Origin of the sequence: uncultured Sphaerotilus sp., assembly GCF_963924895.1 — a bacterium.
Classification (GTDB): Bacteria; Pseudomonadota; Gammaproteobacteria; order Burkholderiales; family Burkholderiaceae_C; genus Sphaerotilus.
The window spans coordinates 1-57,671 of the sequence record NZ_CAWURG010000002.1 but is presented as its reverse complement, the minus strand read 5'-3'; the positions used below and the strand labels follow the sequence as shown (position 1 = coordinate 57,671).

The 57,671-nt window shown below is 60.3% G+C and carries 50 protein-coding genes and 2 pseudogenes (1 of these 52 running past the window's edge); 33 read left to right on the top strand and 19 right to left on the bottom strand.

Annotated features, from left to right (window positions below; translation table 11 throughout):
- Both AABN02_RS00460 and AABN02_RS00455 read right to left on the bottom strand, forming a co-directional pair.
- A protein-coding gene (locus AABN02_RS00460; protein WP_338412955.1) for an MBL fold metallo-hydrolase crosses the window boundary here: on the bottom strand, positions 1–641 show its beginning. The gene continues 769 nt to the left of window position 1, outside the view; 641 of the gene's 1,410 nt are visible here — the first part of the coding sequence; the start codon lies at positions 639–641; its stop codon lies off the left edge, out of view.
- 121 nt (positions 642–762) lie between these two features.
- On the bottom strand, positions 763–2,202 hold the full coding sequence (locus tag AABN02_RS00455; RefSeq protein ID WP_338412954.1) for a DEAD/DEAH box helicase: 1,440 nt from the start codon (positions 2,200–2,202) through the stop codon (positions 763–765).
- Between the two features lie 444 nt (positions 2,203–2,646).
- Here AABN02_RS00455 and AABN02_RS00450 point away from each other — a divergent pair, with 444 nt between their 5' ends.
- The 3 genes from AABN02_RS00450 (at position 2,647) to AABN02_RS00440 (ending at position 6,031) form a co-directional block, all read left to right on the top strand.
- On the top strand, positions 2,647–3,849 hold the full coding sequence (locus tag AABN02_RS00450; RefSeq protein ID WP_338412953.1) for an ammonium transporter: 1,203 nt from the start codon (positions 2,647–2,649) through the stop codon (positions 3,847–3,849).
- Positions 3,850–4,256: 407 nt separating this feature from the next.
- Entirely contained in the window at positions 4,257–5,030 is a 774-nt protein-coding gene (locus tag AABN02_RS00445) for a PEP-CTERM sorting domain-containing protein (protein WP_338412952.1), read from the top strand.
- Positions 5,031–5,284: 254 nt separating this feature from the next.
- Positions 5,285–6,031 carry a PEP-CTERM sorting domain-containing protein gene (locus AABN02_RS00440; RefSeq protein ID WP_338412951.1) on the top strand — a complete coding sequence of 249 codons (747 nt, stop codon included), beginning with the start codon at positions 5,285–5,287 and terminating at the stop codon, positions 6,029–6,031.
- Positions 6,032–6,088: 57 nt separating this feature from the next.
- Here AABN02_RS00440 and AABN02_RS00435 read toward each other — a convergent pair whose 3' ends face one another.
- The 6 genes from AABN02_RS00435 to AABN02_RS00410 all read right to left on the bottom strand — a co-directional run bounded on the left by AABN02_RS00435 (position 6,089) and on the right by AABN02_RS00410 (position 13,703).
- Positions 6,089–6,712, bottom strand: a complete 624-nt coding sequence (locus AABN02_RS00435; protein WP_338412950.1) for a hypothetical protein — start codon at positions 6,710–6,712, stop codon at positions 6,089–6,091.
- A 15-nt stretch (positions 6,713–6,727) separates the two neighbouring features.
- Positions 6,728–8,431, bottom strand: a complete 1,704-nt coding sequence (locus AABN02_RS00430) for a CpsB/CapC family capsule biosynthesis tyrosine phosphatase (RefSeq protein ID WP_338412949.1) — start codon at positions 8,429–8,431, stop codon at positions 6,728–6,730.
- Positions 8,432–8,445: 14 nt separating this feature from the next.
- Positions 8,446–10,641 (bottom strand): polysaccharide biosynthesis tyrosine autokinase, encoded by a 2,196-nt coding sequence (locus AABN02_RS00425; protein ID WP_338412948.1) that lies wholly within the window; start codon positions 10,639–10,641, stop codon positions 8,446–8,448.
- Positions 10,642–10,691: 50 nt separating this feature from the next.
- Positions 10,692–11,903, bottom strand: coding sequence for an O-antigen ligase family protein (locus AABN02_RS00420; protein ID WP_338412947.1), 1,212 nt, complete (start codon positions 11,901–11,903; stop codon positions 10,692–10,694).
- A gap of 251 nt (positions 11,904–12,154) precedes the next feature.
- On the bottom strand, positions 12,155–12,382 hold the full coding sequence (locus AABN02_RS00415; RefSeq protein ID WP_338412946.1) for a hypothetical protein: 228 nt from the start codon (positions 12,380–12,382) through the stop codon (positions 12,155–12,157).
- 40 nt (positions 12,383–12,422) lie between these two features.
- Complete coding sequence (locus tag AABN02_RS00410; RefSeq protein ID WP_338412945.1) at positions 12,423–13,703, bottom strand: glycosyltransferase WbuB; 1,281 nt, start codon at positions 13,701–13,703, stop codon at positions 12,423–12,425.
- Positions 13,704–14,082: 379 nt separating this feature from the next.
- On the opposite strand from AABN02_RS00410, the gene AABN02_RS00405 reads away from it, so the two are divergent.
- The 16 genes and pseudogenes from AABN02_RS00405 to AABN02_RS00330 all read left to right on the top strand — a co-directional run bounded on the left by AABN02_RS00405 (position 14,083) and on the right by AABN02_RS00330 (position 31,096).
- Complete coding sequence (locus AABN02_RS00405) at positions 14,083–15,021, top strand: GDP-L-fucose synthase (protein WP_338412944.1); 939 nt, start codon at positions 14,083–14,085, stop codon at positions 15,019–15,021.
- Between the two features lie 47 nt (positions 15,022–15,068).
- On the top strand, positions 15,069–16,193 hold the full coding sequence (gene gmd, locus AABN02_RS00400) for a GDP-mannose 4,6-dehydratase (RefSeq protein WP_338412943.1): 1,125 nt from the start codon (positions 15,069–15,071) through the stop codon (positions 16,191–16,193).
- 48 nt (positions 16,194–16,241) lie between these two features.
- Complete coding sequence (locus AABN02_RS00395) at positions 16,242–17,840, top strand: aldolase catalytic domain-containing protein (protein WP_338412942.1); 1,599 nt, start codon at positions 16,242–16,244, stop codon at positions 17,838–17,840.
- A 10-nt stretch (positions 17,841–17,850) separates the two neighbouring features.
- Entirely contained in the window at positions 17,851–18,537 is a 687-nt protein-coding gene (locus tag AABN02_RS00390; protein ID WP_338412941.1) for a hypothetical protein, read from the top strand.
- A 1-nt stretch (position 18,538) separates the two neighbouring features.
- Positions 18,539–19,177 (top strand): HAD family hydrolase, encoded by a 639-nt coding sequence (locus AABN02_RS00385; protein WP_338412940.1) that lies wholly within the window; start codon positions 18,539–18,541, stop codon positions 19,175–19,177.
- Entirely contained in the window at positions 19,174–19,998 is an 825-nt protein-coding gene (locus AABN02_RS00380) for a hypothetical protein (protein WP_338412939.1), read from the top strand. Before AABN02_RS00385 ends, AABN02_RS00380 begins: the two co-directional genes overlap by 4 nt.
- Before the next feature lie 23 nt (positions 19,999–20,021).
- The gene (locus tag AABN02_RS00375; RefSeq protein WP_338412938.1) at positions 20,022–21,185 is read left to right on the top strand and encodes a glycosyltransferase; all 1,164 of its coding nucleotides are present in this window, start codon (positions 20,022–20,024) and stop codon (positions 21,183–21,185) included.
- A complete protein-coding gene (locus AABN02_RS00370; protein WP_338412937.1) occupies positions 21,172–22,458 on the top strand; it encodes a lipopolysaccharide biosynthesis protein in 1,287 nt (428 codons plus the stop codon). The genes AABN02_RS00375 and AABN02_RS00370 overlap by 14 nt, the downstream gene beginning before the upstream one ends.
- A gap of 7 nt (positions 22,459–22,465) precedes the next feature.
- Positions 22,466–23,638: a glycosyltransferase family 4 protein gene (locus AABN02_RS00365; protein ID WP_338412936.1), complete on the top strand. Its 1,173-nt coding sequence runs from the start codon at positions 22,466–22,468 to the stop codon at positions 23,636–23,638.
- Positions 23,635–24,720: a glycosyltransferase family 4 protein gene (locus AABN02_RS00360; protein WP_338412935.1), complete on the top strand. Its 1,086-nt coding sequence runs from the start codon at positions 23,635–23,637 to the stop codon at positions 24,718–24,720. Before AABN02_RS00365 ends, AABN02_RS00360 begins: the two co-directional genes overlap by 4 nt.
- Positions 24,721–24,804: 84 nt before the next feature.
- A complete protein-coding gene (locus AABN02_RS00355) occupies positions 24,805–26,238 on the top strand; it encodes a hypothetical protein (RefSeq protein ID WP_338412934.1) in 1,434 nt (477 codons plus the stop codon).
- Between the two features lie 28 nt (positions 26,239–26,266).
- Positions 26,267–27,232, top strand: coding sequence for an IS1595 family transposase (locus AABN02_RS00350; protein ID WP_338412933.1), 966 nt, complete (start codon positions 26,267–26,269; stop codon positions 27,230–27,232).
- 47 nt (positions 27,233–27,279) lie between these two features.
- Positions 27,280–28,308, top strand: a complete 1,029-nt coding sequence (locus tag AABN02_RS00345; protein WP_338412932.1) for a glycosyltransferase — start codon at positions 27,280–27,282, stop codon at positions 28,306–28,308.
- Positions 28,309–28,398: 90 nt separating this feature from the next.
- Entirely contained in the window at positions 28,399–29,403 is a 1,005-nt protein-coding gene (locus AABN02_RS00340; protein WP_338412931.1) for an acyltransferase, read from the top strand.
- Positions 29,404–29,512: 109 nt separating this feature from the next.
- A pseudogene (locus tag AABN02_RS00335) lies at positions 29,513–29,776 on the top strand (hypothetical protein); the annotation flags it as partial.
- Positions 29,777–29,887: 111 nt separating this feature from the next.
- A complete protein-coding gene (locus AABN02_RS00330; RefSeq protein ID WP_338413015.1) occupies positions 29,888–31,096 on the top strand; it encodes an acyltransferase in 1,209 nt (402 codons plus the stop codon).
- On the opposite strand, the gene AABN02_RS00325 is transcribed toward AABN02_RS00330, so the two are convergent.
- The 7 genes from AABN02_RS00325 to AABN02_RS00295 form a co-directional block, all read right to left on the bottom strand.
- On the bottom strand, positions 31,061–32,575 hold the full coding sequence (locus tag AABN02_RS00325) for a GMC oxidoreductase (protein WP_338412930.1): 1,515 nt from the start codon (positions 32,573–32,575) through the stop codon (positions 31,061–31,063). The genes AABN02_RS00330 and AABN02_RS00325 overlap by 36 nt on opposite strands.
- Positions 32,572–33,384 carry an aldo/keto reductase gene (locus tag AABN02_RS00320; protein WP_338412929.1) on the bottom strand — a complete coding sequence of 271 codons (813 nt, stop codon included), beginning with the start codon at positions 33,382–33,384 and terminating at the stop codon, positions 32,572–32,574. Before AABN02_RS00320 ends, AABN02_RS00325 begins: the two co-directional genes overlap by 4 nt.
- Positions 33,385–33,391: 7 nt before the next feature.
- A complete protein-coding gene (locus tag AABN02_RS00315; RefSeq protein ID WP_338412928.1) occupies positions 33,392–34,003 on the bottom strand; it encodes a putative colanic acid biosynthesis acetyltransferase in 612 nt (203 codons plus the stop codon).
- 69 nt (positions 34,004–34,072) lie between these two features.
- Positions 34,073–34,999: a glycosyltransferase family 2 protein gene (locus tag AABN02_RS00310; protein WP_338412927.1), complete on the bottom strand. Its 927-nt coding sequence runs from the start codon at positions 34,997–34,999 to the stop codon at positions 34,073–34,075.
- A 28-nt stretch (positions 35,000–35,027) separates the two neighbouring features.
- Positions 35,028–36,125 carry a glycosyltransferase gene (locus AABN02_RS00305; RefSeq protein ID WP_338412926.1) on the bottom strand — a complete coding sequence of 366 codons (1,098 nt, stop codon included), beginning with the start codon at positions 36,123–36,125 and terminating at the stop codon, positions 35,028–35,030.
- Between the two features lie 56 nt (positions 36,126–36,181).
- Positions 36,182–36,697 carry a UDP binding domain-containing protein gene (locus tag AABN02_RS00300; protein ID WP_338412925.1) on the bottom strand — a complete coding sequence of 172 codons (516 nt, stop codon included), beginning with the start codon at positions 36,695–36,697 and terminating at the stop codon, positions 36,182–36,184.
- Between the two features lie 138 nt (positions 36,698–36,835).
- Positions 36,836–38,227 (bottom strand): undecaprenyl-phosphate glucose phosphotransferase, encoded by a 1,392-nt coding sequence (locus AABN02_RS00295; protein WP_338412924.1) that lies wholly within the window; start codon positions 38,225–38,227, stop codon positions 36,836–36,838.
- A 368-nt stretch (positions 38,228–38,595) separates the two neighbouring features.
- On the opposite strand from AABN02_RS00295, the gene AABN02_RS00290 reads away from it, so the two are divergent.
- Both AABN02_RS00290 and fdhD read left to right on the top strand, forming a co-directional pair.
- Complete coding sequence (locus tag AABN02_RS00290) at positions 38,596–39,894, top strand: nucleotide sugar dehydrogenase (protein ID WP_338412923.1); 1,299 nt, start codon at positions 38,596–38,598, stop codon at positions 39,892–39,894.
- An 8-nt stretch (positions 39,895–39,902) separates the two neighbouring features.
- Positions 39,903–40,718: a formate dehydrogenase accessory sulfurtransferase FdhD gene (gene fdhD / locus AABN02_RS00285; protein WP_338413014.1), complete on the top strand. Its 816-nt coding sequence runs from the start codon at positions 39,903–39,905 to the stop codon at positions 40,716–40,718.
- A 123-nt stretch (positions 40,719–40,841) separates the two neighbouring features.
- Here fdhD and AABN02_RS00280 read toward each other — a convergent pair whose 3' ends face one another.
- The gene (locus tag AABN02_RS00280) at positions 40,842–41,549 is read right to left on the bottom strand and encodes a response regulator transcription factor (RefSeq protein WP_338412922.1); all 708 of its coding nucleotides are present in this window, start codon (positions 41,547–41,549) and stop codon (positions 40,842–40,844) included.
- On the bottom strand, positions 41,546–43,621 hold the full coding sequence (locus AABN02_RS00275; RefSeq protein WP_338412921.1) for a PAS-domain containing protein: 2,076 nt from the start codon (positions 43,619–43,621) through the stop codon (positions 41,546–41,548). The genes AABN02_RS00280 and AABN02_RS00275 overlap by 4 nt, the downstream gene beginning before the upstream one ends.
- Before the next feature lie 154 nt (positions 43,622–43,775).
- On the opposite strand from AABN02_RS00275, the gene AABN02_RS00270 reads away from it, so the two are divergent.
- The 7 genes from AABN02_RS00270 (at position 43,776) to AABN02_RS00240 (ending at position 50,699) form a co-directional block, all read left to right on the top strand.
- Positions 43,776–45,416, top strand: coding sequence for an acyl-CoA synthetase (locus AABN02_RS00270; protein WP_338412920.1), 1,641 nt, complete (start codon positions 43,776–43,778; stop codon positions 45,414–45,416).
- A gap of 11 nt (positions 45,417–45,427) precedes the next feature.
- Positions 45,428–46,189 (top strand): ABC transporter ATP-binding protein, encoded by a 762-nt coding sequence (locus AABN02_RS00265; RefSeq protein WP_338412919.1) that lies wholly within the window; start codon positions 45,428–45,430, stop codon positions 46,187–46,189.
- Positions 46,186–46,911, top strand: a complete 726-nt coding sequence (locus AABN02_RS00260; RefSeq protein WP_338412918.1) for an ABC transporter ATP-binding protein — start codon at positions 46,186–46,188, stop codon at positions 46,909–46,911. The genes AABN02_RS00265 and AABN02_RS00260 overlap by 4 nt, the downstream gene beginning before the upstream one ends.
- A gap of 62 nt (positions 46,912–46,973) precedes the next feature.
- A complete protein-coding gene (locus AABN02_RS00255; RefSeq protein WP_338412917.1) occupies positions 46,974–48,197 on the top strand; it encodes an ABC transporter substrate-binding protein in 1,224 nt (407 codons plus the stop codon).
- Between the two features lie 176 nt (positions 48,198–48,373).
- Positions 48,374–49,258, top strand: a complete 885-nt coding sequence (locus AABN02_RS00250; protein WP_338412916.1) for a branched-chain amino acid ABC transporter permease — start codon at positions 48,374–48,376, stop codon at positions 49,256–49,258.
- A 70-nt stretch (positions 49,259–49,328) separates the two neighbouring features.
- The gene (locus tag AABN02_RS00245) at positions 49,329–50,234 is read left to right on the top strand and encodes a branched-chain amino acid ABC transporter permease (RefSeq protein ID WP_338413013.1); all 906 of its coding nucleotides are present in this window, start codon (positions 49,329–49,331) and stop codon (positions 50,232–50,234) included.
- A 15-nt stretch (positions 50,235–50,249) separates the two neighbouring features.
- Positions 50,250–50,699 (top strand): MaoC family dehydratase, encoded by a 450-nt coding sequence (locus tag AABN02_RS00240; protein ID WP_338412915.1) that lies wholly within the window; start codon positions 50,250–50,252, stop codon positions 50,697–50,699.
- Here the strand turns inward: AABN02_RS00240 and AABN02_RS00235 are convergent.
- Both AABN02_RS00235 and AABN02_RS00230 read right to left on the bottom strand, forming a co-directional pair.
- Positions 50,656–52,635, bottom strand: a complete 1,980-nt coding sequence (locus AABN02_RS00235; protein WP_338412914.1) for a cache domain-containing protein — start codon at positions 52,633–52,635, stop codon at positions 50,656–50,658. The genes AABN02_RS00240 and AABN02_RS00235 overlap by 44 nt on opposite strands.
- A 7-nt stretch (positions 52,636–52,642) precedes the next feature.
- Positions 52,643–54,028: a sigma-54 dependent transcriptional regulator gene (locus tag AABN02_RS00230; protein WP_338412913.1), complete on the bottom strand. Its 1,386-nt coding sequence runs from the start codon at positions 54,026–54,028 to the stop codon at positions 52,643–52,645.
- 195 nt (positions 54,029–54,223) lie between these two features.
- Here AABN02_RS00230 and AABN02_RS00225 point away from each other — a divergent pair, with 195 nt between their 5' ends.
- The 5 genes and pseudogenes from AABN02_RS00225 to AABN02_RS00205 all read left to right on the top strand — a co-directional run.
- Entirely contained in the window at positions 54,224–54,961 is a 738-nt protein-coding gene (locus tag AABN02_RS00225; RefSeq protein WP_338412912.1) for a hypothetical protein, read from the top strand.
- Positions 54,856–55,425, top strand: a complete 570-nt coding sequence (locus AABN02_RS00220) for an NAD(P)H-dependent oxidoreductase (RefSeq protein WP_338412911.1) — start codon at positions 54,856–54,858, stop codon at positions 55,423–55,425. Before AABN02_RS00225 ends, AABN02_RS00220 begins: the two co-directional genes overlap by 106 nt.
- Before the next feature lie 41 nt (positions 55,426–55,466).
- Positions 55,467–56,015 (top strand): phosphatase PAP2 family protein, encoded by a 549-nt coding sequence (locus tag AABN02_RS00215; protein ID WP_338412910.1) that lies wholly within the window; start codon positions 55,467–55,469, stop codon positions 56,013–56,015.
- A gap of 51 nt (positions 56,016–56,066) precedes the next feature.
- The gene (locus AABN02_RS00210) at positions 56,067–56,750 is read left to right on the top strand and encodes an SDR family oxidoreductase (RefSeq protein WP_338412909.1); all 684 of its coding nucleotides are present in this window, start codon (positions 56,067–56,069) and stop codon (positions 56,748–56,750) included.
- A 210-nt stretch (positions 56,751–56,960) separates the two neighbouring features.
- Positions 56,961–57,671 (top strand): annotated as a pseudogene (locus AABN02_RS00205) (hypothetical protein); the annotation flags it as partial.

Genomic DNA, 57,671 nt, shown 5'->3' with positions numbered 1-57,671 from the left:
TAGGTGCTCTCGACCACCAGCAGGTCCGGCGCCGTGCCCAGCGGCGCGGTCATCGGCAGGGGTGCCGGCATCATCAGGTCATCGGTCCGGCCGACGTCGCCCGAGAACACCAGCGCATGGTCGGCATCGCGCAGCGTCACGGCGCAGGCGCCGAGCAGGTGGCCGACCGGCGTGAGTTCGGCGCGCAGGCCGGGCAGGGGATCGAAGGGTTTTCCTGTCGCCACAGGCCGCAGCAGCTCAATGGCGCGTCGGGCGTCCTTGGTGGTGTAGAGCGGCCGGGCCGGGTCGTGGCGGGACCAGCCGCCCTTGTTGGCGCGGCGGGCGTCCTCTTCCTGGAGCTTGGCGGCGTCCAGCAGCAGCACTTCCGCCAGATCGCGGGTCGCGGCACTGCACCAGATGCGGCCACGGAAGCCCTGCTGCACCAGCGCGGGCAGCCAGCCGCTGTGGTCGAGGTGGGCGTGGCTGAGAATGACCGCGTCGATCTCGTGCGGCGGCACCGCCAGGGGTGCCCAGTTGCGCTCACGCAGCATCTTCCAGCCCTGGAACAGGCCGCAGTCGAGCAACACGCAGTGCGGGCCGCTGGTCAAGAGGTGGCGTGAGCCGGTGACGCAGTCGGCGGCGCCCAGGAACTGGATCTCCATGACAGCCTCCTTGCAGTGGGGATCGCACCAGCTTGGCACGACCGGCACTGCAAGGCATCAGGAGACGCCCCGGGCGCCCGATCCGGACTTGATCCGGATCAAGCGGGTGACCGGAGGACGGTCAGCCGCCGCGGCGACCGGAGGTCAGGGCCGGGCGCTTGGGGCCGGTGCCCGTGCCCGAGCCACTGCCGCCGGCGCCTTGCGGACGTCCACCGCGCGGGGCGGCCGGACGCTGCGGGGCGCTGCCCGGGCGTGCCGGTGCATTGCCACGCGGCTGGCCGCCGGGGGCGGCCGGGCGGCGTTGTTCGCCACCCCGTCCACCGCCGCCACCCGCACCGCGGCCATTGCCACCACCGCCGCCGCCAGCACCACCCAGCGTGCGGCGACCGATCTGGATCGGCTCGGCGCGCTCGCCCGGATCGGCTTCGAAACCGACGACCGACTCGCGCGGGATGCTGCGCTTGATCAGCTTCTCGATGTCGGCCAGGAAGGCTTCCTCGTCCAGACACACCAGCGACAGCGCTTCGCCCTGCGCGCCAGCCCGGCCGGTGCGGCCGATGCGGTGCACGTAGTCTTCCGACACATTGGGCAGCTCGAAGTTGATGACGTGCGGCAGCTGGTCGATGTCGATGCCGCGGGCCGCGATGTCGGTCGCCACCAGCACGCACAGCTCGCCCGTCTTGAACTCGGCCAGCGCCTTGGTGCGCGCGCCCTGGCTCTTGTTGCCGTGGATCGCCATCGCGGTGATGCCGGCCTTGTTCAGGTGCTCGCACAGGCGGTTCGCGCCGTGCTTCATGCGCGTGAACACCAGCACCTGGTGCCAGTCGTGCGTCTTGATCAGGTGGATCAGCAGATCCTTCTTCTTCTCGCGGCCGACCTTGATCACGCGCTGGGCGATGTTCTCGGCAGTGGCGTTGCTGCGGGCGACCTCGATCACCTGCGGCGCGTTCAGCAGCCGGTCGGCCAGGGCCTTGATTTCCGGGCTGAAAGTGGCCGAGAACAGCAGGCTCTGCTTCTTGGCCGGCAGCATCGCCAGCACCTTCTTGATGTCATGGACGAAGCCCATGTCCAGCATGCGGTCGGCCTCGTCCAGCACGAAGAACTCCACCTGGGTCAGGTCGAGCATGCCTTGCTGGTGGTGGTCGAGCAGGCGGCCAGGGGTGGCCACCAGGATGTCCACGCCGCGCTTGAGCTGCGCGATCTGCGGGCCCATGCCGACGCCGCCGAACATCACCATGCTCTTCAGGCTCAGGTGCTTGCCGTAAGTGCGCACGCTTTCCTCGACCTGGGCGGCGAGTTCGCGGGTCGGGGTGAGGATCAGGGCGCGGATGGCGTAGCGGCCACGGCTGTCCTTGGCGGGCTGGCCGGCGGCCAGGCGGTGCAGCAGCGGCAGGGTGAATCCGGCCGTCTTGCCGGTGCCGGTCTGTGCACCAGCGAGCAGGTCACCACCGGCGAGAACCGCCGGGATGGCTTGCGCTTGAATGGGGGTGGGGATTTCGTAGCCTTGTTCGCGGATGGCGCGAAGGATCGGCTGGGCCAGGCCCAGATCATCAAACGTCATGGAGTGGCACCCGTTTGGGGTGCTTGTCGCGCCGCCTGCAGCGCCTCGGGCGAGGCGGCCAGTCGAGGGTGGCGCGGGATTGGAGAGGGCGTCGGAGGCGACTGCAGCGTTCTGACTGGTGCGAATGCTGCAGTGCGATTGTAGCGGCGGGGCAGGGGGTTGCCGTGGTCGATCTGCCCAGGTTCCCAAGGGCATGTCCGGCGATCACCGTGGACCGGCCACCGGAATGCACTTGTTTGGTGCTTCGATTGCTCCGTTTGTGTGCAAGCCATCCAGATGTCCTGGATCCGTCGCGGGCAGATCGCGCTTTATTGGTGCGGATGCATTCGTGAATTAACGCACCAACTCGGCACAGAACGTGCTTGATTGGTGCCTTTTGCGAACTGCGAACTGCGAGCGCCTCGCTGCGGTGCGTTTCCACCACTCCCTCTCCTTCGAGATTCCATGGATACCTTGAAACAGGGCGCTGATGCGCTCTTCATCCTGCTGGGCGCCATCATGGTGCTGGCCATGCACGCGGGCTTTGCCTTCCTCGAACTCGGCACCGTGCGCAAGAAGAACCAGGTCAACGCGCTGGTCAAGATCCTGGTCGATTTCGCCGTGTCGACCATCGCCTACTTCTTTGTGGGCTACACCATCGCGTACGGTGTCGACTTCTTCACCGGTGCCGAGGCGCTCGCGGCGAAGAACGGCTACGAACTGGTCAAGTTCTTCTTCCTGCTGACCTTCGCGGCCGCCATTCCGGCGATCGTCTCCGGTGGCATCGCCGAGCGGGCGCGGTTCAACCCCCAGCTGCTGGCCACGGCCATCATCGTCGGGCTGATCTACCCGTTGTCGGAAGGGGTGGCCTGGAACCAGCGATTCGGCGTGCAGGCCTGGCTGAAGGGCGCGTTCGGTGCCGAGTTCCATGACTTCGCGGGCAGCGTGGTGGTCCATGCGGTCGGTGGCTGGATCGGGCTGGCGGCTGTCCTGCTGCTGGGCGCGCGCAGCAACCGCTACCGCAAGGATGGTGCGATGAGCGCGCACCCGCCGTCGAGCATCCCGTTTCTGGCGCTGGGGGCGTGGATCCTGGCGGTGGGCTGGTTCGGCTTCAACGTGATGAGTGCGCAGACGCTGGACAAGATCTCCGGGTTGGTGGCCGTCAACTCGCTGATGGCGATGGTGGGCGGCACGCTGGTGGCCGTGCTGATGGGCCGCAACGACCCGGGCTTTGCCTACAACGGCCCGCTTGCCGGTCTGGTGGCCGTGTGCGCCGGATCCGACCTGATGCACCCGGCGGGTGCGCTGGTGGTGGGTGGCATCGCCGGGGCGATCTTCGTGCAGATGTTCACCCTGACGCAGAACCGCTGGAAGATCGACGACGTGCTCGGCGTCTGGCCGCTGCACGGGCTGTGTGGCGCCTGGGGCGGCATCGCCTGCGGCATCTTTGGCCAGACGGCGTTTGGCGGCATCGGTGGGGTCAGTCTGGCCAGCCAGACCATCGGCACGGTGATGGCCGTGGTCTGGGCGCTGGCGGGTGGCTTCGCGGTCTACGGCAGCATCAAGGCGCTGATCGGGATCCGACTGAGCCAGGAAGAGGAGTTCGAGGGCGCTGACCTGTCGATCCACAAGATTGGCTCCACGCCGGACCGTGAGGTCAGCTGGTAAGCGTTGCGCTGTTGGGGTGGCGGTACGGATCGGGGCCGCTTTGCGGTTCAAAAATGTGACAAGGCGTTTTGCGACCATCGGCGGTGGCTTGCAAAACGCCATTTTTATTTGTGGTTTATTTGACTTTGGCAACCCCTTGAATAGGGGGGTTCTGCCGGGTATTGAGATGAAAAATCACGAACTGACTCAGATTGGTTGCGCGAGTGGATTCTGATTTCATCTGGCGTTGCAGTTCGTAACGGCAGGCGTTGCGCTGCTATCGAATGAAATGGACCAGATTTGTGGCTGAGTCTTCCCTTGAGATGAGGGGGTGGTGCTGTGAATCACCTAAAATGATCGTTATAGTAAAAATGAAATTTGCCACAGCCACTACCGACGTTGGCACGTCGTAATTCAGGAGAATTTTCATGCTCAAGAAACTCGTTTATGCACTCGCGCTGACCGGTCTGGCCAGCGGCCAAGCGTTCGCGCTGACCAACCCCGGTTTCGAAGCCGGTCTGGGCGCCAATCCGGCCGGCTGGATCACGCCGCTGGGCACGCTGACTTCGGTTGCGAGCGGCTCCACGGTCCATGTGATCGACGATGCCTATTTCCCTACGCCGACGGAAATCTACAGCGCCAATGTCACCGCCATGAGCGGCAACAACTTCGGTCTGCTGGAGACCTGCCCCGCCTCGACGGCCGTTCTGGACTGCGGCAGCAATGCAGCGTTCTCCATCAACCTGGGCGGCCCGGTGTCCAACTACGGTGACGTGCTCTGGATGCGCTTGTTCACTGCAGACTTCCTGCCCGCTGACTACAATGACTCGGTGACCGTGTCCTACTACGGTGTGAGTTCGGGTTCCGCACTGCAAGTCGACACCATTTCGGTGCAGACGATGTACGACGAAGTCTCGATCGACCCCGATACTGGCGCCATCCTCCATGGCAACACGGACTCGGGCTGGAAGGGTTTTGGCGTGCCGATCGGCACCAACTCGCTGGTGGTTCAGTTGAACAACGCGGCGACGGTCGACATCATCAAATCCGACACCCTGTACAACCGTCCGATCGTTGCGCTGGACTATGCCGCGGCTGCGGTTTCCCCGGTTCCGGAAGCTGATGCCTCCGCGATGATGCTGGCTGGCCTCGGCGTGCTGGGTATGGTTGCCCGTCGCCGCGCCAAGCGCGCTGCTGCCTGAATCCGGCCAGCGGGCTCGCATGCTCCGGCATGCGGGTGATCGGATAGCTTTGTGACTTTTGGCACGAACTAAAGTCCAGAGTGGTAATTCAGAAAAAAAGCACCTACTTCGGTAGGTGCTTTTTTCATTTGCGGTACCCCCTGGTCCAAGGTTGGTCCTTGTGTGTACCGATTTGGCCGATACGATGACTTGGCGTCGGAAGCTTGGCTGCATCTGCTGCCATCCGCGTCACTTTTAATGCCAAGGAGTCGTAAATGATCAAGAAGTCTGTTTCCATCGCCGTGCTCGCCGCACTGGCTGCGTTCGCTGCTACGCCGGCGTTCGCTTTGAACAACCCCGGCTTCGAAGCTGGCCTGGGTGCCAACCCGACCGGCTGGGTCACGCCCGGTGGTGCCTTGACCTCGGTGGTCAGCGGCACCACGGTCCACGTGATCGACGATGCCTATTACCCCACCCCGACCGAGATCTACAGCACGGCTGTGACCGCGATGAGCGGCAACAACTTCGGCCTGCTCGAAACTTGCCCGGCAGGCACCCCCGCGCTGAGCTGCGCGACCACCGTGTCGTTCTCGTTCAACCTGGGTGGCCCGGTGTCGAACTACGGCGATCTGCTGTGGATGCGTCTGTTCACCGCGGAATACCTGCCGGCGAACTACAACGACTCGGTCTCGGTGTCCTACTTCGGGGCGAGTTCGCTGTCGGCGTTGGCAACGGACACCATCTCCGTCCAGTCGATGGAAGATGCTGGCATCAACACCGATTCCGGCTGGCAGGGTTTTGCCGTGCCGGTCGGCACGCAGTCGTTGATGCTGCAGCTCAACAACGTCGCTGTCGGTACCTCGATTCCCAGCGACGCGTTCTACAACCGCCCGATCGCCGCTTTGGACTACCAGGCTGCCGTGACCCCGGTGCCGGAAGCTGAAACCAGCGCGATGATGCTGGCCGGCCTGGGCTTGCTCGGTCTGGTGGCTCGCCGCCGCAAGAGCCGCGTGGCGAAGTAAGCATGGGGCAGCCTTCGGGCTGTTCAAACAAGACCGCCTGCAGGTGCAGGCGGTTTTTCATGGCTTGTTGGGCGCTGCTGGTTCCAGCCTGGCGGACAGTCCCGGCTTGCGCGCTTCGGCCCACTGGCGGATGTCATCCGGTGCGAAAGGCCAGATCTCGGAGGCGACATACACCAGCGTCTCGGTGACCGAATTCTCGCGAGGCCCCAGGCGGGCGGCTTCACGCCAGGATTTGAACAACACTTCCGGGGTTTCGTTGACTGCGTACTGCATCAACGTGAGGTTGGCCCAGGCCATCGCATGGGTGGGGCGCAGTCGGATGGACGCTGCCTGGTGTGCCAGCGCTTCCCTGTAGGCGGTAACTTCCGGAGAGTCTGCGGCGCCGGTGGTCCACAGCGCCTGACCTCGAACCCCATAGAGCTGGGCGAGTGCGTCATGCAGTGTCGCGTCTCGCGGCGTGAGAGCGATGGCGTCCTGCAGTGCCTGGCGTGCCTCCTCCCATTGCTCCGGGGTATAGGTGGCCGAGCCTGCCGCCCACTTGCTGAGATCGTGGCGGGTCACCGACGAGGTCCAGTCCGCCGCCATCAGCACGGCCGCCTGCTGCACCACACACACCGCGACCACGCACAAGGTGCCTGCCAGCAATCGATTCAGCCAACGGTGTCGCGTTGAAACGGCCATGCGCAACGGATCTGGTCAGCGCCGACGATTCGGCAGCGGATTCAGATCGCTGAGGCGAAACCCCTGTCGCTTGCCATCAGGGGCCGTTGACGGGAGGTCAGGCTGTTGGTTCGCCTCGTCGCGCACCGTCTGGGCAATCGACCTGGAGACCGCCGCCATGCTGCTGGCCTGGTGCCCTGCCTGGGCGAGTGGCGACTGCCGGGGAGGCGCAGGGCGTATGCGGGCGATCTCGACGGGACTGGGTACGACAGGTCGTTGCGGAACCTCGTTCAGGCTCAGGCCGCGCACAGCCGGGATGCCCGCCGGTTCGACCACCGGCATGGGTGCCGCCATGGGTTCAGGCACCGCGACCACCGGAATTGCCGGGATGGCCGCGTGCACCCGCTCAGCGCGCTGCTCGACGACGGGTACCGCCTTCGGCATGGCCACCGGTGCTGCCATGTCCGCCACAAGTGCCGGCTCTGCGCGCGACGGCATGTACACGTCATCAAGTACCGGCGGCGGTGAAGCCGGTTCGGCTGCCGCGGGCGCTTCTATGCTCGCGGGAACCGGCGGGCGTACTGGCTTGGCCACAGGCGTCTGGGCCGCTGGGACGGCAAACTCGGCCTCTGCCGGAATCGTTGCCTTGGGCCGGGGCTTTGTCGGGGCGGGTGGTGCTTGCGTTTGCCCGAACAAGGGCAGCACCCAATCCTCCGACGGCGCTTCCTGGGGCGTTGGCCTCGGCGAAGTTGTGCTGCCCCCGCTGCTCAGGTCGGGGGCGTCATTGAGCATCGACACACGGTTCAGGTCATCCACCACCGCATCAATGCGGAAATCGATCAGGGACCATGCCTCCGCGGCGCCGCCCGGGTTCCCTGCGGCTTCCGGTGTTGCAGGGGCTGTTTCGATGTTCGCGCCCAGCATCAGATCCACCGACCACTGGTCGCCCGCTTCCAGCGGCGACATGGCCGGCAAATCCCTGAACACGAGCCGCTGCTCACCCGACTGGACGGCGAACGAGGACACACCCGCGATCTCCGTCGGCTGCGTCTTGGTCAGCCGCAGCGCCAGCGCTTCGTCGAAGTGCTCCACCAGCCAGGCGCGTGCAGCGCCCATGCGGGGCCGCCGGCTCGACCGGTTGTGGGAATCGGTGGCGATCACGTCGACCCATCCGGCGTCGAGCAGTTTCTGCGCCGTCGTCTGGGCCCGGGTGCCGAAGTCACCGAGCAGCGAACCGGCCGTGACCTGGAACTTGCAGCCGAGGCGGCGCAGGGCTTCCAGCCGGGCCGGTTGCTCCATCACCGCCTTGTTGCGCTCCGGGTGGGCCATCAGCGGCGTGATGCCGCGGTCCAGCATCATTCCCATCAGCTTGTCGGTGCCGACCGGGATCTGCCCATCCGGCAACTCGATCAACGCCGTGGAGGGGCCGACCAGACTGCCGTTCAGCATCGGCAACCGGCGCAGCTCGATCCAGTCGAGGATCTCCGGGCAGATCCGGACCTCGGCTGCCCAGGTCATCGTCAGGTCAATGCCGGCGTCCGACACGGCCGCCTGGAACTCGTCGAAGGCCTCGCCAATCCGCGCCGCGGAGTTGTCGAACACCCCGGGGTAGATGTGGGGTGTGGCGACGATGTGCTCGATGCCGTCGTCCGCCAACGCCCGTGCAAGGGCCAGAGCGTCTTCCATCGTGCGTGGGCCGTCATCGATGCCGGGCAGGACGTGTACGTGCAGATCTAACATGGGTTCGGTCTGTCTCAGGCTTTGGATTGCTGAGAATAACCGTGGTAGTAGGTATTGCCGTAACCACCGTTGACAGACTCGCCGTAGTAGCGTTGAGCGTCGTCGAAGTTCAGGCCATTGACGATCACACCCATGATGTTGGCGCCCGAGCGCTGCAGGCGGCTCAGGCCCTTGCGGATCACCGGCACCGGCGTTTCAGTGGCGCGCACCACATAGATCGTGCTGGTCACCATCGGCGCCACGGCGCTGGCGTCACTCACCAGTTCCACCGGGGGGGTGTCGATGATGATGAAATCCAGCTGCGGCTGCAGGTGCCGCAGCACGTCCTTGAAGCGCTGGGACAGCAGCAGGTCCAGCGGATTCGGCGGCACATCGCCCGAGGGCATCACGAGCAGCGAACTGCCCTCGATCTGGTGCACGCAGTCCTTCAGCGTGGACGCGCCGGTCACCAGATTCGACAGTCCCTTCGCGCCGGCAGCCAGGCCCAGACGAATGCCCACTTGCGGACGGCGCATGTCGGCGTCGATCAGCAGCGTGCGCTTGGTTTGCGCCAGCGCCAGTGCCAGGTTGATCGAGGTCGAGGTCTTGCCTTCGGACGGCACGCTCGATGTCACCATGATCAGGCGGTGCCGCTGGTCCACATCCGAGAGCTGGATGCCTGTGCGCGCGGTCCGGATCGCCTCCGCGTGGTGCGAATTCGGCTCGCGGATGAACATCGTGGCCACGTTTTCCAGTGCTTCACCGGTCAGTGCCGGCAGCACCGCCAGCACCGGCTGCTGCAACTTGATTTCCGCCGACTCGCTGCCCTTGATGGTGTTGTCCATGCGTTCCAGCAGGACCGCGCCCATGGCGCCGATCATCAGGCCCAGTACGAAGGCCACCAGAATGATCTGCCCTTTGTTCGGACGCACCGGATTGGTGGTCACCACGGCGGGATCGACCACCCGGGCGACAGCGGCCTGCAGGTCGCTGCCGGCGTCCATTTCCTTGGCGCGGCCCATGAACAGGTCATAGAGCTGCTTGTTGGAGCTGACTTCACGCTCCAGCACTTGCAACTGGAATTCCTTGCGGTTCACGTCCTGCACCCCGCCAGTGGCCGAGGCGAGGGCTGTTTCCAGCGATTTCTCGGCTTGCCGGGCCAGGTTGTATTCCTGCACCATGCTGCGTGCCACCGAGCGTCGCTGTTGCGCTAGATAGCGCTGTGCCGATGCCAGCGACGACTGGGCTTCCTGCATCTTGATGTGGTTCGGCCCCAGGTTCTCCGACAGCTCGGCGACCAGTTTCTGCGCAACCGCTTCCTGGCGCAGTGCCTCTTGCACCGTCGGGTTGTTGGCGACGGACGGAACGTTGCTGTAGTCGCTGTTGCTGGTGTTGGCGACCATGTTGTAGGTGCCTTCCAGCTGCATCCGCCGTGCGCGGGCTTCCGCCAGCCGCTGGTTCACTTCACCGATCTGCATGCCGGCGAGACCCTGGGCCGAACCGCTCAGGTTGATCAGGCCCTTCTCTTCACGGTACGCCTGCAGCGCCTTCTCGGACTCCAGCAGGTTCTCGCGCAGCGTTGTGGCGCGCTTTTCCAGCCAGCCATTGAGGCTCTGGGCCAGCTTGAACTTGGCGTCACGGTCGGAGTCGATGTAGTTCGACGAGATGTCGTTGGCCACGCGGGCCGCGAGCTTGGCATCCGAAGAGTCGAAGCTGACCTTGACCAGCTGGCTCAGACGAACGGGTTCGACGGTGAGATTGGTCATCAGCGGCTTGACGGAAGAGTCGGCCAGCGATTCTTCCGTCCAGTCCTTCTGCGGGGCAGTCAAGCCGACCATCGACTTGATCTTTGCCGTGACGCTGACGTCGGATTTACGCGGATCGAACTGCGGATCCGTCCACAGCTTCATCGAGTTCACGGTGCGGAGCGCTACTTCGCGGGACTTCAGGATTTCCACCTGCGTCTGGTAGTGCTCCTTGGTCTGCATGGCGCCACCGAGCATGTCCTCCATCGAGAGGAACTTCGGCTTGCCCGGCTCGATCAGCACGGTCGCCGTCGACCGGTAGATCGGCGTCATCGAGAACGCCACGGCGGCGCCCAGGGCGGCCAGTGCCGTCGCCAGACCCAGCACGGGCCACTTGCGCTTCTTGATGCTGCGCCAGTGGTCCAGCAGAGCGAGCTTGCTTTCCTCGGACAAGCCCAACTGCACCGGCGCAAAAGGAGGAGCCATCTGCACCGGTGGAGCCGATGCAGCAACTTGGATTTGATTCATGAAGTGGACTACCTAGACCTTAGTGACGTGGTTGTGCGCTTTGTCGGTACGCTCCAGACCACGGCCAATAGTACGGTGAGCGCCATTGCATTGGCGTTTATCTGGAGATTTAAATCCACCAAGGCGTGCAAGAGGGCGCAGATCAATCCCATGCCAACGCCCGCAGCGACACCTCTGGCGTGGGGCGAACTGCGGTCCTGCAGCAGCCGCACGGCACGCAGGGCGGTCAGCAGCGCCACGCCGCCCAGCAGCAGCAGCCCGGGCAATCCGACATCCGCGGCGATTTCGACGTAGTCGTTGTGCGCGTGGTTGTAGGGCAGGGGCAATGATTCAACTTTGTAACGAGTGAAAGCATTGTAAAAAGCGCCGCCGCCAAAGCCGGTCCAGGGTCGTTCCCGGACCATCGCCAGGGTGTCGCGCACCGGGCGAGAGCGCTCTTCCAGGGTTTCTTCCCGGTGCACAGGTGGTGCGATCGCTGCATTCGCCGGGTCAAGCTGTGCGGCCGAGGCAGCTTCTGCCGCAATTTCGGTGGCTTCCATGCGGGTCAGCACCTTGGACAGGCCGACCCACTGGCCGATCACGATGACATCGACCACCAGCAGGCTCACCACCAGGATGCCGGCCGACTTGCGCAGCTGTGGAGATCTGGCCATGACCCAGGCTGCAGTGATGAGCAGGCCGAGAAAGAAGGCGCCATTGCCCATGCGCGAGCGGGTCAGCACCAGCCCGATCACCAGCGTGATCAACATCAGGCGCACCACCATCTTGCCGGACATCATGAACTCGATGGCTGCATGCACGCGTCGCTGCCGTGTTCTGGTCCGCGGGTCTGTTCGTGCGGTGCCCATCTGCATCAGCATGATCGCCAGACCGGCCGAGAACGTCAGCAGCATGTAGTTCGCCAGAGCGTCCGCCTGCGGAAAGGTGCCGGTGGCGCGTGTGCCCTGCGCGAAGCTGGAACCCAGGAATTCGTAGTTGGCGCCACCCGAGAACAGCACCATGGCGATGAGCGCCTGGATCACGCCCGCAGCCAGCATGCCGGCCAGCAGCGCCATGCGCCGTCGATCCGACGTCACCAGCAACTGCACCAGCCAGAAGGCGCCGACATAGCCGATGCAGCGCAGGGCGTAGATCCGTGTCTCGTGTGCATCTTCGGTGTAGCCGAACCGTGTCAGCTGCAAGCTGGTCCAAGCGGTGAACAGCACCAGCAGCGCCAGCACGACGTGTCCGCCCCAGCTGGTCTGGGGCGCATTGGCTGACACGGCGCGTGAACGCAGGCGCAGCAGTCCGCTGGCTGCCAACAGCAGCCAGACGGCGGCGGCGAACAGTGCGACCGACCACTGGCGGTTGCTGCCCAGCGGCAACGGCAGCCACACCAGCGCGACAACGAAAAGGCCCAGCAGGCCGCGCTCGGCCTGCTGGGCCCAGGAGAACTTCGTCAAGGAAGACCCTGTTTGTCAGTGAAATCGCATCAGCACGGCGTGATGCCGGGGCCGCCACGCCTGCACGGCGGCACCACGATCACCGGAGCCGGGGGGGTCGGACGGATCGGCGGGCGAACCACTGGCGGCGTACCGCGCGGACCCGCCCGCGGAGCCGTCTGGGCGACGGCCTGGAAGGACGTTGCCGTGACCACCACTGCCGCGACTGCCATCAGCAGCCCCTTGATCGATCCCTGAACTTTGAACTGAGAAGTCATGCTTCCGCTCCTTAAATTGAAATAAACGACTGAAGTGGAATTATCCACTCCTACCAGAAGTCTGAGTGGTTTCCAAGGGAAGCTCAACCCCCGCAATCGTGTGGTCTGTACACGCTTGCAGGCACATGTTGAGCCGTCCCAGCACCACGGAACGAACCAGGTGCTTTCTGGCGTAGTCATTGGCCTTGGCACCCAACTCTGCCCGCAGGCGCGGCTGTTCTGCCAGATCAACCAGCGCCTGCGCCAGACTCTTTGCGTCACCGGGCGGCACGACGCGGCCGCACTCCATGACGACGTGTGCAAGTTCGGTGCCGGCCTCGGCCGTGGTGACCACCGGGCGGCCACTGCCCAGCATGCCAGACAGCTTCGAGGGCATCACCAGATCCGCCGCACCCGGGTTCTGGGGCAGCAGGTGGATGTCGGCCATGTGCAGCAGCTCTGCCAGGCGTTCCGCCGGTTGCAGCGGCAGCATGCGCACATTGGCCAGTCCTTCGCAGGCGGCCTCCAGCTGCGGCTTCATCACGCCATCGCCGCAGATCACCATCACCAGCCGCGGATGGTCCGCGATCAACTGCGCGGCCTCCGGCAGCAGATCCAGGCCTTGCTTGCCACCCAAGGTGCCCGAAAACAGGGCGACCACGGCGTCTTCCGGAATACCGAGTTCTTCCCGGTAGCGGCTCTTGCCGGCAAATTTCTCCACGGCCTGGTCACCGACCCAGTTCGGCAGGAACACCAGCCGTGCGCGGTCGACACCTTTCGACTTCGTGCGGTCCAGCATGCGCCACGAGATGGTCGAGACGCGGTCGAAGCGCTTCAGCAGCCAGCGTTCGATGCCCGTCACCACCTTGCGCACCAGGCCGGTGTCGTTGATCAGGCCCAGCTCGAATGCGGCGTCTACCTCGAAGTCCTGCACATGCAGCCAGGCGCGCGCACCAGACAGGCGCGCTGTCAGCCACCCGCCCGGCGCAGAGGTGAGTGCAGGTGCTACCACCATGACCACCTGAGGGCGCCAGAACAGTTGCATCGCCAACACAGGCAGAGCCGCAATTGAAAAACTCAGCAAGTGGACGATGCGCTTCAGCCCGGACGGTGCCGCGGGAACCCACAGCGGAACACGCCACACATCGACGCCGCACCAGGTGTGGCGCGCATAGCGGTTGGCCCAGCCATCACTGATGCGCCAGTCGGGGTAGTACGGAGGAGCGGCGACCACGCGAACCTGATGCCCCATGGCCACCAAGCCGGCGGCCATGTCCCCAGAGTACTTGCCGATGCCCGTCGGCTCTGGGTGAAAGTTGATCCCATGGATCAGAATCCGCATCGCTCTTTTTCTCCCGCGGTGTTGTAGTGTGCAGGGGTGGATCCAGCAAGGCCTGTGCCCGATGTCGCACCCAAACGACGTCGAAGTTTAGTACAGCCCCTGTGGCGCCTTCAGGTCAGAACGCACGGACCACCGCAAACACGGGTGATTACGCATTGACCGTGAGAAAAACGACTCGTTTCCAGTTCTTATCCTGAAGCGTGTGCTGGACACCAGTGATCTCGATCCGATCTACTAAGATCCGGCACGCGATCTGCGTTGCTGCTTCGTGCCGTATCTGCTGCCAACTGCTTGCGGGCTTGTTCGCAAAAGTTACTTTTTGAATCATTTTTGAGTGCATGCCGGTTCCCAGGCACCGGCGCATCCATCCACATCTCCCATGAACACTATCGCCCTGCACTCCAAGATCTTCGTGACCGGACACCGTGGCATGGTCGGCAGCGCGCTGGTGCGCCGTCTGCAGGTCGGTGGCTACACGCAGATCGTCACCCGCAGCCGTGCGGAGCTGGATCTGCTGGACCAGCGCGCGGTGCGGGCCTTTCTGGAACAGGAGCGGCCTGACTACATCTTCATCGCCGCGGCCAAGGTTGGTGGCATCAACGCCAACAACCTCTACCGCGCCGATTTTCTCTATCAGAACTTGCTGATCGAGGCCAACCTGATCCACGGCGCCCACCTCGCCGGTGTGCAGCGCCTGATGTTCCTGGGCTCCAGCTGCATCTACCCGCGCGACTGCCCGCAGCCCATCCGGGAAGACTACCTGCTCACCGGCCCGCTGGAGCCGACCAACGAGCCGTATGCCATCGCCAAGATCGCCGGCATCAAGCTCGCCGAGGCCTACAACCACCAGTACGGCCGCCAGTACGTGAGCGTCATGCCCACCAACCTCTACGGCCCGAACGACAACTACGACCTCGCCAACAGCCACGTGCTGCCCGCACTGATGCGCAAGGCGCACGAGGCCAAGCTGCGCGGTGACGATGAATACGTCGTCTGGGGCAGCGGCACCCCCATGCGCGAGTTCCTGTATGTGGACGATCTTGCCGACGCCTGCGTCCACCTGATGGAGCGTGGCTACGACGGCCCGCTGGTCAACATCGGCACCGGCACCGACGTCACCATCCGCGAGCTGGCCGAGACAGTCATGGACGTGGTCGGCTTCCAGGGCCGCATCACCTTTGACGCCACCAAGCCTGATGGCACCCCCCGCAAACTGCTTGACGTCAGCCGCCTGGCGGACTTGGGCTGGACGGCCAGGACCGGTCTGCGCGACGGCATTCGCCTTGCTTATGAATCAGCCCTGTTTCACAACGCCTGATCCAGTTCTCCATTCCACTCAAATTTTTCAACGGAAGTAACGAACCTATGTCGACGAACAAGAAGGTTGCCCTGATCTCGGGCGTGACGGGTCAGGATGGCGCATATCTGGCCGAACTGCTCCTGAAGAAGGGCTACGAGGTCCACGGCATCAAGCGCCGCAGCAGCCTGTTCAACACCGATCGCATCGACCACCTGTACCAAGACCCGCACGTCGACAATCGCCAGTTCACGCTGCACTACGGGGACCTGACCGACTCCACGAGCCTGGTGCGCATCATCCAGCAGGTGCAGCCGGACGAGATCTACAACCTAGCGGCCATGAGCCACGTGGCCGTGTCCTTCGAGACGCCGGAATACACCGCCAATGCGGACGGCATCGGCACCCTGCGCATCCTGGAAGCCATCCGCATCCTTGGCCTGGAAAAGAAGACCCGCTTCTACCAGGCCAGCACCTCCGAGCTGTATGGCCTGGTGCAGGAAATCCCGCAGAAGGAAACCACGCCGTTCTACCCGCGCAGCCCGTATGCCGTGGCCAAGATGTACGCCTACTGGATCACGGTGAACTACCGCGAGGCCTATGGCATGTACGCCTGCAACGGCATCCTGTTCAACCACGAAAGCCCGCTGCGCGGTGAAACCTTCGTGACCCGCAAGATCACCCGCGCCGTCGCCCGCATTGCGCTGGGGCTGCAGGACTGCCTGTACCTAGGCAACATGAGCGCGCTGCGCGACTGGGGGCACGCCCGCGACTACGTCGAAATGCAGTGGCTGATGTTGCAGCAGGACAAGGCTGAAGACTTTGTTATAGCTACAGGCGTGCAGTACAGCGTACGGCAATTTGTCGAGCGCGCGGCGGCTGAGCTTGGAATCACCGTCAGGTTCGAAGGCGAAGGGGAGCAGGAAATTGGCGTAGTAGAGGCGGTCGCCGGCGACAAGGCCAAGTGCAAGGTGGGTGATGTAGTCGTAAAGGTGGATCCACGTTACTACCGCCCGACCGAAGTAGAGACGCTTCTGGGCGACCCGAGCAAGGCAAAGGAGAAGTTGGGCTGGGTGCCAACTACCCCATTCGAACAGTTGGTCAGGGAAATGATCGAGAGCGACTACAAAGCCGCTCGGAAAGACAGTCTAATCAAGCTAGCCGGTTTTCAGGCTTTTGATCATCATGAGTAAGACGGCTCATCGCCACAATTCACAATTTTGATACTAAGGAATTAAATAATGCCTACTACTTACATCGATTGCACTCTCCGTGATGGCGGCTACTACAACAACTGGGATTTCAGCGAGGAACTGGTTAATGAATATCTGAAAGCCATGCATGAAATTGGCATGGACTACGTCGAGATCGGTTTTCGAAGCTTGGACTCCAGAGGATTCAAGGGTGCTACTGCCTACAGTCGTGATTCATGGATATCCGGACTAGAGCGGCCCAACGGCATCAAGCTGGGTGTGATGATCAACGCAGCCGAAATTGTTGGCGAACCAGCCTCTATCAAAGAGAAAATTCACAAGCTCTTCCCAGAGACAAGTCGAAGTCACATTGATTTGGTAAGGTTTGCATGTCACGCCCACGAGTTCAAGGATGCGCTCATCGCTGGAGGAATTCTCAAGCGAATGGGTTATATCGTTGGTGTGAATATCATGCAAATTGCCGAACGGTCGTATGATGAAATTGCAGAGTTGTGCGCTAACGCTACGCCGGAATGCCTGGACATCCTGTACTTCGCTGACAGTATGGGTGGGTTGACCCCAGTGGAAACTCAGAAAATCGTCAGGGCCATCCAGCAACAATGGTCAGGACCCATAGGGATCCACACCCACGACAACATGGGCCTAGCGATGTCCAACACCAAGGCAGGCATAGAGGCCGGGGCTACTTGGGTGGATAGCACCGTTACGGGCATGGGCCGCGGACCAGGGAACGTCAAGACGGAGTTGGTGGCCATAGAACTCATGGGAGCGGAAGGGCGACTCAACGCATTGCTGAAACTCATTAGCAAGCAATTCGGCCCCATGCAAGCTAAGTACGGTTGGGGGACAAACGCATACTACTATCTGTCAGGTAAATATGGAATACACCCAACCTATGTACAGGAAATGCTGTTTGACGAGCGCTTTCAAAACGATGACATTCTAGCAGTGCTTGACCAATTGAAATCAAGCAAAGGAAAGAAATTTTCTCATAGCGAAATTGTCAACGGTCCCATCTATTACCGAGAAAAGTCGAAGGGCGTTTGGCAAGCTGGTGCCAAGTTTTCTGATCGTGAAGTTCTTATTATTGGAACTGGCAGCGGTGCCACTAAGTATGCCAAGCAGATCGAGGCCTATGTGCGGGAGGCAAAGCCATTAGTCATCGCCCTGAACACAGGCTGCCCTATCCCCGAGGATCTCATCGATATCCGGGCTGCTTGTCATCCGATTCGCCTGATGGCGGACAGTGCATTTTATACTGAGCACGCTACCCCACTGATGGCGCCGATTTCTGACATGACTGCGGAGCTTCGGGATAAGGTACTCGGTGCAAATGTGTTGGACTTCGGAATGCGCGTTGGAACTGGCTTCGAATATGAGGCTTGTAGCTGTGTTACACCCAATTCACTTGTGATTTGCTACGCGCTGGCAGCCGCAAACGCAGGGGGCGCCAAGGCAATCCATCTCGCTGGCTTCGATGGATATCCACACGGCGATTCACGCAACGATGAAATGGACCAAGTCATATCGCACTACTTGAACAACCAAAAATCGCTGCCCATTGATTCGTTCACGCCGACTATGTATAAAATAAAAGAGACCAGCATATACGCTCAATCCAAGTAAGGGGATGATAATGAAAATATCCGTATTTTTGCCATGTCGTGCGGGCAGCGAGCGCGTTCCAGACAAAAACATGAAGCCCTTCGCAGGAATGGAGGGCGGGCTCGTCAAGCTAAAGTTGTCCCAACTGAGCAGGGTTCATCAAATCCATAAGATCTACCTTTCTACCAACGACAGCCAAGTCATTGAAATGGCCCAGTCCATGGGGATCGCTAATCTTGTTGTCCATCGGCGTGAAGAATCGTTGGCCACTAGTCAGACCAGCACGGATTTACTTGTAGGTCATGCGAACAGCCTGATTGAGGAAGAACACATCCTCTGGACACATGTGACATCACCCTTTTTCGACGAATTCAGCCTGTCCAGAGCTATTGATATGTATTTTGAAGCGAGATGCTCCGGGTACGATTCGCTGATGACCGTTAAGAAGATTCATGGGTTTCTCTGGGCAGACGGCAAGCCATTCAATTACGATCGAAGTATCGAAAAATGGCCCCGCACGCAGACCATCAAGCCAGTTTACGAGGTCGACAGTGCGGCATTTATCGCGCCGAAATCCACCTATGATGAGCTAGGCGACAGAATCGGGCGGCGTCCTTATCTGCTCGAATCCACAGAGTTAGAAAGTTTCGATATCGACTGGCCGTCCCAGTTTGCACTCGCCGAGCGTCTGTACGCCGACAAGATTGGGGCTAAGTAAGATGTTTGTCTTTGACTGCGATGGTGTAGTACTCAATTCCAACGAGATCAAGAATAACGCTTTCCGTCTTGCGCTTGCAGGCTGTCCCCAGGCAGAAGTCGATGCATTTTTGGCGATGCATCGAGCGACAGCTGGAGTGAGCCGTTTTGCTAAGTTCGAATGGATGGCAAACCGCGCACGCGAACGAGGCTACCCGTTCGACTACGCCGAAGCACTTGAACAGTATGCAGAGACCTGTCGAACCAAGTTGTTGGCGTCAGATATTGCCCCCGGGCTAAGCAAAGCGCGCGAAAACTGCGATGAAGTGTGGGCGATTGTCTCGGGGGGCGACCAGGAAGAGGTGCGGGAAGTGCTAGAACGTAAAGGCGTGGCACATTATTTTGACGGCGGGATCTACGGCTCACCCAGAAACAAGATTGAGCTACTTTCTGAACTGAAAAAGTCTCATGATTTGGCCAGCTCGATCTTCTTCGGTGATTCTGCCTACGACCATGATTCTGCAATACAGTTCAAGATGACATTTCACTTTGTCTGGGGGTGGACAGAAATGGCAGAGTGGAATGACTATTGTGCGTCAAGAAGCTCGGTAAGCGCAGTACACCGCTACGTAACAGACTATTTCGGTCAATCATTGTCATGAGTCTCTGGGAAAAAAAGTTATTTGCCGACGATTGTTTGTATGCGGCTTTAAATATTGTTAAGTTGCTGCGCTGGAGTATATCGACTGGCAGCAGTAAAGGTCTCGTGCAACACAACCGCGCCTTTCAAAATTTGGCCAATGGCAAGCGATGCTTTGTACTAGGCAATGGGCCTAGCCTATCTGAAGAAGATCTTTCCAAGATTGCTGGCGAGGACGTATTTGCCTGCAACTTTTTTTATAGACATCCACAGGCGAAGGTCTGCCGGCCAAAATACTATTTTATAGTTGATCCAAAACTGGAAAATGGTGAGTGGCCTGCAAGTATGATTGATGAGCTTTATGCTATTTGCTCGCCCGACTTATTATTCTTAAATGCCCGAGTAAACAAAGTACAGCCTGTACATTCTAGAGTCCGTCCTGAAAGTACCGGTTGGTTGGAAATATCGCAGACGCTCAATAGATTCTATAGATTTAATGGTGGAGTGGACAGACCTATAGCCGCAGACAATGTCACCAAAGCTGCTATTCAGGTGGCAGTACACATGGGATATAAAGAAATCTACGTATTAGGCGTCGATGGAGATGGATTGTTTCGAGACCTTCTGGGGGAGCGGCCGCACTTCTACAACGTCGAGTTGGTCAATGAGAATGTTTCCTATGATCATATGGTAAAGAATTTGTGGTTTTGTACTGAAGGTTTTAGAACATGGGCGCTGATGGCACGAAGTCTTAGAGGGAACGGGGTTGAATTATTTAATGCATCTAAATCCGGGTTAATGAACTGTTTGAAAAGAAGGCGGCCATCGGAATTAAACCAATGACAGTCCCGAGAAACTTTGATCGCGTGATTCTGTTGACGCATCCAGCCCATATGCCGTTCAATAGTATTCACAGGTTTAGCGATCTTTTGCTGTCAAAATTGCACGAAGAGGGTATTTCCGCCTCAATGTTGACCTCTAGGAGCTATGCGGCACCTGGTGAAGTGATTCGCCTATCTGTGAAAATTTTGCGGTACATTGATCAATATTTTTTATTTCCATGTCGGCTTTTACGGCAAGCTTCATCCAATGATGGGCGGATTTTATATATATTTGTTGATCAGGCATTAGGTCCGTGGATTCCATTGTTATCGCGACAGCTGCACTGCATATATGTGCATGATTTCGCAGCACTGCGAAAAAGCCGAGGGTATTTTGTAGGGTTGAGTTCAAATATTAAGGAGCGCATTAACCAATCATTAATTGCAGCTGGCGTAAAGCGCGGAAGATGCTTCATTTGTATATCAGAAAAAAGTAAACAGGATTTACTGCAACTGGTATCGCCATCTAACCTAAGTAGTCTAGTTGTCATACCAAATGCGCTGAATTCAAACTTTCAGGCGTTAAAAAAAACTGAAGCGCGTAAAAGTATTGGTTTGAACGTGAATGGTGGAGAGCGACTATTGGTTTATGTCGGAACATGTGCATTCAATAAGAATGTTCCAGGCTTGCTGTATATCCTCGCTGAACTAAAAAAGCGATTGATTGGCGGAATTCGCCTGCTGATGATTTCAGAATTGCCTGATGAGATATATAAACTAGCCTCTGATCTTGGTATTAAATCTAACATCATCGTATATCGCAATGTTGATTCTTTGGCGTTAAATCAATTCTACAGTGCCGCTGATTTAATGATAATGCCTTCTATACACGAAGGGTTTGGATGGCCGCTGATAGAGGCGCAAGCTTGCGGCACACCAGTAATTACAACTGACGAGTCGCCAATGCGGGATGTTGCAGGCCCACACTCGCTGTTTATTCCTCCATTAAAATCGGCGCAGGCACTTTCGGACTGGGCGGAGACGACTGTGTCTTCCATGATTCATCTTCTTGATTTAAAGGAGGAGGAATACGAACTGCTACGCGAAAAGTGTATTAAATGGGCGCAACAATTTCAGCAGCAGGCAATATATAGGCGTTATTTCGATTACTTTGATTTTATTGCAAAGGATCGATATGTCAGTTCGTAAAACTATTGTTGGAATACTTTTTGGTAAGGTTGCCCAGTCAGTAAGTAGAATAGCTCTGGTTCCGATCATCATTGCTACACTTGGGCCAGAGTCATATGGGGAGTGGCTGCTATATAGTAGTATTACCGCCTGGGTTATGATGAGTAACATGGGGGTCGGCTCTCTTATTGCTAATGAAATGTCGCTGAAATATTTTTCTGATGATCTTAATGGCGCCAGGGAAAGCTATACATACGGGTTGCATATTTGTGCGGGAATTTTACTGGTTGTCGGGGTAATTTCGTTCGTAGTGGTTTGTGGTTTGCATTTTGCTGGATTTCTGGATTTTACAAAGGCTGCTGCCATTGTCTTGCTTGCAGTTTCAGTGCCGGTGTCATTTTTTGCGGAAGTAATTGGTGCTAGACTGAGATTGGTAAATAAAAACCACATCGGTGGAATATTGTCAGGTGTGCGGGCATGGACGGAGCCCCTTTTGACAATTATATTTTTAGGCATTGCTAAAAATATAGTATCACTCGCGCTTGCAGTATTTCTTAGCGCTGGAATTCACGTTGTTTTGACATTTATAATTGCTCGATTGAAAGAGCGTAGCTGCCATCGCAAGAGACTGTCTCCTCCATTCTCTACCTATATTGCAATAGTCAGATCTGGTATGGGATTCATGGCGTTTCCGTTAGGCAATGCCATTGTATTTCAAGGGTCACTTATGGTAATCGCAGGAGTACTTGGTCCGATGGCTGTGGCCGTATATGGAACCACAAGAACTGCAACCCGCGTAGTAAATCAGCTACTTGAGGTACTTAATCAAGCTATTTGGCCGCAACTGACGATGCTGTATGCGGAAGGGCGGAACCTTGAGCTCAAGCAATTATGGATGAGGGCCACTTTAATATCGGCATCTACGGCGCTGTTTGCCGCCATTGCATTCGCGATATGGGGTCCTGAACTCTATCGTTTATGGGTACGTAATTCAATCGAGCCGAATGGATCACTGTTCATTATTTTGGCGATCGGGATACCGCTTGGTGCGACATGGTCATCGGCTGGCATCCTTCTGCTGGCTTTAAACAGACAAATAATCTATGGACGCTTATATTTTGCTGGTAGTGTGCTGTTTATGGTCTTGGCATATATGTTCTCGACAGAACTCAACCTTATGGGCGTAGCTCTTGCGTCGTGCTTATTTGATGGGCTGATGGTAGGCACAACATTTATTCTTGTGGCTAGGTTTTTAAAAAGCGAGGCTGTCCTCAGCCCGCAAAATTTGAAGTAAATCTATCATGAAGATCACGCAGGCCACCTGGGTACGGTACCACCATTTCGACCTCGCTCGCGAGCTGAATCATATGGGGCTGTTGGGAGACATATACTCTACGCTACCTTGGTGGCGACTAGATGCGGAGGCAAAGTCAAATTCTATAGAGCGTTCGAGAATCCACGGATTTCCTTACGTTACCGGAGTCCGACGAGCAGCACGGGTACTGCTTCGCGGAGCCGCCCCCGTAGACGAAAAATTGGCTGTTTTGGATACAAAGATATTTTCGCGATGGCTCGCAACAAAAATTAAGGATGTTGACGCATTTATAGGCATATCTGGAACTGGATTGCATGCAGGCAGGAAGGTCAAGAGCCAAGGTGGTGTTTATGTCATGGACAGGGGTTCAGCTCATATAAGGGAGTCGAACGACATTCTCGATCGAGAATATAAGCGTTGGGGTCATGAATGGCGGCCAATCAACTCTTGGCTAATGGAGAACGAGGATCGCGAGTCCGAAGAGGCGGACTTAATTACGGTGCCTTCTGAATTCGTGGCAAGAACGTTCTACGCAAGAGGTGTGGACCGAACAAAGGTGCGTGTTATTCCTTATGGAGTAAACCTCAAGGAGTTTTACCCCGCGGATGATTTTGAAGCTAGGCGTGTTACGCATCAGTTCAATCTATTATTTGTCGGAAATTTCTCGATCCGTAAAGGCGCAGGCTACCTCTTGGAGGCTATGAGATTGTTACAGAAGGACAAGGTGCAACTTACGGTGGTAGGGAATATTCCCGACGAGACGCAGCAGTTGATTAATAAGCTAGGTAGTGAAAGAATTACTTTCAAAGGCGTTGTGCCTAGGAGTGAAGTAAGACAGTACATGTCACAGGCCGATGCGCTCGTACTTCCGAGTGTGGAAGAAGGGCTTGCCTTGGTTCAGGCACAGGCGCTTGCCTGTGGGTGTCCAGTCATCGCAACTCCGAATACCGGGAGCGAGTCGCTTTTTAGGCATTTGCAGGAAGGGCTGATCATCGATCCATATGATTCGGCGTCGATAGTGGCCGCTGTTCGCCAGTTGCATGGAAGTCCTGAGCTGCTACTTAAGATGAGAGTAGCGGGAGTTGCGATGACGGCGCAACTTGGTGGTTGGCGTAACTATGCTGATGGCATCGTGAATGCAATCAGGAGCGTTCGATGAACGTATATATATTCTATGGTCGCGTGCGTCAGTATGGTGGTATTGAAAGAAATATCCTAGCGCTTGCTCAAGTCGTGGCTGCAAGCGGTATCACTCCCGTTCTCATTTGTTTTGAAGATCAAGTTGATCTACATCGCGAATCCGGTGGTGTGCTCCAGGTAAAAGTGATTGGCTCCGGCAATATGCTGAAGCGTGTATTGCGCATCAGGGAGATTGTTGCAGCGAACGCCAATGACTCTACAAGTCTGATCATATGTTTTGGTGTATGGGGTGGAGCCTTTTTAAGCATGACTGGGCTGGGATATCTACTTCACTACACTGATCCCCCCAGTGTGATGCCAGAAATGGTTTCATGGTTTCAAAAGGTGAAATTCAGCCTTCTTTCAAACGCTGCAATCCGTCGTGCAAAGTCATGTATCACGATGACTGAAAGGAATGCAAGAGAGTTGCGGCATAGGTTTGGTCGAGATTTCGACGTCATTTATCAAGGGGGTGTCCCTCCGCCCGTTGGATTTGAAATAAATTGCGACAATAGAGTGTTGCGGTTGGTGAGTGTATGTCGTCTCCATGCATCAAAGAATCTCGACTGGGCGATCGAACTGCATCAAGCTTGTATGCAGGATGAGAGACTCAAGGATAAATTCACTCGCATCGAATTGCTGCTAATCGGAGATGGTCCTGAACGCGACAAGCTACAAGAGATGGCAGTGAAGTCAAACTCTGTTGACTCAGTTAAGCTTCTTGGGTTCTGTACTAGCGAAGAGATCGAGCGAATAATGGCTACGGCGAATATTGCTGTAGTTCCAGGTGTGCAGGGCTACGGGTTGCCGGTTCTTGAGGCGCTATACCGGGGTATGTACGTTTTGCTCAATGAGGCTTCAGGAATATCCGAAATTCTTGGTGAAGACGCTCGTGTGTGCATCTCGCGCAATAGCAAAGCGGATTTCATTAAATCCGGGATAGATTTTTTGTCTGCGCTTGATATGAAATTGCTGCCTGATGTATATGTTAGTTCGCGTGGCGAGCTGCCTACAGAAGATTCATGGGGGCAGGCGCTAGGTCGGGCAGCTCGATGGTGGTAAGCGATGGTTTTCGGATTTAGACTGCTAATCATATGCTGCCTAGTTTTGCAGCTTGTGCTTGACCATTCTCTGGACAATGTGTTCTTGGCATTCGTCCTGTCTACAGTATGTTTCGTTGCGATTGAGTACTACCGTGTGCGTGCGACTAGCTTGGTAAGCCTCGTTCCTACACTCATGATGGTTTTTTTTGCACTCGAGTTCGCATTCTTGCCATTGGTATTAAAGACGCTGGATTGGCAGGCAGTAGTTGAGCGACTTAATTCTGCGCCGGTTACCGCTATTGTTGTCTGTTTGACCGGGATTTCAATTTTTTTGGGTGGAATGCTACTGGATTATTTTCGGCGTGGTCCGCTTGGAGGCTCGTTTGCGTATAGGTTTGGTTTCTTGGAGCCGCTGAGCTTTCGGCACTGTATGGCCATGGGTGGCCTCTCTTTGGTCTTATGGTTGTCTACTTTTGTCGCTGGTGGGCTTGTATCAAAAATATTATTCCCGGTTTCGGTTTTGATACTTGTGCCATTTGCATGTCTTGCAAATTCGGATGCGTTTACTCATTCAAAGGTAGGATATTTGTATTTGCTGTCGTATTTTGTTGTTTTGGTTTTCCTGTCTGCTGCTTTAAATGCACGAGGTATTGCAGCTGAGGCCGTGGTTGTTGCTGCAACATCGTGGTTGGTCGGTAGGACTAGATCGACCAAGTCATTAAATGTTTTAAATTTACTGATTATTGTATTTCTGGGAGTGGTGGCATTCTTGTTTTTTGAACGATTTGTTCTTGCTATGGGGGTTGCTCGTGAGGTTCGCGGCGCTGTATCTATGGCGGATATGGTGGATTCGACGTTAAGGATTTTTATCGATACTGATAGATTGGCAGAGTACCGTGCGTTTGGAATGGAACGGGCCATCTATGGTGGATATAGTGAAGGTTACGTGGACTCCACATTGCTATCTCGCTTTGTTGGAATTAAGTTTTTGGATAATTTTTTATTTTATGCATCTCAGTTGCCGGACGGCAGTGAGTCGCTGCTCTCAGACGAGCGGATGAGTGGATTAGCTCGATTGTTGCCTGGCCCCTTGGCATCATTTATTGGAGTCAATGTCGATAAGGGTGATATATTTTCAGTTGGCGACTATTTGTATTACCTATATTCCGGGATTGGGTTAGGTGAGTGGAAAACTGGGAGTTTGATTGGTGACTTGTGGTTGATCTCTGGTGGGTGGTTTTATCTTCCCTTGACGGTGCTGATCGTTGCTCTGCTCTGTGCAACAGTCTCTGTTTTTCTTGAGGCTCCTGGCGTTTCTGTTTCACCGCTTCTATTGGTGTTGTCTTGGAAGTTGTTTGGTACTACTGCGGCCGTTGGATTCGCTGGTGATTCAATCGTCAGCTTGCTGTCCTTTCTTTTAAGAAATTATTGGCAATTCCTTGGGGCATATTTAATCGTTAAATACCTCAGTCGAATAATTGTCCTGATTAGCAATAATCTTCAGCAAGACGCCAGCCGAAGGTCAGGCGTAGCGTAGAGGGCAGACAAAGCGCAGGAGCGAGCAGATGCCAATGAACCGAATCCAGTTCCAGCAGGGGATGTCGCTGCCGGAGTTCATGAGCAGCTTCGGCACGGAAGAGCAATGCGCCGAGGCGGTCAAGCAGGCGCGCTTTCCGCAGGGCTTCGAGTGCCCGCGCTGCGGGAGCGGCGCGCACTACGTGGTGGGCCAAGGCACGCGCAAGCTGTTCCAGTGCAACGGCTGCCGCCACCAGACCTCGCTGACTGCGGGCAGCCTGTTCGCGAGTACCAAGCTGCCGCTGAGAACGTGGTTCCTGGCGATCTACCTGCTCAGCCAGGCCAAGGCAGGGCTGTCGGCGCTGGCGCTCAAGCGGCAGGTGGGCGTGAGCTACCCGACGGCATGGCTGATGCAGCAGAAGATCATGCACGCTATGGCCGAGCGAGAGGGCCAGCACTGGCTCGACGGCACGGTGCAGCTTGACGATGCCTACCTCGGCGGGGAGCGCAGTGGCGGCAAGGCGGGGCGGGGCCCGGAGAACAAGATGCCGTTCGTGGCGGCGGTCTCGGTCGATTCCGAGGGGCATCCTCAGTACGTCAAGCTCACGCCGGTGGGCGGCTTCACGCTGGAGGCGGTGGGCCAGTGGGCGCAGGCGGCGCTGATGCCGGGAGCGAGGGTGGTCAGCGACGGGCTGGGGTGCTTCGCCGCGGTCACCAGGGCGGGCTGCCTGCACACGCCGATCGTGGTGGGCCAGCGCAAGCCGCGCGAGCTGCCCGAGTTCACCTGGGTCAACACGGTGCTGGGCAACCTGAAGACGATGTTGTCGGGTGCGTTCCATGCGTTCAAGTACCCAAAGTACGCCAGCAGCTATCTGGCAGCGTTCGCCTACCGCTTCAACCGTCGGTTCGACCTGCGCGGGCTGGTGGCTCGGCTCATCATCGATGTCGCGCGGTGCAAGCCTCGGGCTCAGCGGGTCGTTCGGGGGAATGCTGAGGATTGTTGCCAATCAGGATAATTGTTGATCGATGGAGTTCTTCCGTCAATGTCGCACAAGGATGAAGCATGAGAATTTTATATGTAGGTGATTGCTCTCCCCTCTCAACATCTGGCTTTAGAGCTGCTGCATTGCGGAGGCTTGGACATGAGGTTGAGACACTTGATATCAGTACTTCTCGTGTGGTTGGTTCTGGGCGTATTTGGAACAAGGTGCATTTTTTATCCGGCTACAAGTTGCTTCAATCGTCGGTACAGCGCATGCTGCGAGATTTTTCGACGCTGGTACGCAAATTTGATGTTGCGTGGGTCGACAGTGGCGAGTTGCTTGGGCTTGATGCTGTGTTGCAGCTTAAGCAAATATCCTCAAAGGTTGTTCTCTATAACCATGACGATCCAACCGGACCTCGTGACTGGCAGCGATTTGCGTCGCTCCGTACGGCGTTGCCTGCATACGATTTATGTTGTGTAGTTCGGCATGAGAACGTTGACGAATTTAGGAATTTAGGTGCGCCACATGTGCTTAGGGTTTGGCGAAGCTATGACGAGACGGGTCACAGTCCATTCCTTAGCCTTGACGATATTCCTAGTCAATTTAGATCGGAAGTGAGTTTTGTCGGGGCCATGATACCTGGTGAGGGTAGAGATGAATTCATGGTTGGTCTTATACGGCGGGGTGTGCCAGTTTCAATTTGGGGGTCGAATTGGAGGCGCTCGCGTTTCTGGAGTGAACTTGAGCACTGTTATCGTGGTTCGAAGATGCTTGGACGTGAGTATGTTGCTGCGATTCAAGGGGCTAAAATTTCTATCGGTTTGCTGTCCAAAGGTAATCGTGATCTGCACACTACTCGAAGTTTGGAAATACCGTATATTGGTAGCACATTTTGTGCAGAACGCACTCGGGAGCATATTGAATTATTTAAAGATGGCGTAGAGGCTACTTTTTGGTCGTCGGTGGACGAGTGCGCTGATGTTTGTCTTGAATTATTGGGGGACGAGAATCGCAGGCGTAAAATCGCAAACGCAGGGGCAGTCGCTGTTCGCCAGTTAGGTGTCGGCAACGAGGATATTTGTAGGAATGTGCTTCAGGCAGGATAATGCCCTACAAAACAGCGAAGTATTTTATTTATTTTGCTGCAAGAGTTATATAATGTACAGCCTTAATTTTATTTAATCGTTGGAGGTCTCTTGAATAATACTAATGATGCGGATCATTTTTTGGATCTTGATGGTGTCCGCGGAGTTTTGGCAAATGTTGTTATTTTATATCACTACGGCCTAAATACCCTGATTTCGAAACTTACATCTGGATATATTACTCATTCTCCATGGGGTGGGTGCGTTGATTTTTTCTTTATTCTAAGTGGATTTGTTCTTTGCCATTCGTCACTCAAGCGACCGAAACCAATCGCTGAATTTTTTATTGCCCGCATTTTTAGACTTCTCCCTCTGCATGTTGCTATACTTTTGCTGTTCACCCCATTGTATTTTTCTATAATTCCGATTGGATATATTGGAGTAATCCAGAATTTTATAGGAATATCTATATTTACGAGTGAGAAAATATGGAATTTGGCGTCGTGGAGTATGCATCTCGAGCTTTATATTCCTATTGTATTTTTCCTTTACAATCGATTTCATGCGTCTTCAGTACGTTATGTTATCGGATTTTCTGTTTCCCTCGCTATTCAGTTATGGACAACATACCAAATGGCGGCTGGTATAGATTATCCTGTTTTGAGGGGGTTTGGTGGATTGAGCCTTGGTTACTTTTTATACATGATGAAAAATAATTTCGAAATAATTGCTAAATTTACGCCAAAAATCTCTGTATTTGCATTGTTGATTGTTTATATGTGCGTAATGCTATTTTCAGGTATTTTTGTGTGGATGTCTTTGCTTTTGCCTCTGATATGCATCGCTGTTATTATTGTTGGAGTGTCGACAAGAGGATTACTTTCTAGAGGTGGGTTTCGATTGATGGGTAACTTATCGTATCCTGTTTATATGATTCATTCCCCTGCTTTGGTTTTTGCCTTATCAATTTATCCGTCGATAGATGGAAGTGCCTCACTTAAAATAACACTTATTATTTTGGTTTGGATTGCATCATATGTGGCCATGCATGTAATTGAACGTCCGGGTATGGCGCTCGGAAAGATGCTGCAGGCGAGGTATCGTCTGCATCGGTAGCGAAACGGCTTTTGGCAACTAAGATGCGTGGTCGCTGGTGACAAAGGCGTTCGCTGAATTGGCCTACCGAAGCAGGTTTGTAAGGCGGCAACGGCAGTGGGCGAGCGCGTTTGTGCATCGGTACAACCACGACCATCGCCACAGCGGCATCCGCTACGTCAGTCCGGCGCAGCGCCATGCGGGGCAGGACCGGGAGATCCTGGCGGCGCGGGATGTGCTGTACCGACAGGCTCGTCAGGCAAACCTGAAACGCTGGTCGGGCAAGACACGCGACTGGTCGCCGATCGGGGCTGTCATGCTCAATGCCGAGGGGCAATGTGTGGCCGCGGCGGTCGATGCCGCGGCAACTGAAATAAGCGCAGTCGCGGCATGACTCACGCGGCAACTGCCTTGACATGCTCCGGTCGTTCGGGGGAATGCTGAGGATCGTTGCTAATCAGGACCTAATTTTTAAATAATACTGTATATTTCTTGGTTGACGGATATGCGAGCTTTACAGGGTGAGATGAGATTGGGGGATTTAATGATTGTGAATAGCCAAAAGAAACAGCATATTACAATATTGGATTGGATGCGCGGATTTGCCGCAGTTCTTGTTTGCTCTAGCCATCTACGCAACGCAATGATTGTGGACTGGGGTAATGCCCTTGATCATGGATTAATCAACAAATTTCTGTACGGCATTACCGGGTTTGGGCATCAGTCTGTCGTGGTATTTTTTGTCCTCAGCGGATACCTAGTTGGTGGCTCTGTAATCGCAGCTGGGCCAAAATTCCGTTGGACAACTTATCTAATTGCGCGACTCAGCAGACTTTGGGTCGTGTTGGTGCCGTGCTTGGTTATAACTTTTGTGGCCGATGCGTTTACGGTGAGTTTTGCGAGTGATGTATTGACTGGCGACTATGCGACTCGCTGGCACTCAGCACCCGTCGCCGGGAAATACTCAATGTCGTGGCAGACGTTGGTGGGAAACTTGGCTTTTGTTCAAACGATTTTTGTCCCTGTTTATGGTTCTAATGGCCCGCTTTGGAGTCTTGCCAACGAGTTTTGGTACTACGTCATGTTTCCATTGGTGATGAATTTTGTTGGCAAGGTTGGTGTGGTTTCACGCGTATCTAAATTGGTTTCTTTGGTATTGTTCCTAACTATTTTTTATTGGGCCTCTATAGGGGTTATTACTGGTTTTTTGGTATGGATCTTTGGTGCTTTGGTGAGCTATTTAAACAACCGAATGAGGCAGCCGATGGCGTGGCGGCGTAGTATTTCTGTGGTCTCACTTGTCGCTTTCGCGACTGCTCTTGGACTTTCGAAGTGGTCTGGTGTACCAGCCTGGTTTACACCTTGGAGTGACTTGGTCCTCGGCGTTGCCGTTGCAGCGTTCCTTCTGTGCGCTCTTCAATGGGACTCAATAGGTCCGAGTCACGCACAGCAATCAGGAGCGTCGAAATGGTTTTCGGACATTTCGTTTTCGCTTTACCTATCGCATTTCCCATTGGTTATGCTGGTTTCCGCCTACCTTTTTCATGACGCCAGTTTGCAACCCGGTCTTCGTACATGGATTAAGTTCTTCTGCATCCTGGGGGGGCTATTCTTAATCGCTAGGATCGTCTGGTGTCTATTTGAGCGACATACGCCAATAGTGAAGAAATTCGTCGCTTCATGGTTCAATGCTATTTATATAGCGCATCGCTAAGTGCAACAGTGTCATCGTTGGATTCGCCCCACCGCCGGTTGGTAAAACCGATGTTGCGCAAACAGCAAGATTGGATATTCCGAACACTCGAAGGTCTCGGTTGACAGGTCCTCCATCTGGGCTGCTCGCCATCTTGGTAGATCCCCCGGGGTGATAAATCCCACCTCCCATAGTCATATTATTGGCAACATCGTTGATGGACCTTAGTCGAAGCTTGCCAAGCTGAGCATATGGGCTGGCTCGCCAGCTCTTCTCAAACATATTGATAGCAGATGTCATGGTCGTCACATCTTCGTGCCTGACCTTCCAGTCAATTTTCGCGATGGGTTGACCAAATATGTCAGTTGCCTTTTCTGATAGACCAACGCAGTTATAGGGCACAGAAGCTTGTTCAATGACCATGTGCAACTCTATGCGAGCTTTATCAGGGAACAGCAGTCGTTGATGGATGAAGCGCCACCACACTGCCCGCGTCAGCCATGGAAGGTCTCCGATGAGGCGCGCAAGCAACGGTAGCCTTGGCAGCCTGCGGCGTTGTATAGCTCGAAAGACATCACGCAGCGCAGTGAAGCCTCCCTGCGTCTCAGAAAAGCCAACGTGTGCAAAGCAAGGTGCAACGGTGTCGCGTAATTCGCTCGAAGGAGCAAGTTCGAATCTCAGATTGCGCATGCCACCACCTGGAGTAAAGCGGAAGCCCACTAGCTGGTTTAAGGCTCGCCGATCGGATACTTCCAGTTCTGCAACAACTGCAGAAAGGTGGTCATGAAAGCCTTCACCCAATCCTTGCCCAGTGAGTGCACCAGGGTTCTGCCGCGAGATGAGAAGTAGTAGACGCGTGCTTTCTATGGCTCCTGCGGCAATGACGGTTTCATCTGCGGCAATTGCTATGGATGATCCGTCAGGTGACTGGGCCGTCACCTGAGTCAATCTCCCGCCATTGACGGTGAATTGAGTTGCGGTCGCATTGATCCAGATCTCTGGCCCATCGGATTTTTCGGCAGTTTCACGTACAAGGGAGTAAACATTGCGCTTTCCGAATGAGGGCCATTTCGCGAGTCGTGCGATAAAGTCCTCCCCCAACCGGATGGCGGGGTCCTCGTAGGGTCCGGGCGGCAAACCGAACAGTGCTTCAACCTTGGACACGTACGGTGCGAGTTCAGTCCAATCGATGGGCCACTCACCTTTGGCCATGTCGGATGCTTGAAATGGAATGAGCGCACCACCCCAGATCGTGGATGTCCCCCCGAGACAGCGTGCACGTCCAAGTTCGGCACCTGCATAGGGATTGCCATTCTGTTCAGTGACGTTCAACGGATGGGTATCGCCTTTTTGCTCGCGTCCCCCGGACTCCATGCATATTACATGCTTGCCGCGCGCTGCCAGTTCAGTAGCGAGCACCAGACCTACGGTTCCCGCACCGATGACCAAAATATCCGCTGTAGCTTCCACATGTCCTGCGCCATTCAAGTCACGAATCACGAGCCGCTCCTAAAAAGTTTGGCGTATTGATCCACCCGTTCGGGCTTCGTTGTGCTCACAATGATGGCGCCGTGCTGGTTGCGTTTTAATGCTTTCGTCAATATTGCATCTAGAGTTTGATTTGACCCGAGTTTTCGGGCGGCAGAAACATAGCCGTATGTGATTTGCAGTGGGCGGCCATGTGTAGTTAGGCAATCGGCTTCGCAACCGTCGAGGCTGTCATGCACCTGGACGACCTGTGCAAGGCCAGGAGCGGTATTTAAAAATGGAGTCATACGTTTACTGTCTAGGGCTAGGCCAAAGGCACCAATTCGGCCTCTTGTAACCTCAATTTCTAACCAGCGCTGCCATTCATCCGTTGTAACCATTTGAAGTTCCGGCTCATGGAGCATGTAGAGCGCTACGCGTTCACACTTGAGTCGAATGAGGCTGCTTTCCAGCATCTTCTGAGCGCGTGACAATGTGAAATCTACAGTGGGACGTGACATGGCGGGAACAAGTCGCCCTGCTACTTTGCGCAGAAAAACAGCTGAGCGCGAAGCATCTTCCCCGCCGGGAGAGTAGATCCCGACCTTCGTGGTAACTGTCACTTGGGGGTGCCGGGAAATAAGTTGACCTAGGTCGCGCTCGGCCCAGCCAAAGCCATAGTAGGGGGCCGTATCAAAATGCGTAAAACCTGCTGCAACAGCCGCTTCGAGTAATGCAATGCGCTGATGCGCATTGCCAGCGTTGAACAGCGATGCCGTTCCGAAGACAAAGCGTGACAGATGGAGTTGGGTACTTGGTAGACAAACCGTTGGCATGGGCATTTTTTAATCATTGCTCTTGTGTGCGATTGAATCTTGTCCGGGTAGATTTTGCTGTTGCTGGATTCCCCTGATAGACTGTCCAAGCATCAAGGTCGCAAAAAGCGGCGCCCCGTGCACCGAGTACTGCTCCTTCGCCGATGATTACCCCGGGACCGACAAAGGCCTCTGCAGCAATCCATGCGTTAGCTCCAATTTTAATGGGGCGTGATCCAATTTGAAAATTTGCATTATGTATGTCGTGCGTGCCGGTGCACAAAAATGTTCGCTGTGACACTACCGCATATGGGCCAATTTCAATTTGTCCCATGGTGTAGCAATCCACATCAGGGCCGAGGGTTGCCGAGCGAGCCATATTTAGATTGGGTGGATACCAGATTCGTACGCTTGCATATATGAAGCATGAGGGATCAACGTGGCCGCCAAACAGATTGATCAGGCAAACCCTCCAGCGATGCAGCGGAGGCGGTGTCCAAGATGCCAAGAGTGCCCATGTCAACTTCCAGGCTAACCGCAGCAATCGATGCCGAAAAGGGAAACTGGCTGCACCGGCAAAAGTTGCAATGCTATCTGCGTTCTGGGGCACGCCGCTTGATTTTGCTTGAATCTTGATAGGTTTCATATCAGTGATATCTAACACCTTGGCCTAATGTGCGGGAAATAGATAAATGATGCGCGAATATTAATGAAACTATGATGTGGCATTTAAGTCATGCCCTGTCAGGTCTAATATTTTTGCCTTTATTTCTTCGGGATCGTTTAAGCCTCTGATGCCGTTCTGTAATTCCATGAGCTTTGCTCCGACGAGAAATCTATACCAATAGCCTTGCAAGAAATGGTAAACTAAGCCGGATCGGCCATCCAGAAAACCCAGTTGAACTACGTAGCGCCATAAGAAATAAAGAGATGCACTGACTGTGAAAGGAAGTCGGTTGTAGACAGATTCCTTGAGGGCTCTTTTTACGGCAGCTTGAGCTGATGCACTTTTGGCATTCAAAGCATTGTCACGAGGGCCGAGCCGTCGCATTTGAATCAGAACTTCTATGGCTTCTCGGGTTGCATACCCATTATGTTTGGTTGTGAAGTAATTAAGATCGTGGAGATTGTGGTCGGCAAAACTTCCCTTCATGGTGATGGTGCGGCCTCCCCATACCACCATATGTTCGTCCATCCACCGATCCTCAATTCGGCCGTTACCTTTACGCCAGATACGCAGCATCACCAAAGGGTAGCGGCCACCATGGCGCACCCAGCGGTCCATGAAGATATGTTTTCTCTTGAGGTTGATGCCCACTACATCATCGGGCAGCGTTGGGATCCGTCTTTCTAATTCGGTCCTAAGTTCAGGTTCAATGAGTTCATCTGCGTCTAGGCGCATCACCCATTTTCCCCGGATTTCTGCGTTGTCCAGCGCCCACTGGAATTGCTTGGCGTGATTGATGAATTTGTTTTGCAAGACGACCGCGCCATGAGCCTTGGCAATCTCTACGGTGTCATCAGTGGAAAAGGAGTCGACCACCACAACGTCCTCGGCCAACCCTCTAATGTTTTCAAGGGCGCGAGCAATGTGGATCGACTCGTTCTTGGTTAGGATGACGACAGTGAGATCTAATGGCATGATTTCTGGTGCGGTTGTATTTCGTCGTTCAATGGCTTACTGCATGCAATAAAGCATCAGCTGAAGCATCAACGGTATAGCGCTGCTCATAGGTTTGGCGGGCTTGTTTTGCCAAAACTAAACGATCTTTGGCTGGTTGTTGAAACCAGCGTTTCAATAGTGCCGACGTGCCTGTCAATGTGTCGGGCTCGACCAGTCCGCTGCCGTCTTGCAGGGCTTCACGCCAGATGTTTACCTTGTTGGAGATCAGTATAGGTTTGGCACAAGCCATCGCTTCCACCACGGCAATACCGAAGTTTTCTTGGTGTGAAGGCAAGACAAAGGCATCGCACGCATAGAGCGCACCCCATTTGGTGTCGCCTTTGACCATGCCGATCCAGTGCACCCGCTGTTCAATCCCAAGCGATCGCGCTTGATTTTTTAGTTCTGCTAGGTAGACCTCGTCACTTGGACCTGCCATCACGAGGTGTTGATCAGGGTGATCAGGCGTGTTTGCTGCGAAGGCGTTCAGCAGTAGATCGCATCCTTTCTTTGGGTGAATGCGTCCCAGAAACAACAGAAATGGCTTCTGCCTCAGCAGTGGGAAAGCCGATAGAAAGCCCTTGGTCAGTTCTGCACTGTTGTCCGGTGGCTCTGTCGTTCCCAGAGGTGCCAAACGTTCATTGACTTGATAGAGCCAAAACGATTCCTTGGCCAGGCGGCGTTCTTCTTCACATGTGAATAGAACGGCCCTCGCGTCGCGTAGGACGCGATATTCAGCCCATGGCCAGAATAACCACTTTTTGAGGTGCTTTAGCGGATACGTGTGCTTGAACCATGGGTCCAGCATGCCGTGCGGAAACACATAGTACGGTATGCCGCTGCCTGCCAGCGCTTGTCGAGTGGCAAAGGCATGGTATTGCCAGATTCCATCTACGACCACCGCATCAAAACGTTTGCTATTGGCTCGGATCCATGTCACCAAATCAGGTTGGTATTGCCACGCTGTCCGACCTTTCCCTAACGGATGAAGTTTCAGCGCGTAATTGGCGATGAATGGTGCGTCGGGATCGTCTAGTGAGACGACCTCTACCTCATGGCCCATTTCTACCAGTCTCACACCACGGCTGCGGATGCTTTCCGCCACGCCACCCAGCTGCGGATCTACCGACGAAACTACGTGAAGTAGTCTAATTTTCTCTCTCACATGCGCCCAATCGATTGGTATTCCATGCCGAACGAGCGAATCAGCTCGGGCGCATAGAGGTTGCGTCCGTTGAAGACAGCTTTGTCTTTCAAGCCGTCACGGATGGTTTCGAAGTCCGGCGTGCAGAACTCCTTCCACTCGGTGTCGATCAGCAGCGCATCGGCCCCTTCGAGAGCCTGCTTCTGCCTGTCGGAATAGCTCAGGCTGTCCCAGCCCACCATCACGCGCTGGGCTTCCGCAGCCGACACCGGGTCATGCGCCTGTACATCTTCCCCCCGCTTGGCCAACTCATCGGTGACTGCCGTGTGCACTTTGTCGCCAGTACCTACTGGCACGGTGCTTTTGTCGACGATCACCTTTAAGTCTGTCATCGTGCGGCTGATGTTGAGGGCCGAGTCGTCTTCTTTCGGCGGCGTGCCAACGGTGATGAACTGGATCTTGGCCGGATCCACGTCCAGGCACGCGCCTGTCACCAATCCGTCGTAGCCGGTGCCAATGACGGTGACTTTCATGTATTCAGATCCTAATTTTTTAAAAAATGATGGGGAAAATAGCCAGATCAAAGAATGCTAGGGTTACCCCGAATTAGCGAGTACCAAATGCACAAACAGCGCCGGAAGGGCGCTGTTGTTCTTGGCATCGGGTGCGGTTCAGTACGCGTTCTTGTCCCAGAAGGTCAGCTTCACCGTCTTCGCGATGATCCGCATGTCCATCGTCAACGACCAGTTCCGCAGATAGTCGATGTCGTACTGCACCCGCCCGACCATCTTGTCCAGCGTGTCCGTCTCGCCGCGGTAGCCATTCACCTGCGCCCAGCCGGTGATGCCGGGCTTGACCTTGTGCCGCAGCATGTAGGACTGCACCAGTTCGCGGTATTGCTCGTTGTGGGCGACGGCGTGCGGGCGCGGGCCGACGATGCTCATGCGGCCTTGCAGCACGTTGATGAACTGGGGCAGCTCGTCCAGCGAGGTGCGGCGGATGAAGGCGCCGAACGGCGTGATGCGCGCGTCACCACGGGTGGCCTGCTTCACCACCGCGCCGTTGTCCATCGTGGACATCGAGCGGAACTTGTAGACCGTGATCTCCTTGCCGTCCACACCATTGCGGCGCTGCTTGAAGACGATCGGGCCCGGCGAGCTGCGTTTCACACCAATGGCCACTGCCAGCAGGATGGGCGAGATCAGCACCAGGATGACGCTGGAGAGCACGATGTCGGAGGCGCGCTTGGCCAGACCGTTGATGCCAACGAAGGGGCTTTCCAGCAGGCTGACCACCGGCACGCCGTCCATGTTGCGCATGCGGCCCTGGATGACGCTGACGCCAGCAACGTCGGGCACGAAGTAGATGGAGACGGCGCTGTCGTGCAGGTTGGCGATCAGCTGGTCGATGCGCGGCTGTGAGCTGAGCGGCAGGGTGATGTAGACGTCCTTGACGTTGTGGCGCTGGATGCAGTCGAGCGCGTCGGCGATCTTGCCGACGATGTGCTCGCTGGTTTCCGGTGCGCAGCGGGCGGCGTCGCGGTCTTCCAGGTGGCCGACGAAATCGTGGCCATAGGCGCGGCGGCCTTGCAGGATGTGGGCCACCTTGGCGCCGAGCGTGCCAGCGCCGATCACCAGGGCGGGCCGGCGGGCATCCGGGTGGCGGGCGTGGCGGCGCATCAGTGCGCCGCCGATGAGCACGCTGGCGTATTGCGCCACCGGCGTGGCGGCGGCCCACCAGATGAGCACGGAGGTGTCAAAGAAGCGGAAGCTCTTGGTCGCAAAACCACACAGCGTCAGGATGGCGAGGACGGTCGCCCAGGCCACGACGATGTCGACCAGCGCATTCAGGCGGTTCTCGTAGAAGCGGTTGGTGCCGGGGAACACCAGCAGCATCACCATGATGGAGAGCAGCATCGACGCGCGGTCGAGCACATGCCCGTGGGCGAAGTGGACCGTCAGGAAGGTGGTGACGGCCAGCAGCGGCTCCAGCAGCGCGGCGGCAAAGACGGGGATGGACGGGGGTGGCGCCGAGAAGGGCAACGCATTGGCGGCGTTGTTCAACGGCAGACCCTCCGGGCCGTACCGGATGGGGCCTAGGATGTTATGGATCTGTACGTCTGCTGGCATTGGTTGTTTCCCCTGCTATTTCTTTGACTCACGCACTCGGAAGTGTGCTTGACGTTCAGGGTGCGGTGCCATGAAGTTCCACACATCGAGCGCATTTGTTGCAATTCTTCGCTGAATCATTGCCGGAGCTGGCTCCATTCTTGAGCCCGCGGACCTGGTCCGGCATCTGACGCTATCGTAAGCAAGGGCCGCGCCTGCGCGCTAGCCGCATCTGCGGGGTTGTGCTGGAAACGATCGGTACCGGTTGCTTGTCACGCCGTCGGACACAATCCCGGTTGAACCGCATCCACACCCGTCCCCGCATGCACTCCACCACGTCCTCTCCCACTGTCGCGGTCCTCGGCGTCGGCTATGTCGGCCTGCCGCTGGTCGTCGAGTTCGGCCAGCACCTGCCGACCATCGGCTTCGACATCTCCGCCGACAAGATCGCCCGCTGCCAGGCGGGCACCGACCCGTCGCGCGAGATCTCCGACGCGGACATGGCGCTGGCCACCCACGCCCGTTACACCTGCGACCCGGCCGCGCTGCGCGAGGCGGATTTCATCGTCGTGGCCGTGCCGACCCCGGTGGACGAGGCCCGCATCCCCGATTTCGGCCCGCTGCTCGGCGCCTGCCGCACCATCGGGCCGAACCTGAAGCCGGGCGCGGTGGTGGTGTTCGAGTCGACGGTCTACCCGGGCGCGACCGAGGAGATCTGCATCCCGGAGCTGGAGCGGGTGTCGGGGCTGGTCTGGCAGCGCGACTTCTTCGTCGGCTACAGCCCCGAGCGCATCAACCCCGGGGACCGCGAACACCGCCTGACCAACGTCATCAAGGTGGTGGCGGGCGACTCGCCGGCCACGCTGGAGAAGGTGGCGGCGCTGTACCTGACCGTGGTGGAGCCGGGCGTGCACCGCTGCAGCAGCATCAAGGCGGCGGAGGCCTGCAAGGTGATCGAGAACACCCAGCGCGACCTGAACATCGCGCTGATGAACGAGCTGTCGATCATCTTCGACAAGATCGGCATCGACACCACCGAGGTGCTGGAGGCGGCCGGGACGAAGTGGAACTTCCTGCCCTTCCGCCCGGGGCTGGTGGGCGGGCACTGCATCGGCGTCGATCCCTATTACCTGACGCACAAGGCCGAGATGCTCGGCTACCACCCCCAGGTGATTCTGGCCGGGCGGCGCATCAACGACGGCATGGGCAAGTACATCGCCGAGCAGACGGTCAAGCAGATGATCGCCGCGGGCAGCTACATCAAGGGCGCGCGCGTCATCGTGCTGGGGTTGACCTTCAAGGAGAACTGCGCCGACCTGCGCAACAGCAAGGTGGTCGACATCATCCAGGAGCTGCGCAGCTACGGCGTCGAGGTCTTCGTGCACGACCCGGAGGCGGACCCGGACGAGGCGATGCACGAATACGGCGTGCGCCTGCTGGGCTGGGACGATCTGCCGCGTGCGGACGCCGTGGTCGCGGCCGTCGCGCACCGGCGCTTCCGCACGCTGGGCGCAGAGGATCTGGTGCGCAAGCTGGTCAAGGGGGGCTGCGTGATCGACGTGAAGTCGGCATTCGACGAGCCGGCGCTGGTGGCTGCGGGGCTGCGCGTATGGCGACTCTGATCGACCGCATGGTGCGTCGCCTGGGCACCGAGGCGGCGCGGGACGAGTCCGCCTGCCTGGCCGAGGAAGTCCCGGTCGCGCTGGTCTACAACGGCATCTCCCACGCCGTGATGCTGGCCACCCCGCAGGATCTGGAGGACTTCGCGCTCGGCTTCTCGCTGTCCGAAGGCATCATCGACAGCCCCGACGACCTGCTCGACTGCGAGACCACGCCCAGCGACCTGAGCGTGTCCGAGTCGCTGGCGGGCGTCCCCGAGCAGGGGCTGTCACTGGAGCTGAAAGTGACGCTGCGCTGCTTCATGCGCCTGAAGGAGCGCCGCCGCACGCTGGCCGGGCGCACTGGCTGCGGCCTGTGCGGCACCGAGAGCCTGGCCGAGGCGATCCGCCCCGTGCGGCGCGAGGTGGTGCCAGTGGTCGTGGCCGCTGCGGCGCTGGCCCGCGCGATGGCCGAGATGCCGGCGCACCAGACGCTGTCGCAGGCGACCGGCGCCACCCACGCCGCGGCCTGGTGCGGGCTGGACGGCGCCGTGCGGCTGGTGCGCGAGGACGTTGGCCGCCACAACGCGCTCGACAAGCTCATCGGCGCGATGGCGCTGGCCGAGGTCGATCCGGCAGACGGCTTCATCGCCGTGACGAGCCGGGCGAGCTACGAGATGGTCTACAAGACGGCGAGCGCGGGCGTCGGGCTGCTGGCGGCGGTGTCGGCGCCGACCGGGCTCGCGGTGCGGACGGCGGACGCGGCGGGGCTGGTGCTGGCGGGGTTCGTGCGGGGGGAGCGGGCGACGGTCTATACCCACCCGGAGCGCGTCACCGCAGAGCGTTGACGCCTGCGACCCCGTCATGCCCGCGAAGGCGGGCACCCACGCACGCAAAGAACGCTGGGTGGCGTGGGTGGGTCCTCGCATTCGCGAGGATGACGGAGGGTGGGGCGTGGCTGGACGGTGGTTTCAGGCCCAGGTGACCTCGCTCGCGAACAGATACCCCGCACCATAGACCGTGCGGATCAGCTTCGGGTTCTGCGCATCGACTTCGAGCTTGCGGCGCAGGCGCGAGATGCGCACGTCGATGCTGCGGTCCAGTGGCGAGAGGTCCGGGTCGCCGCAGATCTGCTCGCGCGCCAGGATGCGGTTCGGGCGCTGGAGGAAGGTGCAGAGCAGCTTGGCTTCGCCGGAGCTGAGCGTCCATTCCTGCTCGTCGGTGCCGCGCAGGGTGTTGGTGTCGGGGTGGAAGATCCAGCCGCTGAAGTGGGCTTCGGCGGGGCGGCGCTCGTCCTGGGGCACCGTGCTGGAGCCACCGCGTCGCCGCAGGATGCTGCGCACACGCGCCACCAGCTCGCGCGGTTCGAAGGGCTTGGTGACGTAGTCGTCCGCGCCCAGCTCCAGCCCCATCACCCGGTCGCCCAGGTAGGCGCGGCCGGTGAGGATGAGCAGGCCGCAGTCGTGCTGGCGCTGCAGTTCCTGCACCAGGTCCATGCCATCGGCGTCGGGCAGGCCGAGGTCGATGATGCAGAGGTCCGGTTTGCCGATGCGCAGGCGCTGGCGCAGCTCGGCGGCGTTGCGGCAGACGTCGGTGTCGAAGCCGAAATCGCGCAGCACGGTGTTCAGCAGCCGAGCGACGTCCGGGTTGTCCTCGACGATGAAGATGCGGGCCGTCATGGGGTGTCGAGGTGTTCGAGCGCGTCGCCCAGCTCGCTGCTGGAAAACGGTTTGCGCAGCAGCCGCGGTCCGTCGCCCTCCGGCGGCAGGTTCATCGCGTCCGCATAACCGCTGATCAGCAGGATGCGCATGTCCGGGTGGCTCAGGCGGGCCTGCCGGCTGAGGGCGCGGCCGTCGAGCCGGCCGGGCATGACGATGTCGCTGATGAGCAGGCCGATGTCGGGGACGTTCTGCAGCAGGTCCAGCGCTTCCTGCGCGTGGGTGGCCTCGATCACCGGGTAGCCCATGCCGACGAGCTGGCGGCGGATGACGCGGCGCAGTTCGTCGTTGTCCTCCACCAGCAGCACCAGCGGGCGCTCGGTCTGTGCCGTGGCCGGGCCGGGCGAGGCCGCGCGGTGGAGCAGGGCGGTGGTGGCGTCCATCCGGTCATCGTCCAGGCCCGGGTGGCCGGACCGCGGCAGCAGCAGGCTGACCTGCGTGCCCTCGCCGGGCCGGCTGTGCAGCAGGACACTGCCGCCGCTCTGCTTGGCGAAGCCGTAGACCATCGACAGCCCCAGCCCGCTGCCGGTGCCGAAGGGCTTGGTGGTGAAGAAAGGCTCGAAGACGCGGGCCTGGGTCGCGGCGTCCATGCCGATGCCGGTGTCGGTGACGGTGATGCGCACGTAGTCACCCGGCGGCACATCGACCGCCGCGGCCGCCGGCCGGCCAAGGTGGACCGCGTGCGCCTCGATGCGCAGCTCGCCGCCCTCGGGCATGGCGTCGCGGGCGTTGATGGCGAGGTTGACCAGCGCGCTTTCCAGCTGGTGCGCATCCGTGAGCGCGTGGACAGGTGCGCCCGGCTCGGGCGGCGCGACCACCACCTGCACGGCGTCCGGCAGCGAGCGCCGCAGCAGGTGCACGGCGTCGTCGATCAGCTCCGCCACATCGACCGGCTGCGGCGCCAGCGGCTGCTGGCGGGCGAAGGTGAGCAGGCGGCGGATCAGCTCGGCGCCGCTGTGCGCGGCCTTGAGCGCGGGCGCCAGGAACTCGGCCATGTCCGGGTCGCCCGGATGGCGGTCGCGCAGCGCGGCGAGGTTGCCGATCATCACGGCGAGCATGTTGTTGAAATCGTGCGCCAGCCCGCCGGTGAGCTGCACCACGGCTTCCATCTTCTGCGCCTGCACGACGGCGGCCTGCGCGTCCTTGAGCTGCGTGATGTCCACCGAGAGCACGAAGCAGCCGAGCACCTCGCCGTCCGGGCCGATCTCGGGCACCAGCTCGCTGCGGGCGTGCATGGTGCGGCCGTGCAGGCCGGGCGTGGCGTATTCGTAGCTGACGCGCTGGCCTTGCAACGCCACGCGCACATGGGGTGACACGGCGGCGTAGACCTCGGCGCTCACCACCTCGGCGATCGAGCGGCCAAGCACGCGGTCCTTGCTGTGGCCGAACCAGTCGGCGTAGCCCTTGTTGACGTAGCGGTAGACCTCGTCGCGGTCGAAGTAGCCGATCATGGCCGGCACGGTGTCGGTGATCAGGCGCAGCCGCTCCTCGCTGCGGCGCAGCGCGGCGGTGATCTGCTGGTTGGCCTCGTGGGCGCTGCGCAGCTGGCGGTTGCTGGTCTGCAGCTCGGCGGTGCGCTGGGCGACGCGGCGCTCCAGCTCGGCGTTCTGCTCGCGGATCATGCGCTCGTAGCGGCGCTGGGCGGTGATGTCGGTGTAGAGCGTGATGAAGCCGTTGTGCGGCAGCGGCTCGCCGCGCACCGACAGGATCTGGCCGTTCGGGCGCTCGCGCTCCGTGCGGTGCGGCTGGAAGGTGCGCGCCATGCGCACCCGCTCGGCCACCAGTTCCTCGACATCGCCCGGCCCATATTCGCCGCGCTCGGCGTTGTAGCGCATGAAGCTGTCGAAAGGCGCGCCGACGTAGGTCAGGTTCTCCGGGAATTCCAGCAGTTGCAGCAGCGCCTGGTTCCAGGCCACCAGCCGCAGATCGGCGTCGAACACCGTGATGCCCTGGTCGAGCAGGTCCAGACCAGCTTGCAGCAGCTCGTGGCGCTGCTGCTCGCGCAGGGTGTCGGAGAGGTCATGGCGGCTCATCGGGTCGATTCTAGGAGCTGTGCAATAGTTGGCGTCGAGGTAGCGCGCAGATGCAAACATTCGATACATTCCGACCGAGGTGCTGTAAATATCACGCCCGATCATTGCCGCCCAAAGACGCAACCACACGTCAAAGTTCGATGGAGACGCTGATATGCCTGTGAACGCCTACGACCAGGGCCTGGACCGCAACAGTGCCAATTTTGTGGCCCTGTCCCCGCTGAGCTTTCTGGAGCGCACGGCGCACATCTACCCGAACCGGGTTGCTGTCGTCCACGGCGCGCTGCGCCAGACTTGGGGCCAGACCTACACCCGCTGCCGCCAGCTCGCCAGCGCCCTGCAGCGCCGCGGCGTGCAGGCCGGTGACACGGTGGCCGCGATGCTGCCGAACACGCCGGCGATGTACGAGTGCCACTTCGGCGTGCCGATGTCGGGCGCCGTGCTGAACACGCTCAACACCCGGCTCGACGCGGAAGCCATCGCCTTCCAGCTCGACCACGGCGAAGCCAAGGTGCTGTTCACCGACCGCGAGTTCTCGTCCACCATCAAGCGCGCGCTGACCCTGATGACGCGCCCGCAGCCGCTGGTGATCGACGTGGCGGACGCGGAGTACGACGCCGGCGTCTTCCTCGGCGAGAAGGAATACGACGACTTCCTCAAGGAAGGTGACGCTGACTTTGCCTGGTCGCTGCCGGCCGACGAATGGGACGCCATCGCGCTGAACTACACCAGCGGCACGACCGGCAACCCCAAGGGCGTCGTCACGCACCACCGTGGCGCCTACCTGAACGCGACCTCCAACGTCGTCACCTGGGCCATGCCGCGCCACGCGACCTACCTGTGGACGCTGCCGATGTTCCACTGCAACGGCTGGTGTTTCCCCTGGACGATGGCGCTGCAGGCCGGCACCAGCGTCTGCTTGCGCCGGGTCGATCCCACGCTGATCTTCCCGCTGATCCGCGAGCACCACGTCACCCACCTGTGCGGCGCGCCCATCGTCTACGGCCTGCTGATCAACGCGTCCGAGTCGCTGCGCGCCGGCATCGACCACACCGTGAACGGCCTGATCGCGGGTGCGGCACCGCCGGCCGCGATCATCGAAGGCTGCGAGCGCATCGGCTTCGACATCACCCACGTCTACGGACTGACCGAGGTCTACGGCCCGGCGGCGGTCTGCGCCAAGCAGGAAGAATGGGCCAGCCTGCCGATCGGCGAGCGTGCCCGGCTGAATGCGCGCCAAGGCGTGGCGCACACGATGCAGGAAGCGATTGCGGTGCTCGACCCCGAGACGCTGCTGCCCGTGCCCGCCGATGGCCAGACCATGGGCGAGATCTTCTTCCGCGGCAACGTCGTGATGAAGGGCTACCTGAAGAACCCCGAGGCGACGGCCGAGGCCTTCCGCGGCGGCTGGTTCCACACCGGCGACCTGGCGGTGATGGACCCGGACGGCTACGTGAAGATCAAGGACCGCAGCAAGGACATCATCATCTCCGGCGGCGAGAACATCTCCAGCGTCGAGGTGGAAGAGGTGCTCTACCGCCACCCGGCCGTGCTGGTCGCCGCGGTCGTCGCGGCGCCGGACGCGAAGTGGGGCGAGGTGCCGTGTGCCTTCCTGGAAGTGCGCGACGGCTCCGAGGTCACCGAGGCCGACATCATCGAGCACTGCCGCCTCGGCATGGCCCGTTTCAAGGTGCCCAAGCGGGTGATCTTCGGCACGCTGCCCAAGACGTCCACTGGCAAGATCCAGAAATTCATGCTGCGCGAGCAGATGCGGTCGGCTTCGGCCATCGACTGAAGGAGCGCGACATGACCGCGAGCAATTCGGACTTCATCCTGCAGACCGTCGGTCTGACCAAGGAATTCAAGGGCTTCGCCGCCGTGCAGGACGTGAACCTGAACGTGCAGCGTGGCCACATCCACGCGCTGATCGGCCCCAACGGCGCCGGCAAGACGACGGTCTTCAACCTGCTGACCAAGTTCCTGCAGCCCACCCGCGGCACCATCACCTTCAACGGCATCGACATCTCCCGCGAGGAGCCGGCGCAGATCGCCCGGCGCGGCGTGATCCGCTCGTTCCAGATCTCGGCGACCTTCCCGCACCTGACCGTGCTGGAAAACGTGCGCGTGGCACTGCAGCGCAAGGTGGGCAACTCCTTCCACTTCTGGAAATCCGAGAATTCGCTGAACTCGCTCAACGACCGGGCGGTCGAGCTGCTGGAGTCGGTGGACCTGGGCGAGTACGTCAACACCGTCACCGCCGAGATGCCCTACGGCCGCAAGCGCGCGCTGGAGATCGCCACCACGCTGGCGCTGGACCCGGAACTGATGCTGCTGGACGAGCCGACGCAGGGCATGGGCCACGAGGACGTGGACCGTGTCGCCGAGCTGATCCGCAAGGTGTCCAAGAGCCGCACCATCCTGATGGTGGAGCACAACCTGTCGGTGGTCGAGACGCTCTGCGACCGCATCACCGTGCTGCAACGCGGCCAGATCCTGGCGGAAGGCCCGTACGCGGTCGTCTCCAAGGATCCCCGCGTTCTTGAAGCCTACGTCGGAGTCGAAGCATGAGCGCCAGCGCTTTCAAACCCGGTGGCGAGTTGCTGCGCATCACCGACCTGCACGCCTTCTACGGCGAGTCGCACATCCTGCACGGCATCGACCTGACGGTGAACAAGGGCGAACTCGTCACGCTGCTCGGCCGCAATGGCGCGGGCCGCAGCACGACGATGAAGTCCATCCTCGGGCTGGTCGGCCGCCGCACCGGCAAGATCATGTTCAACGGCACCGACATCACCGCGATGGCGCCGCACCGCATCGCGCGGCTCGGCATCGGTTTCTGCCCGGAAGAGCGGGGCATCTTCTCCGGCCTCACCACCGAAGAGAACCTGATGCTGCCGCCGCAGGTCGCCTCCGGCGGCATGACGCTCGACGAGATCTACACCTTGTTCCCCAATCTGCACGAGCGCCGCCACAGCCCCGGCATGCGCCTGTCGGGTGGCGAGCAGCAGATGCTGGCGATGGCCCGCATCCTGCGCACCGGCGCCAAGCTGCTGCTGCTCGACGAGATCACCGAAGGCCTGGCGCCCGTGATCGTCAAGAAGCTCGGCGAGGTGCTGCGCCTGCTGAAGACCCGCGGTTACACCATCCTGCTGATCGAGCAGAATTTCCGCTTCGCCGCGCCGCTGGCCGACCGCCACATCGTGCTGGAGCATGGCTCCATCGCCGCGACCGTGACCAAGGAAGAGCTGCCCTCGAAGACCGAGATGCTGCACCAGATGCTCGGCGTGTGATTCGCACCGCCCTTTTTCTGATTTCCCTCACCCCGAAACCACGAATCCCTCAGGAGACAAGCATGACCTTCAAGCCCGCACTCAAGACCCTGTTCCAGGCCGTCGGCCTCGCCCTCGCCACCATGGGCGCCGCATCCGCCCAGGTGTCGGACGGCATCGTCAAGATCGGCGTGCTGACCGACCTGTCCGGCACCTACTCGGACGTGGCCGGCAAGGGCACCGTCGTCGCCACCCAGATGGCCATCGACGACTTCAACGCCAAGGAAAAGCCGTCCTTCAAGATCGAGATCGTCTCGGCCGACCACCAGAACAAGGGCGACATCGCTGCCAACAAGGCCCGCGAGTGGTTCGAACAAGGCAAGGTCGACGTCGTCTCCGAGCTGGTGACGACCTCGGTCGCGCTGGCCGTGCAGAAGATCGCCAAGGAAAAGAACAAGATCGCGCTGGTCTCGGGCGCCGCCTCGACCCGCGTGACCAACGAGGACTGCAACGACGTCACCGTTCACTGGACCTATGACACCTACGCCGTCGCCAACGGCACCGCCAAGGCCGTCACCAAGGCCGGTGGCAAGAAGTGGTTCTTCCTGACCGCCGACTACGCCTTCGGCCACTCGCTGGAAAAGGACGCCACCGACGTGGTCAAGGCCAACGGCGGCGAAGTGGTCGGCGCGGTGCGCCACCCGTTCCCGGGTTCGGACTTCTCGTCCTTCCTGCTGAAGGCCCAGTCCTCTGGCGCGCAGATCATCGGCCTGGCCAACGCCGGCGGCGACACGATCAACTCGATCAAGCAGGCGGCCGAGTTCGGCATCACCCCGAAGCAGCAGCTCGCGGGTCTGCTGATGTTCATCACCGACGTGCACTCGCTGGGTCTGAAGGCCACGCAGTCGATGTACCTGACCGAAGGTTTCTACTGGAACCTGAACGACGACACGCGCGCCTGGTCCAAGCGCTTCTTCGACCTGCACAAGCGCATGCCGACGATGGTCCAGGCCGGCCAGTACTCGTCCGTCATGCACTACCTGAAGGCGGTCAAGGCCTCGGGCACGGATGACACCGCCAAGGTCATGACCCAGATGAAGAAGACCCCGGTCAACGACTTCTTCGCCAAGAACGGCACCATCCGTGACGACGGCCGCATGGTCCACGACATGTACCTGCTGCAGGTCAAGAAGCCGGCCGAGTCGACCACGCCGTGGGACTACTACAACGTGCGCGCGACCATCCCGGCGGCCGAGGCCTTCCAGCCGCTGTCGGCGTCGAAGTGCTCGCTGATCACCAAGAAGTAAGCAACTCCCGCAGCACACACCACGCTGCATCACTCCCCTCTCCCGCGTCGCGGGAGAGGGGCTGGGGGTGAGGGTCTTCGCACGCGGAGACTTCGGCCCATTGCGCCCACCCTCACCCCCGACCCCTCTCCCGCCTTGCGGGAGAGGGGAGACAGACTCATTCCAGGCGGCTCACGATGGAAATCTTCGGCATCTCCTCCCAGGCGCTGTTCGGCCAACTGCTGCTCGGGCTCATCAACGGCTCGTTCTACGCGGTGCTGAGCCTTGGGCTCGCGGTCATCTTCGGCCTGCTCAACATCATCAATTTCTCGCACGGTGCGCTCTACATGATCGGCGCGTTCGTCGCGTGGCTGGGTCTGGAGTACTTCGGCATCAACTACTGGGCGGCGCTGATCCTGTCTCCACTGGTCGTCGGGGTGCTCGGCGTCGTCATCGAGCGGCTGCTGCTCAAGCACCTCTACAAGCTCGACCACCTCTACGGCCTGCTGCTGACCTTCGGCCTGGCGCTGATCGGCGAGGGCGTGTTCCGCAACCTCTACGGCAGCTCGGGCCAGAGCTACCCGGTGCCGGAAATCCTGCAGGGCGGCGTGGACCTCGGCTTCATGTTCATGCCGCTGTACCGCGGCTGGGTCGTCGTCGCCGCGCTGAGCGTGTGCGCCATCACCTGGTACCTGATCGAGCGCACCCGGCTCGGCGCCACGCTGCGCGCCGCGACCGAGCGGCCCGAGCTGGTGCAGGCCCTCGGCATCAACGTGCCGGTGCTGGTCACCGTGACCTACGGCGCCGGTGTCGCGCTGGCGGCGTTTGCCGGCGTGCTGGCCGCGCCGGTGGTGCAGGTCAATCCGCTGATGGGCTCCAACCTCATCATCGTCGTGTTCGCAGTGGTCGTGATTGGCGGCATGGGCTCGATCCTCGGCTCCATCGTCACCGGGCTGGGCCTGGGCGTCATCGAAGGTCTGACCAAGGTGGTCTACCCCGAAGCGTCGGCGGTGGTGATCTTCCTGATCATGGTCGTGGTGCTGCTGCTGCGCCCGGCGGGTCTGTTCGGCAAGCAGGCGTGACGCCGCAAAGGCAAAAGGTACCAACCCCATGAAACCCGTTGTTGCATCCTCGAAATCCCAGGCCGGTCTGATGTTCGGTCTGCTGCTGGTGGCTGGTCTGGTCGCGCCCTTCGTGGCCTACCCGACCTTCCTGATGAAGCTGCTGTGCTTCGCGCTCTTCGCCAGTGCCTTCAACCTGCTGCTGGGCTTTGCCGGCCTGCTGTCCTTCGGCCACGCGGCCTTCTTCGGCGGCGCGGCTTACGTCTGCGCCTGGCTGGTGAAGGAAGCGGGCTGGTCGCCTGAGCTGGGGCTGCTCGCCGGCACCGTGGTCGGTGCGGGCCTCGGCGCCATCTTCGGCTGGGTGGCGATTCGCCGCGCCGGCATCTACTTCGCGATGATCACGCTGGCGCTGGCGCAGCTGGTGTTCTTCCTCGCGCTGCAGTTGCCGTTCACTGGCGGCGAAGACGGTCTGCAGGGCGTGCCACGCGGCAAGCTCTTCGGCCTCATCGACCTGAGCGACAACCTGGCGATGTACTACTTCGTCTTCGCCGTGTTCTTCGCTGGCTTCGCGCTGATCTACCGCACGGTGCACTCGCCCTTCGGGCAGGTGCTCAAGGCCATCCGCGAGAACGAGCCGCGTGCCGTCTCGCTGGGCTACCAGGTCGAGCGCTACAAGCTGGTCGCCTTCGTGATCTCGGCGGCGATGACCGGGCTGGCCGGTTCGATGAAGGCGCTGGTGTTCCAGCTGGCCTCGCTCACCGATGTGCACTGGCACATGTCCGGCGAAGTGGTCCTGATGACGCTGCTGGGCGGCCTCGGCACCATCCTCGGCCCGGGCGTCGGTGCGGCGGTCATCGTGACGCTGGAGAACGAGCTGGCGGACAAGGTCGGCTCCTGGGTCACCGTGATCATGGGCGCGATCTTCGTGATCTGCGTGCTGGCCTTCCGCCGCGGCATCGTCGGCGAACTCAAGGCGCTGCGCGAGCGCATTTCCTGATACTGGAGTCCCAGCATGAATGATCTCAACGGCTACGACGTCGAAGACCTCTCGGTCGGCATGACGGCCACCTTCTCCAAGACCATCACCGAAGCCGACATCGTGCTCTTCGCCGGCGTCTCCGGCGACGGCAACGCGATCCACACCAACGAGGAATTCGCGCAGAGCACGGTGTTCAAGGGCCGCATCGCCCACGGCTTCCTCACCGCCAGCGTGATCTCGGCGGCGGTGGCCAACAAGCTGCCCGGCCCCGGCGCGATCTACCTCGACCAGCGCCTGAGCTTCAAGGCGCCGGTGCGGCCGGGCGACACGGTCCACGCGACGGTGCGTGTGAAGGAAGTGATGCCCGAGCGTGGGCGTGTGCTGCTCGAGACGACCTGCACGGTACGCGGCACGGTCGTGATCGACGGCGAGGCGCTGGTCAAGGTGGGGTCGATCGCACGTCGGCAAGCAGGCAAATCGTGAAGACGGCGCCCGGCCCGGCCGTGGTCGGGTTGTCCGCAGGGCGGTTCGCTGCGCGCAGCGCGCCCCCATAACGCTCCAGCAAACCCCGGCTGATCCACAAGCCCAGCCCGTTCCCATCCCGCTTGGTGGTGAAGAAGGGCTGGAACAGCGCGGCCCGCGTCGCCTCGTCCAGCCCCGGCCCGGTGTCGGCCACGTCGATGCAGACCGCGCCGTCCGCTGCCTCGCGCATCGCCAGCGTCAGCACCCGCTCGCGGTCGCTCACCCCGCTTCCGCCGCTGCCGCCGGCCATCGCCTGCACGGCGTTCACCATCAGGTTGATCAGCACCTGCTGCAGCTCCTGCCGGTTGATCGCCACCCGCGGCGCGCTGCCCGCCACGCAGCGGTTGTCCAGCCGCACCCGCTCGCGCTCCAGCAGGTGCCGCACCAGCACCAGGCTGTCCTGCACCACCTCGGCCGCGTCCAGCCGCTCCACATAGCCGGCGTACTCGTTCGGCCGCGCGTACTGCAGCAGCTGCGTGACGATCAGCCGCATCCGCTCCACCTGCGCGTCGATCAGGCGGATCTCGTCGCGCACCGGGGTGGCGTGCGCGCCGAGCGTCAGGCGCATCAGGTCGAGGTTGCCCTGGATCACCGCGATCGGGTTGTTGATCTCGTGGGCGATGCTGGCGGTGAGCTGGCCGATGGCGGCGAGCTTCTCGCTGCGCACGAGCTGCTGCTGCGCCGCTTCGAGCGCGGCGGTGCGCTCGGCGACCTTGTGGTCCAGCGCGTCGCCCCAGTGCTGCAGCGCGCGGGTCTTGTCGTCGACGGTGTCGAGCAGGTGGTCCAGCGTCGTCGCCAGCCGGCCGATCTCGTCGGGCGGGGTGACCGGGCCGACACGGGCGGTGGCCTCGCCGGACTCGACCCGGCGCATCGTCTCGGTCATGCGCTCCAGCGGCCGGAAGATGCGCCCCGCCGCCCGCAGCGACCACCACGCCGCCAGCAGCATCACCGCGAAGAACACCAGCCCGATGCCCGCCAGCACGGCGTATTTCACCGCGACGAAGGGCCGCTCCAGAAACCCGACATAGAGCATCCCGACCCGCCGCCCGCCCGCGTCCGCCAACGGCAGGTAACCCGAGACATACCAGTCCTTGACGACAAAGGCCCGCCCCAGCCAGGTGTCGCCGCGCCCGAGCACCGCCTCGCGCACGACCGCCGACACGCGGGTGCCGATGGCCCGCTCCGCCGCCGGGTCGCCGAACAGCCGCACATTGGTGCTGACGCGCACGTCGTCGAGGAAGAGGGTGGCCGTCCCTTGGCTGCCGAAGGCGAGCGAGCCAGCGGGGTAGACGATCTCGTTGATGTGGTCGATGAAGCCGAGGTTGCGGTTCAGCAGCACGCCGCCGCGCAGCCAGCCGACGGTCTGGCCCGCCGCGCCGGTGACACGGGCATGGGCGACGAGAACGAGGCCGCGGTCCTCGGCGGTGCGGTCGGTGGGGGCGGCGCCGTCGGTGGCAACCAGCGCGATGCGCGATTGCTCGGACAGGCCCGGCGCCAGCGCGTCCAGTTCCGCCGCGGGCAGCACCGCGACCGAGGTGCTGTTGTCGGCGACGCCTGCGGTGTCCGGTGGGAGCAGTTGCAGGAAGTCCAGCCCGCGCTCGTGCCGCACCTGGCTCAGCAGGCCGTCGAGTGCGGCGGCGCGCTCCGGCGTCGGAATGGCGAGTGCACGCTGCAGCCGGTAGGACTCGGCCACCGCCTGCGTGCCGCTGCCGACCTCGGCCAGCACGCGGTCGAAGTAGCCCTGTGCAACCGCCAGATCGCTGCGGATCTTGCTGATCAGCAGCCCGTCGATCGCCGTGTTGCCCCACAGCAGCAGGATCAGCCCGAGCAGCGGCAGCACGCCCAGCAGCGGCACCAGCGTGAGGGCCAGCAGGCGGTGGCGGATCGACTGGGACATCGTGGCTTCAGCCGGCGCTGGCCCACTCCGCGACCCGCCGCTCCAGCGTGCGCCGCGAGATGCCGAGCAGCTCCGCCGCGCGGCCCTTGTCGCCATCCACCGAGGCGAGCACGCTCAGGATGTGCTGCTTCTCCAGCGTCTGCAGGTCGGTGGTGGCCGGGGGCAGGGTGGTGGCACCCCGGGCCGGTTCGGTGCGCTCGACCGGCTCGGGCGCCTGGTACAGCGCCGTGACGTTGAGCTTGCCGAGGATGAGCGAGCGTTCGACGAAGTTGCGCAGCTCCCGCACATTGCCCGGCCAGTCGTACTGGCGCAGGTAGGCGAGTTCCTCGTCGTTCACGGCCAGCGGGGCGGCGCCGAGCTGTGGGGCCAGCAAGCGCACGAAGTGCTCGAACAGCAGTCCGAGGTCGTGCTTGTGCTCGCGCAGCGGGGGCAGGGCGATCTCCACCACCTGCAGCCGGTAGTACAGATCCTTGCGGAAGCGGCCCGCCGCGACCTCCTGCGACAGGTCGCGTGCGCTGGCGGCGACGATGCGCACGTCCACCGGGCTTTTCTGCTGGCTGCCCATCGGCCGCACCTGGCGTTCCTCCAGCACGCGCAGCAGGCTGGCCTGCACCGACAGCGGCAGCTCCGCCACCTCGTCAAGGAAGAGCGTGCCACCCTGCGCGTAGTGGAACAGGCCGTCGCGGGCCTGCGCCGCACCGGGAAAGGCGCCGGGGGCGTGGCCGAACAGCTCGCTCTCCAGCAGCTCGGGCGCCAGGCCGCTGCAGTGCATGTGGACAAACGGCCCGGCGGCGCGGGTGCTGCGGTCGTGGATGGTCTGCGCGGCGAGTTCCTTGCCGGTGCCCGACTCGCCCAGCAGCAGCACCGGGCTGTTCACCTGCGCCACCCGTGCCAGCGCGTCGCCCAGCCGGCGCATCACCAGCGAGTGGCCGACCAGCGGCAGCTCGGCCGGCTGCTGCGGCTGGAGCGACTGCAGCGAACGGCGCAGCAGGTAGTTCTCGCGGGTCAGGCGCGAGCGCTCCATGCCCTGCTGCACGGCGTTGAGGATCTGCGCCAGCCGGAAGGGCTTGAGGATGAAGTCGGACGCCCCGGCCCGCAGCGCCTCGATCGCCACATCCAGATCGGCGAACGCGGTGATCAGCACCACCTCGCCGCCATAACCTTGTTCGCGCAACTCGCGCAGCCAGACCAGCCCGCTCTTGCCGGGCAGGGTGATGTCGAGGATGACAAGGTCGTAGCGGTGGGCGCTGACGAGGGTCTGGCCGTCCTCGGCACTGCCGGCGCCATGGACCTGACCGAAGCGCGGGGCGAGCGCCTTTTCGAGGAAGTTGCGCATGCCGGGTTCGTCATCGACGATCAGCGCGGCGCCGTGGGGCCAGTGGGTGTCGTGCATGGGGGTCTCGGTGTCGCGGGCGACTGTAGCAGCGGCCCGGCGCGCCGCCATGCGGGGAAACTTGCAGCGTACGGAGACCGTGCAGACTGGAATCCGATGTTCGCCATCGGCCTGTTCACGTGCGCTTAACGGCGGATCAGCGGCCATGCGTCAGGGTCCGGGAGGGCGCAGCGTGGACAACCAGAGGGCAGTGCGATGTGCAAGTCGACAGAAGCGTGCAGGGCCTGTGACCAGCGCCTGCACAGCGGCAGAGGCAGCGTGTTCGCGGCGTGGACCATCGGTCCCTATCTGGTGCTGCAGATGCTGGTGCTCACCTGGCTTGCGACCCTGGTGGCCTACGCGCCGGACGGCGCGGCGCTGGCCCGGTGGCTGCCGTTCATGCCGGACCCGCTGCCCGAGGTGCTGGTCCAGATGTCCGGCGAGGACTTCGGGGCCTTTCGGCGCAATGCTATCGCTGCGGCCAGCGCTGGGCTCGGTGGCGCGGTCTTCATGGTGCGGGAGTTCTATCTCGCGTTTGCCTACGGTGAGCCAGACAAGGCGGGTGTTCCCCGTTTCCTGCACTCCCACGAGATCCCGCGCTATGTGCTGCTGCCCTTGTCGGCGACGCTTCTGGGGCCGGTCGGGCTGGCCTTGTTGCAGGTGGGCGCCATCGCGTTCACGGGAATGACGGGCGAGCGACAGATTCCGATCTTCACGACCGTGGCCGTGTGCTTCGGGCTGGGCTTCGGCTACCACGATACATTGGGCGGGGTGCGGCGGTGGAGCCGGTCTTTCTGGTCTGATGCCCCCGTCGAATCCCCAGCGTCGAGATCTGCCCATACCGCCCCATGCGCCCAGCCACACGCCACTACCTCTTCCTCATCGCCTCCGCCCGCGAACCCGGCCACCTCGGCAACACCGAATGGCTCGCCCGCCGCGCCGCCGCCCAGCTAGCGCCCGACACCCAGCAGACCTGGCTCCACCTGTCCGACATCACGCTCCCAGCCTTCGTCGACCAGCGCCACACCGCCGGCACCTATCCCTGGCCCGACGACCGCGTGCGCCCGCTGCTCGACGCCACGATGGCCTGCTCCGACTTGGTCCTGGTCTCGCCGGTGTACTGGTACAGCTTCCCCAGCGCGCTCAAGACCTACCTGGACCACTGGAGCGCCTGGATGCGCATCGAGGGCCTGCCGTTCAAGGAGGCGATGGCCCGCAAGCACTTGCACCTGATCACCACCAGCGGCAACCGCGCGAAGGCGCAGCCCATGATCGACTCGACGAAGCTGTGCGCGGAGTTCCTGTCGATGACCTTCGCGGGTGAGCTGTGGGGCAAGGGCGGGCCGCCGGGGGCGGTGCAGTCCGACGAAGCGGCGATCTCGACGGCTGACCGCTTCTTTCTTCCGCCCGCCGCTTGAATTCGGGTTCGGATTCGGATCCTGGCTTGGGAGTGGCCCGTGTGCTGTCTATCCTCGGCCACCCCGCGCTGCTGATGCCCGGCGCGGTGGTCTGGGCGTCGATCGCCCGGAATGCGCCACCGTCCGTGCTGTTCACCGCGGCGAGCGCCTCGGTGTTCGTGGCGCTCTGCGTCGGCGTCTACAGCGTGGTGCAGGTTCGCGCCGGGCGCTGGGTCCATGTGGATGCGTCCGTTCCCCGCGAGCGCAGCCAGCTCAACCTGTTCCTGGCGCTGCTGCTCTTCGGCACCGCTGGCGCGCTGTGGTGGAGCGGCCAGCCGCGGCCCGTGTTCATGGCGCTGGCGCTGGGCGGTGGACTCGTGGGGTTCGGGCACCTGCTGCGCCGTTGGCTCAAGGTGTCGCTGCACGCCGGCTTTGCCGTGTTCGCGGCGGGGCTGTCATGGCCGAGCCCGGCGGCTTTCGGGCTGCTGGCGCTGGCGGTCGGGGTGTGCTGGTCCCGGGTGGCGCTGCGACGGCACACGGTGGCTGAAGTTGTGGTCGGATTTGTGGCGGGCGGCATGGCGGGCTTCGGGTTCCATCTCTGCGCAGCGTGAATCACCGCCGCTAAGGTGGTTGCCCGTGCAACATTTCAGGAGCCCGCCACCATGTCCGACCATCGCCTTTCTGGCCAGCGCGTGCTGATCACCCACGCCGACGTGTTCATGGGCCCGATCCTGTGCGAGGTGTTCGCCCGGCACGGCGCCACCGTGATCGCCAGCACCGATCCGCTGGTGCATCCGGACGCACCAGCGGCGGTCGTCGCTGGCGCCGGGCACATCGACATCCTGCTGGCCAACCTCGCCGTGCCCGCCCCGACGACCCCTGCCGTGGACGTGACCGATGCAGAGTGGCGCGACACCTTCGCCGCCCTGGTGGACCCGTTGCCGCGGCTGTTCCGCGCCGTGCTGCCGGCGATGACCGCGCGGCGCAGCGGCCGGATCCTCGTCATGGGCAGCGCCTCGGCCTTGCGCGGCATGAAACGCGCCTCGACCTACAGTGCCGCCCGGGGCGCGCAGCTCGCCTATGTGCAGGCGGTGGGCGTGGAGGTGGCGCCCCACAACGTCCAGGTCAATGCCATCGCGCAGAACTTCGTCGACAACCCGACCTACTTCCCGGCCGAGGTGCAGGCCAATCCGCGCTTCCAGGAGCGCCTGAAACGCGAGGTGCCGCTGGGGCGGCTGGTCGGCGCGGAAGAGGACGCCGAGTTCGCGGCCTACCTGTGCAGCGCGCCCGCGGCGTGTTTTGTCGGGCAGGTGTTCCCGATGTGCGGCGGCTGGGTGACGCGTTGACCCCCAGTCCCCGGGGCGCTGCGACCACTCCGCCCGCCCGATCCGGAAATCACCGGCGCAATCGGCAAAGCCGCGTCCTGCCACCGACCGAATGAACGATTGTTGTCCCTGAGCGGGCTCTGCATCCTGCGTCCTGATTCGTGAACTATGACCGTGATTGAGTGCACGGTTGCCCTGACGGGCTGTTCGCGATCGGAACCAGGAGCAGAGATGAAGACGATCGGGTGGGTAGCGGCAGCGGGCAGTCTGATGGTGCTGGTGGCGTGTGGTGGCGGTGGTTCGTCGGGGCCGGGCGACGCTGGCGTGGTCGAAAGCGCCGCGCCGGTGCGGATCAGCGGCGTGGTGGCGCGCGGCGCGGCGCTGGTGGAGGCCAAGGTGAGCGCCCGCTGCGCGTCCGGGCCGGCCGGATCGGCGATCAGCGGCTCCAGCGGTGCCTACACGCTGGAGGTGGATGCCAGCGCCTTGCCCTGCGTGCTGGAAGCGGTGTCGGCGGACGGCGTCTGGACGCTGCACTCGGTGGCCCTTGGCGGCGCCGGCACGGTGGCCGTGACCGCGCACATCACCACGCTGACCGAGCTGCTCGTGGCGCAGATGGCCGGCACCCCCCCGTCCAGCTTCATGAACAAGGCAAGCGCCCGCATGCTGGGCGCCACGATCACGCCGGCCAACATCGCCAACGCCCAGGCGACGGTCGGCAGCACGCTGAAGCTGATGGGCGTGGACCCGACGCCCATCACCGACGTGCTGGCGCAGCCGCTCGTGGCGGCCTCTGCCGTGCAGCGTGGCAATGCCCACGACAGGGTGCTGGATGCGCTGGCGGAGTCCATGCGCGGGGCGGGTGCGAAGCTGGCGGATCTGGTCGGGCTGGTCACCAGCCGCGCGCGGACGCTGGAGCAGGGTCCTGTGCTGCCGGAGTCGGCG

What these genes read in the sequence shown, in the direction of transcription:
- AABN02_RS00270 (WP_338412920.1), top strand. Translation starts at nt 43,776, where the DNA reads ATGCCTGTGAACGCCTACGACCAGGGCCTGGACCGCAACAGTGCCAAT.
- AABN02_RS00220 (WP_338412911.1), top strand. Translation starts at nt 54,856, where the DNA reads ATGCGCCCAGCCACACGCCACTACCTCTTCCTCATCGCCTCCGCCCGC.
- AABN02_RS00210 (WP_338412909.1), top strand. Translation starts at nt 56,067, where the DNA reads ATGTCCGACCATCGCCTTTCTGGCCAGCGCGTGCTGATCACCCACGCC.
- AABN02_RS00380 (WP_338412939.1), top strand. Translation starts at nt 19,174, where the DNA reads ATGAGTCTCTGGGAAAAAAAGTTATTTGCCGACGATTGTTTGTATGCG.
- AABN02_RS00405 (WP_338412944.1), top strand. Translation starts at nt 14,083, where the DNA reads ATGAACACTATCGCCCTGCACTCCAAGATCTTCGTGACCGGACACCGT.
- AABN02_RS00445 (WP_338412952.1), top strand. Translation starts at nt 4,257, where the DNA reads ATGCTCAAGAAACTCGTTTATGCACTCGCGCTGACCGGTCTGGCCAGC.
- AABN02_RS00360 (WP_338412935.1), top strand. Translation starts at nt 23,635, where the DNA reads ATGAACGTATATATATTCTATGGTCGCGTGCGTCAGTATGGTGGTATT.
- AABN02_RS00280 (WP_338412922.1), bottom strand. Translation starts at nt 41,549, where the DNA reads ATGACGGCCCGCATCTTCATCGTCGAGGACAACCCGGACGTCGCTCGG.
- fdhD (WP_338413014.1), top strand. Translation starts at nt 39,903, where the DNA reads ATGGTGCGTCGCCTGGGCACCGAGGCGGCGCGGGACGAGTCCGCCTGC.
- AABN02_RS00435 (WP_338412950.1), bottom strand. Translation starts at nt 6,712, where the DNA reads ATGGCCGTTTCAACGCGACACCGTTGGCTGAATCGATTGCTGGCAGGC.
- AABN02_RS00320 (WP_338412929.1), bottom strand. Translation starts at nt 33,384, where the DNA reads ATGCCCATGCCAACGGTTTGTCTACCAAGTACCCAACTCCATCTGTCA.
- AABN02_RS00330 (WP_338413015.1), top strand. Translation starts at nt 29,888, where the DNA reads ATGCGAGCTTTACAGGGTGAGATGAGATTGGGGGATTTAATGATTGTG.
- AABN02_RS00410 (WP_338412945.1), bottom strand. Translation starts at nt 13,703, where the DNA reads ATGCGGATTCTGATCCATGGGATCAACTTTCACCCAGAGCCGACGGGC.
- AABN02_RS00240 (WP_338412915.1), top strand. Translation starts at nt 50,250, where the DNA reads ATGAATGATCTCAACGGCTACGACGTCGAAGACCTCTCGGTCGGCATG.
- AABN02_RS00390 (WP_338412941.1), top strand. Translation starts at nt 17,851, where the DNA reads ATGAAAATATCCGTATTTTTGCCATGTCGTGCGGGCAGCGAGCGCGTT.
- AABN02_RS00290 (WP_338412923.1), top strand. Translation starts at nt 38,596, where the DNA reads ATGCACTCCACCACGTCCTCTCCCACTGTCGCGGTCCTCGGCGTCGGC.
- AABN02_RS00315 (WP_338412928.1), bottom strand. Translation starts at nt 34,003, where the DNA reads ATGAAACCTATCAAGATTCAAGCAAAATCAAGCGGCGTGCCCCAGAAC.
- AABN02_RS00415 (WP_338412946.1), bottom strand. Translation starts at nt 12,382, where the DNA reads ATGACTTCTCAGTTCAAAGTTCAGGGATCGATCAAGGGGCTGCTGATG.
- AABN02_RS00230 (WP_338412913.1), bottom strand. Translation starts at nt 54,028, where the DNA reads ATGCACGACACCCACTGGCCCCACGGCGCCGCGCTGATCGTCGATGAC.
- AABN02_RS00385 (WP_338412940.1), top strand. Translation starts at nt 18,539, where the DNA reads ATGTTTGTCTTTGACTGCGATGGTGTAGTACTCAATTCCAACGAGATC.
- AABN02_RS00245 (WP_338413013.1), top strand. Translation starts at nt 49,329, where the DNA reads ATGTTCGGTCTGCTGCTGGTGGCTGGTCTGGTCGCGCCCTTCGTGGCC.
- AABN02_RS00235 (WP_338412914.1), bottom strand. Translation starts at nt 52,635, where the DNA reads ATGTCCCAGTCGATCCGCCACCGCCTGCTGGCCCTCACGCTGGTGCCG.
- AABN02_RS00265 (WP_338412919.1), top strand. Translation starts at nt 45,428, where the DNA reads ATGACCGCGAGCAATTCGGACTTCATCCTGCAGACCGTCGGTCTGACC.
- AABN02_RS00430 (WP_338412949.1), bottom strand. Translation starts at nt 8,431, where the DNA reads ATGTTAGATCTGCACGTACACGTCCTGCCCGGCATCGATGACGGCCCA.
- AABN02_RS00345 (WP_338412932.1), top strand. Translation starts at nt 27,280, where the DNA reads ATGAGAATTTTATATGTAGGTGATTGCTCTCCCCTCTCAACATCTGGC.
- AABN02_RS00275 (WP_338412921.1), bottom strand. Translation starts at nt 43,621, where the DNA reads ATGAGCCGCCATGACCTCTCCGACACCCTGCGCGAGCAGCAGCGCCAC.
- gmd (WP_338412943.1), top strand. Translation starts at nt 15,069, where the DNA reads ATGTCGACGAACAAGAAGGTTGCCCTGATCTCGGGCGTGACGGGTCAG.
- AABN02_RS00450 (WP_338412953.1), top strand. Translation starts at nt 2,647, where the DNA reads ATGGATACCTTGAAACAGGGCGCTGATGCGCTCTTCATCCTGCTGGGC.
- AABN02_RS00225 (WP_338412912.1), top strand. Translation starts at nt 54,224, where the DNA reads ATGTGCAAGTCGACAGAAGCGTGCAGGGCCTGTGACCAGCGCCTGCAC.
- AABN02_RS00440 (WP_338412951.1), top strand. Translation starts at nt 5,285, where the DNA reads ATGATCAAGAAGTCTGTTTCCATCGCCGTGCTCGCCGCACTGGCTGCG.
- AABN02_RS00300 (WP_338412925.1), bottom strand. Translation starts at nt 36,697, where the DNA reads ATGAAAGTCACCGTCATTGGCACCGGCTACGACGGATTGGTGACAGGC.
- AABN02_RS00365 (WP_338412936.1), top strand. Translation starts at nt 22,466, where the DNA reads ATGAAGATCACGCAGGCCACCTGGGTACGGTACCACCATTTCGACCTC.
- AABN02_RS00395 (WP_338412942.1), top strand. Translation starts at nt 16,242, where the DNA reads ATGCCTACTACTTACATCGATTGCACTCTCCGTGATGGCGGCTACTAC.
- AABN02_RS00310 (WP_338412927.1), bottom strand. Translation starts at nt 34,999, where the DNA reads ATGCCATTAGATCTCACTGTCGTCATCCTAACCAAGAACGAGTCGATC.
- AABN02_RS00370 (WP_338412937.1), top strand. Translation starts at nt 21,172, where the DNA reads ATGTCAGTTCGTAAAACTATTGTTGGAATACTTTTTGGTAAGGTTGCC.
- AABN02_RS00255 (WP_338412917.1), top strand. Translation starts at nt 46,974, where the DNA reads ATGACCTTCAAGCCCGCACTCAAGACCCTGTTCCAGGCCGTCGGCCTC.
- AABN02_RS00425 (WP_338412948.1), bottom strand. Translation starts at nt 10,641, where the DNA reads ATGGCTCCTCCTTTTGCGCCGGTGCAGTTGGGCTTGTCCGAGGAAAGC.
- AABN02_RS00260 (WP_338412918.1), top strand. Translation starts at nt 46,186, where the DNA reads ATGAGCGCCAGCGCTTTCAAACCCGGTGGCGAGTTGCTGCGCATCACC.
- AABN02_RS00455 (WP_338412954.1), bottom strand. Translation starts at nt 2,202, where the DNA reads ATGACGTTTGATGATCTGGGCCTGGCCCAGCCGATCCTTCGCGCCATC.
- AABN02_RS00350 (WP_338412933.1), top strand. Translation starts at nt 26,267, where the DNA reads ATGCCAATGAACCGAATCCAGTTCCAGCAGGGGATGTCGCTGCCGGAG.
- AABN02_RS00250 (WP_338412916.1), top strand. Translation starts at nt 48,374, where the DNA reads ATGGAAATCTTCGGCATCTCCTCCCAGGCGCTGTTCGGCCAACTGCTG.